The 57671-nt window shown below is 63.5% G+C and carries 25 protein-coding genes (2 of these 25 only partly in view); 15 read left to right on the forward strand and 10 right to left on the reverse strand.

The features are described 5' to 3' along the window. Both QZH45_RS12910 and QZH45_RS12915 read right to left on the reverse strand, forming a co-directional pair. Positions 1 to 587: the 5' portion of a TIM barrel protein gene (locus tag QZH45_RS12910; RefSeq protein ID WP_055135420.1), read on the reverse strand. Its footprint begins 205 nt before the window's first position; only the first 587 of its 792 coding nucleotides appear in the window; its start codon is at positions 585 to 587; the stop codon falls past the left edge of the window. Then, positions 584 to 1606, reverse strand: a complete 1023-nt coding sequence (locus QZH45_RS12915) for a Gfo/Idh/MocA family oxidoreductase (protein WP_053193745.1) — start codon at positions 1604 to 1606, stop codon at positions 584 to 586. Before QZH45_RS12915 ends, QZH45_RS12910 begins: the two co-directional genes overlap by 4 nt. 186 nt (positions 1607 to 1792) lie before the next feature. Here QZH45_RS12915 and QZH45_RS12920 point away from each other — a divergent pair, with 186 nt between their 5' ends. The 3 genes from QZH45_RS12920 (at position 1793) to QZH45_RS12930 (ending at position 5761) form a co-directional block, all read left to right on the forward strand. Further along, on the forward strand, positions 1793 to 3790 hold the full coding sequence (locus QZH45_RS12920) for a sigma-54 interaction domain-containing protein (protein WP_055135419.1): 1998 nt from the start codon (positions 1793 to 1795) through the stop codon (positions 3788 to 3790). A 113-nt stretch (positions 3791 to 3903) separates the two neighbouring features. After that, positions 3904 to 4212: a hypothetical protein gene (locus QZH45_RS12925; RefSeq protein WP_069018532.1), complete on the forward strand. Its 309-nt coding sequence runs from the start codon at positions 3904 to 3906 to the stop codon at positions 4210 to 4212. Positions 4213 to 4438: 226 nt separating this feature from the next. Beyond that, positions 4439 to 5761 (forward strand): NAD(P)/FAD-dependent oxidoreductase, encoded by a 1323-nt coding sequence (locus tag QZH45_RS12930; RefSeq protein WP_055135418.1) that lies wholly within the window; start codon positions 4439 to 4441, stop codon positions 5759 to 5761. Between the two features lie 32 nt (positions 5762 to 5793). Here QZH45_RS12930 and QZH45_RS12935 read toward each other — a convergent pair whose 3' ends face one another. Next, a complete protein-coding gene (locus tag QZH45_RS12935; RefSeq protein WP_053193735.1) occupies positions 5794 to 6684 on the reverse strand; it encodes a LysR substrate-binding domain-containing protein in 891 nt (296 codons plus the stop codon). Between the two features lie 104 nt (positions 6685 to 6788). On the opposite strand from QZH45_RS12935, the gene QZH45_RS12940 reads away from it, so the two are divergent. The 10 genes from QZH45_RS12940 (at position 6789) to QZH45_RS12985 (ending at position 22244) form a co-directional block, all read left to right on the forward strand. Continuing rightward, on the forward strand, positions 6789 to 7214 hold the full coding sequence (locus tag QZH45_RS12940; protein ID WP_024776315.1) for a VOC family protein: 426 nt from the start codon (positions 6789 to 6791) through the stop codon (positions 7212 to 7214). A 136-nt stretch (positions 7215 to 7350) separates the two neighbouring features. Continuing rightward, the gene (bcsQ, locus tag QZH45_RS12945) at positions 7351 to 8688 is read left to right on the forward strand and encodes a cellulose biosynthesis protein BcsQ (RefSeq protein ID WP_237140476.1); all 1338 of its coding nucleotides are present in this window, start codon (positions 7351 to 7353) and stop codon (positions 8686 to 8688) included. Continuing rightward, entirely contained in the window at positions 8685 to 10907 is a 2223-nt protein-coding gene (gene bcsA / locus QZH45_RS12950; protein WP_081036518.1) for a UDP-forming cellulose synthase catalytic subunit, read from the forward strand. Before bcsQ ends, bcsA begins: the two co-directional genes overlap by 4 nt. Then, positions 10904 to 13159 (forward strand): cellulose biosynthesis cyclic di-GMP-binding regulatory protein BcsB, encoded by a 2256-nt coding sequence (gene bcsB, locus QZH45_RS12955; protein ID WP_055135416.1) that lies wholly within the window; start codon positions 10904 to 10906, stop codon positions 13157 to 13159. Before bcsA ends, bcsB begins: the two co-directional genes overlap by 4 nt. Before the next feature lie 16 nt (positions 13160 to 13175). Then, positions 13176 to 14402: a cellulose synthase complex periplasmic endoglucanase BcsZ gene (gene bcsZ, locus QZH45_RS12960; protein ID WP_055135415.1), complete on the forward strand. Its 1227-nt coding sequence runs from the start codon at positions 13176 to 13178 to the stop codon at positions 14400 to 14402. Further along, a complete protein-coding gene (locus QZH45_RS12965) occupies positions 14378 to 18301 on the forward strand; it encodes a cellulose synthase subunit BcsC-related outer membrane protein (RefSeq protein ID WP_055135414.1) in 3924 nt (1307 codons plus the stop codon). The genes bcsZ and QZH45_RS12965 overlap by 25 nt, the downstream gene beginning before the upstream one ends. Before the next feature lie 15 nt (positions 18302 to 18316). Continuing rightward, positions 18317 to 18985 carry an SGNH/GDSL hydrolase family protein gene (locus tag QZH45_RS12970; protein WP_024776309.1) on the forward strand — a complete coding sequence of 223 codons (669 nt, stop codon included), beginning with the start codon at positions 18317 to 18319 and terminating at the stop codon, positions 18983 to 18985. Next, entirely contained in the window at positions 18982 to 19650 is a 669-nt protein-coding gene (locus QZH45_RS12975) for an alginate O-acetyltransferase AlgF (protein WP_055135413.1), read from the forward strand. The genes QZH45_RS12970 and QZH45_RS12975 overlap by 4 nt, the downstream gene beginning before the upstream one ends. Before the next feature lie 18 nt (positions 19651 to 19668). Next, the gene (locus QZH45_RS12980) at positions 19669 to 21084 is read left to right on the forward strand and encodes an MBOAT family O-acyltransferase (protein WP_024776307.1); all 1416 of its coding nucleotides are present in this window, start codon (positions 19669 to 19671) and stop codon (positions 21082 to 21084) included. Further along, positions 21084 to 22244, forward strand: coding sequence for an alginate O-acetyltransferase AlgX-related protein (locus QZH45_RS12985; protein WP_024776306.1), 1161 nt, complete (start codon positions 21084 to 21086; stop codon positions 22242 to 22244). The genes QZH45_RS12980 and QZH45_RS12985 overlap by 1 nt, the downstream gene beginning before the upstream one ends. A 171-nt stretch (positions 22245 to 22415) precedes the next feature. On the opposite strand, the gene QZH45_RS12990 is transcribed toward QZH45_RS12985, so the two are convergent. Next, positions 22416 to 23939, reverse strand: coding sequence for a nucleoside deaminase (locus tag QZH45_RS12990; protein ID WP_024776305.1), 1524 nt, complete (start codon positions 23937 to 23939; stop codon positions 22416 to 22418). Between the two features lie 200 nt (positions 23940 to 24139). Here QZH45_RS12990 and QZH45_RS12995 point away from each other — a divergent pair, with 200 nt between their 5' ends. Beyond that, entirely contained in the window at positions 24140 to 24553 is a 414-nt protein-coding gene (locus QZH45_RS12995) for a hypothetical protein (protein WP_024776304.1), read from the forward strand. Positions 24554 to 24568: 15 nt separating this feature from the next. Here the strand turns inward: QZH45_RS12995 and QZH45_RS13000 are convergent, their stop codons facing one another. Further along, complete coding sequence (locus tag QZH45_RS13000; protein ID WP_024776303.1) at positions 24569 to 26272, reverse strand: ABC transporter ATP-binding protein/permease; 1704 nt, start codon at positions 26270 to 26272, stop codon at positions 24569 to 24571. 194 nt (positions 26273 to 26466) lie between these two features. Between QZH45_RS13000 and fhuF the strand changes: the two genes are divergently transcribed. Next, positions 26467 to 27156: a siderophore-iron reductase FhuF gene (gene fhuF, locus QZH45_RS13005; protein ID WP_024776302.1), complete on the forward strand. Its 690-nt coding sequence runs from the start codon at positions 26467 to 26469 to the stop codon at positions 27154 to 27156. A gap of 190 nt (positions 27157 to 27346) precedes the next feature. On the opposite strand, the gene QZH45_RS13010 is transcribed toward fhuF, so the two are convergent. The 5 genes from QZH45_RS13010 to QZH45_RS13030 form a co-directional block, all read right to left on the reverse strand. Further along, a complete protein-coding gene (locus QZH45_RS13010; protein ID WP_024776301.1) occupies positions 27347 to 28990 on the reverse strand; it encodes a cyclic peptide export ABC transporter in 1644 nt (547 codons plus the stop codon). Between the two features lies 1 nt (position 28991). Next, positions 28992 to 32819 (reverse strand): non-ribosomal peptide synthetase, encoded by a 3828-nt coding sequence (locus QZH45_RS13015; RefSeq protein ID WP_055135412.1) that lies wholly within the window; start codon positions 32817 to 32819, stop codon positions 28992 to 28994. Next, on the reverse strand, positions 32816 to 43033 hold the full coding sequence (locus QZH45_RS13020; RefSeq protein WP_069018534.1) for a non-ribosomal peptide synthetase: 10218 nt from the start codon (positions 43031 to 43033) through the stop codon (positions 32816 to 32818). The genes QZH45_RS13015 and QZH45_RS13020 overlap by 4 nt, the downstream gene beginning before the upstream one ends. Positions 43034 to 43124: 91 nt before the next feature. Further along, positions 43125 to 55604 carry an amino acid adenylation domain-containing protein gene (locus QZH45_RS13025; protein WP_432783775.1) on the reverse strand — a complete coding sequence of 4160 codons (12480 nt, stop codon included), beginning with the start codon at positions 55602 to 55604 and terminating at the stop codon, positions 43125 to 43127. Between the two features lie 58 nt (positions 55605 to 55662). Then, positions 55663 to 57671 carry the 3' portion of a non-ribosomal peptide synthetase gene (locus QZH45_RS13030; protein WP_055135611.1) on the reverse strand. Its footprint extends 1054 nt past the window's final position, so the window shows 2009 of its 3063 coding nt (coding positions 1055–3063); its start codon lies off the right edge, out of view; the stop codon is at positions 55663 to 55665.

The raw sequence follows: 57671 nt of genomic DNA on the forward strand, positions 1-57671 counted from the left end.
CGCTGGATCAGTTCGATCAGGTTTCCTTCGCCGATCTGCGCATGATAAAGGTCCAGGTTCAGCTTCAGATGAGGGCTGCCCACGGCCTCGATCAGCGCCAGGGTGTCATCGGCGCGAGCGAACGGCGTGCCGGGGTGGTCCACCTCGGTGTTGAGGTTCTCCAGAAGGAACACCCGGCCCGCGTCTTCACCCAGGCGCGCGATTTTTTCCAGGGTCTTGCACGCGTTCAACCACATGCGGCCGGTGGTGAGTTCCACCGGTTTGACCGGCAAGCCTTTGTCGTCCAGGCCCGTACCGTGAAGGTTGAGGCTCGGGCAATTCAACCGAGCAGCGACGGCCAGGGATTCCCGTGCGCTGTCGAGCAGATGCTGGATGTCCTCGGGATCGGTCAGGTTACCCGCGATGTAGCCGGTCATTGAGGTGAAGTCAGCCCCGGTGTCGACCAGGGCGGCAATGTCTTTTTTCGTCCAGTCCCAGATTTCGGCGCTGAAGCCCAGTGCGTGAATCCGTTTGACTCGTTCGGTGAACGGCAGGTCGAGGAAGACCATCTCGGCGCTGATCGCCAGTTTGAACGGAGTGAAGCTCATGGGCGGCCTCCTTGTAAGCGCACCGGCCGGCCCTGCTGGAACGACTCGATACAGGCGCGGGCAATGGCCAGGGCAGCGCGGGCGTCTTCACCACTGGCAAGGGGTTTCGCGCCGCTGCGCAGGCACTCGACAAAATGGTTGAGCTCGGCCACGTAGGCATCCCGTAGCAGGTCGGTGTCCAGGCGCTGTGTGTCGGCCTGGATGCCATCGGCCAGATAGCGAACCAGGTCGGAGTCATTGACGGCACCCATGGTCAACATGCCGGCGCTGCCGAACACTTCGCCCCGGACATCGTAGCCATACACCGCCTGAAAATTCGCCTCGGCGGTGGCGAGGGCACCGTTGTCGAAACGCAGGGTCACCATGGCGGTGTCGAGGAAACCCTTGTCCTTGAACTCCGGCGCGATCAGGGCATCGGCCATCACGAAGACTTCGACGACCTCGGCCCCAGGATTGAGGTAACGCAAGGTGTCGAAGTCGTGGATCAGGGTTTCGAGGAAGATCACCCACTGCGGCGAGTTGGCCGGATTGTTCAGCGCCGGGTCGCGGGTCAGCGAGCGCAGCAGTTGCGGGGTGCCGATGCGGCCGGCGACCACGTCCAGGTGCGCGGTGCGAAAACTCTTGGCGAAGCGGCGGTTGAAGCCGACCTGCAAGGTGACCCGGGCATCGGCGGCAGCGGCGATGGCGCGGTCCGCTTCGTCGAGGGTGATCGCCATGGGTTTTTCACAGAACACACTTTTGCCAGCGCGGGCTGCGCTGATGACCAGCTCGGCGTGGCTGCGGGCCGGAGCGGCAATCAGTACGCAGTCGATCTCGGGGTCGTCGAGCAATTGCTGTGGGTCGGTGTAGACCCGCTCCACCCCCAACTGTGCCGCCAGGCGGGCGGCTTGGCCCGGTGTCGGGTCGGCGATGGCAGCCAGGCAGGCGCCGGGAATGTGTCGGGCTGCCGTCAGGCCGTGAAAGCTGCCCATGCGGCCGGCGCCAATGAGACCGAGGCGGATGATTTTGGATGTGTTCATGAAACTGACTTCCCTTTTTTTGTTATCAGCAGGACTGTTTTTGCTGTAAGGAGGAGGGAGCAAGGCCTGTGCCAATGTTTAACTTATTGATAATTAAAGAGTTATTTATAGGTTGGTGAAATAAGTGTTAATTCTGATGACATGCTTATACTGCACATGTCCAAAAAATGAACATTGGAGAAGCCCGTGATTCCGGCGCCCATTGCTGTCAGCGAGCAAGACCTCGACTACATCGCGTCACTCGGTCCGGCGTCGTTGAGTGACGGACCGATTGGCGCTTTGGAGCAAGCCTGGCTGGCGTGCCTGGACGGACGTATCGATCGTCCTTCCGGGGTCCGGCAGGTGATCTGGAACTCCTGGTTGCGTAGCGTCGACGCCGGTATCGACCACGAGGACGGCGCGTATCGTTTTGTCGATCCTGCCGACCTGGCCGCAACGCTGGCCGCCCATCGCGTGATGATCGCGGTGGCGGCCGAGGTCATGGGCGGGTTGCTGGCCTACAACCCCAGGGGCCATATCAACCTGACCGACGCCGAAGGGACCACTCTGTATTTCTGCGGCAGCGATCTCACCCCGGTGGGCAGCCGCTTGCTGGAGTCGGTGCAGGGCACCAACTGTACGGGGCTGGCACTGGCCGAAGACCGGCTGGTCTATGTGCTGGCCGAAGAAAACTTCGGTGTCGGCTTGCGCAAGCGGCGCATGCATTGCGCCGCCGCACCGATTCGCGATGCCCGGGGACGGACCCTGGCGATCCTGACCCTGACCGCCGAGCCGGGCTGGTTTCACTTCCACACGTTGGGCACCGTGCAAGCCGCGGCCGAAGCCGTATCACGGCAAATGGCGCTGCAGGCCTTGCTGGAAGAACAACAGACGATGCTTGAAGTGCTCAACGAAGGCCTGGTCGTGCTGGACGACCGTGGCTGCATCAGGGCCATCAACGGTTATGCACGACAGTTGTTTCGCGTCGGGCGCGATTTGCTGGGCCAGCCGTTCCAGCGCTTGGGCCAGAGTGAGCTGACCGATGAGATCCTGCTGCTTGGCGGGGAAGGGCTGCGGGATCTGGATTGCACCTTCGAACTGCATGATCGCAGTCACCTGGCCTGCCTGGTGTCGGTGTGTTCACTGGAGCAGGGCGGGCGCATCGTTTCGCTGCGGGAAAACCGGCGCATCCGCGAAATCACCCGGCGGATCATCGGCACCCAGGCCAGCTACACCTTCGACACCATCCAGGGCAGCTCCCGGGCCATCCAGGACGCGTTGCACCTTGGACGAATCGCCAGTCGCAGCGACTCCACCACGTTGATCCTCGGCGAAAGCGGTACCGGCAAGGAGCTGTTCGCCCAGGCGATCCACAACGCCAGTGAGCGTCGCAGTGGCCCATTCGTGGCGGTCAATTGCGGGGCGATCCCACGAGATCTGGTGCAGAGCGAATTGTTCGGGCATGTCGAGGGGGCCTTCACCGGTTCGGCTCGTGGCGGATCCGCCGGCAAGTTCGAGTTGGCCGATGGCGGCACAATCTTTCTCGACGAAATCGGTGATATGTCGTTCGGGGCCCAGGTCAGCCTGTTGCGGGTCTTGCAGGAAGGCGAAGTCACTCGCGTGGGGGCGAAGAAATCCCAGCGAGTGAACGTGCGCATCATCGCTGCCACCCACCGCAACCTGAACCAAGCGGTGGCTGACGGCGCGTTTCGCGAGGATCTTTACTATCGGCTCAACGTACTGAATCTGACGGTCCCGCCGCTGCGCATGCGCCGGGAGGACGTACCGTTGCTGGCGCACCATTTCCTCTCCCGTTGCGCTCGCTCACTGCGCAAATCGGTGCGCGGCATCTCGCCCCAGGCGCTGGACGTGCTGTCGGCCTACCACTGGCCAGGCAACGTGCGTGAGCTGGAAAACATCATCGAGCGTGCGACCAACCTGGCGGTCAGCGAACAGCTGCAGCCGGATGATCTACCGCTTGAAATCAGGCAGGGCCTGCGGCCGTCATCGCCAGGGAATATGCCTGAGCGACCAGCAGCCCTGGGCCTCGACGCCCATGAAATGAACGCGATTGTCGCCGCCCTCGAGGCCACCCGGGGCAACATCCGCCTGACTGCCCAGCAACTGAACGTTTCCCGGGGTGGGCTGTACAACAAGATGAGTCGGTACGGGTTGAGGGCGGAAACGTTTCGTTCAGGGAGGTAATGCATTCACTTAAGACTTGCCCGGTCCATTGTGGCGAGGGGATTCATCCCCGCTGGGCTGCGCAGCGGCCCTTAAGCCCATCGACTCGGTATATCAGGCGGATGGAGTCGCTTGTGTTGGGGCTGCTGTGCAGCCCAGCGGGGATGAATCCCCTCGCCACAGGTTCATCTACTTCCTTAGGTGAGCAGCATCGCGCAACGCAAGGGCGCGACATCACAATCAAGACGGTGCTGTGCCCCGACGCCTACCAGGCGCTGATGGCGGGCGATCGGGCGCGGCATGACGGGATTCTCCTGGAAGCGGCCACCGGGGTTTCCGACGAGGTGGATGTGCTGGTGCTCGCCCAGGCATCGCTGGCGCATCTGCGCGACCTGCTCGCGGCAGAGTTGAAATGCCCGGTGTGGCAAGCCCGCCGTTATTGATGGGGGAAATCGCCCGGCGTTGTGCCGAATGTACCGATAAGGTGAACACCTGGGAGGCCGTGGCAGATTGTGCTGCGCACGCCTCCAAAACAAGTTTTTCTGCGATTTAATGCGATAAAAACGAGACAGCTCTGCAGGCGGTGCATGGCGTAATGATCACCATCAGGTTGTTGGAAAAACGGCCTGCTGCCCGGCTTGATAACCCCATCCAGATGAGACTCTTGGCATGTCACCCTCGATAAAACGCATCCCCAGCGATGAAAAGCTTCCTTCCCATGCTGATGTGGTGATCATTGGCGGCGGGATCATCGGCGCGACTGCCGCCTATTTCCTGGCAAAACGGGGACTCTCGGTGGCGCTGGTCGAGAAGGGCTATGTCGGCGGCGAACAGTCGAGCCGCAACTGGGGCTGGTGCCGCCAGCAGAATCGCGACGCACGCGAGCTGCCTCTCTCTGGTATCGCCTTGCGGCTGTGGGATGAACTCACGGCGCAGATTGGCACCGATCTCGGATTTCGCCGCTGCGGCCTCAAGTACGCGACCGACGATGCCAAGCAGCTCGCCGAATGGGAAGCATGGCTGGATATCGCGCGTCAGTTCGACATCAAGACGCGGATACTGAGCCCCGGGGAGGCGACGTCCGCGATTCCGGCTGTCGGTCGGCAATGGCTGGGAGGTGTGCATTCCGTCGATGACGGCAAGGCTGAACCGGCTATCGCAGCGCCGGGGATCGCCGAGGGCGCGCGTGCCCTTGGCGCCAGCATCCACCAGGACTGCGCCGCCTACGGTCTGGATATCACCAATGGCGCGGTGACGGGGGTGATCACCGAAAAAGGCCTCATTCGCACCCAGGCCGTCCTCTGTGCCGCCGGCGCCTGGGCCTCGGCGTTCTGTCGACGACACGGGTTGAATTTTCCCCAGGCGAGCGTGCGCCAGACTGCGCTGCGTACGCGCCCGGCGCCGAACCTCGGGGATGCGATCTACACGCCGGATTTCGCGCTCACTCGCCGTCTGGATGGCAGTTATACGATCGCCATCAGTGGCAAGGCCCGGCTTGATATCACGCCCCAGGGACTGCGCCATGGGAAGGCTTTTCTGCCGATGTTCATCAAGCGGCTGGCCGCCATGGAGTTCGGCATCGGCAAGGCTTTCATCCATGGCCCCGAAGGGCTGGCTGGCTGGAGCGCGGACAAACCCCTGGCATTCGAGCGCAACCGTGTACTCGATCCCGAGGCCAGGCCCGAGGCTGTTGCCGAGATCCTGAAGCGGGTCAGGACGCGCTTCCCGGCCCTGGCGAGCATTGAAGTGGCTGAAACCTGGGGAGGCTACGTGGACTTCACGCCCGATGCCGTGCCGGTGATCTCTGCCGTGGAGGGGCTGTCAGGTTTCGTCCTTGCGGCTGGCTGTTCCGGGCATGGGTTCGGCCTGGGACCGGGGATCGGCTATCTGGCCGCTGAGCTGGTCGCCAACGATACCCCCTGTGTCGATCCCAAGCCCTACCGTCTCTCGCGCTTGACCGATGGTTCGAAAATGAACGTGGGCGCGATCTGACCCCTGACGGCCACTCGATTCGAGTGGCTTTTTCAGGGCCGAGGGGGTTCGGAGCCGCCCTTTACTTGATCGCTTATAAGCTGGGCCAGGATCTGCACCGGTTCGGTCAAGGTCTGTCGAGGTCGATGCACCAATCCGATTTCACGATGGAACGTATGGGTTCCGAGATCGAGTGCGCGTATGCCCGCCGGCCATTCCCGATGGGACACGGTCTGTGGCACGAGGGCCACGCCTACGCCATTTTCCACCAGCCTGATGATGGCCTCCAGTTCATCCAGCTCACAGACTTCACGCAGGGTGAAATGCATCTGCCGCAGGAAACGATCGACCTGCCTGCCACCAAAGGACGAACGGTCGTACCGAACGAAGGGGTGGCTGGAGAGCAGTTCCGACCAGTCTCCTCCCGGGACATCACGGGGCACGATCAGGCGATAGGGCTCCAGCGCCAAGGTGGTCCAGCGCAGATCACTCTGGAGAGAGAAGGGCGGGCGAATGATCACCGCCATGTCGATTTCGCCGGCATCCACAAGGTTGACCAGCTCCATCGACAAGCCCGGGATGACCCGCGTCCGGCACTCTGGGCATTGTTGGTGGAACCGGGCCAGCGCGTCGGGCAAGTAGGAGCGCTGGACGGATGCGATGGCGCCGATATTCACCAGGGTGCTGGCCGGCAGTCCCACGGTGGCGGAGCCCAGGTTGTCGTAAAGGCGAAGCAGCTCTTGTGCCTGCAGCAGGATCTGGTGGCCCATCCGGTTGAGGTGGGCCGAACGGCCTTTCCTGTCGAAAATCTCGAAGCCCAGCTCTGCCTCCAGACGCTGGATCTGGGCACTGACCGCTGCCTGGGTGAGGCCGATCCTGTTTCCCGCAGCGGCGAACGTACCTTCCCGGGCCACGGCGACAAGTGTCTTGAGTTCTTTGATCATTAACAAATATTAATTGTGCTTTTGAAAAATTTATATTGATTTTTATTGATGAATTTCCGGCTTACGCTCCATCTTCATCCACAGATATCAATATTGGAGTGCTGATGAGTCTTTCGCCTTTCCACCTCGCTATTCCTGTCTACGATTTGGCAGCCGCACGATCCTTTTATGGCGAAGTCTTTGGCCTGGAAGAGGGGCGTTCCAGTGCCCAGTGGGTCGACTTCAACTTTTATGGTCACCAACTGGTCATTCACTCGCATCCCAAAACGGCTTCGCAAGTGGAGGTTCACAGCAATCCGGTCGACGGACACGACGTTCCCGTTCCGCATTTCGGCGTCATCCTGGGTTGGGAAGAATGGGAGGCGCTGGCCGAACGCTTGAAGTCCTTCGGTATCGAGTTCGTGATCGAACCGTATATCCGTTTCAAAGGGCAGGTGGGCGAGCAGGCCACCATGTTCCTGTTCGATCCATGCGGTAACGCCTTGGAGTTCAAAGCTTTCAAGGATATGAGCCAAGTCTTCGCCAAATAACCATCGCAGTGGCACAACAGCGTTGTGCCACTTGAGTTTGCGCAACGCAAAGTCCCCTGCGGTCGCCAGGCGCGATGAATTGAGCCTGCAAAAAAACTGTCGCCAAAAATTTGGCGACCGCCCGTCTTGACATTGATTGGATCCAATAAAAACGCTTGTTGTCTCCAAAAAGTTGACGATATCATTTGGCCATGCGAATGCAGTCGTTTGCCGTTATACGAGCCCGAATGCTTCTTACCCTCGCCGTGAAGGGCTTATGAATCGGACAAATGATATTGATAACCTGATGAGCAGGTTCGGAGAGAGTGCGGCCAGCTATATCGAGATGGAGAATTCCTTTAATTACAAGGAATTGCCCGAGCCTCCGGTAGCTGCTGCAGCTGCCATTCCCGTGGGCACGGAAAATTCGACAGTGGCTGTTCCACCTCAGCCGGTCGAGAACTCGGACCTTCAGCCTGCCACAGTGGCGACGACAGTTCATCCGCTGGACCGACGAGTCGAGCCGGTGCTGGATGATTTGCTTGAGAGCGCATCGGTCGACGATTCGCTCTGCGAACCTGTTTCAGTCCCCGCCAGTGCGTGTTCCTTGCGTTCCCTGTTGGCTGAGGTTGCGCTCGAGCGCATGGCCGAGGCGCGTGCGCAGAATGAGGAAGCGTTACGCCGGTCGATCCCGAATGGCTCTGCGGCGGTCACCCCGGCTCGGGTCATCGCGGTGGTGTCGCCAAAAGGTGGCGTGGGCAAAAGTACGCTCTGTGCGGCGCTGGCGGGCGCGCTGGGTGCCAAGGGAAGCAGGCTGGCCATCGATCTGGATCCGCAGAACGCTTTGCAATACCACCTGGGTGTCAGTCCGGATGTCGCAGGCATGGCCAGCGCCAGCCTGACCGGCGAGTGCTGGAGCGGCTTGCTGCTCGATGGCATTGGCGGAACGCGCGTTTTGCCTTTTGGCCCGGTCTCCGGGCAGGAGCGTCGCGCGCTCGAGCGTTTCCTTGAGGATGACGCCCATTGGTTGGCGCGGCAGTTGGCGCGCATGGACCTGGCGGCTGATGATGTGGTGATTCTCGACACCCCCCCTGGCCGCACCCTGTATCTGGAACAGGTGCTCGATGTCGCCGATCAGGTGATCGTCGTCATCACGCCGGACCCGGCTTCGTTCATGACGCTGGGCCCGATCGATCGATTGCTCGAAGGCCGTACCCATCAGACCAGGCGTCGTGACTGTCACTATGTCGTCAACCAGTTCGATGCCTCGCGCACGTTCTGCCAGGACATGCTGGAAGTGCTCAAGCGCCGTTTCGGCAAACAACTGGTCGGTGTCCTGCCGCTCGATCACGCCATCAGCGAAGGGCTCGCCTTTGGCGTCAACCCATTGCTGGAAGACGAAGACTCGTCTGCACGGCAGGCAGTCCTGGCCATTGCCGATGCGCTGAAATCACCTGTCCGGACCTCTGCATTGGCGGGTAGTCGCGCATCATGAGCCAGTCCAACGAGCAACATGAAGTTCCCGGCCGCCTGCAACACTGGGCCCAAACGCTGGCCGACGGGTTCGAGAGCCTTTCCCGTGGGGTGCGTCGCACCGTGCAGATCGGTGTCCTGCTGATCTCGATTCTATTGGCGCTGTTCATTATCACGGTGCCTTTCGACCTCCAATCACAGTGCTATTTCGCAGCAGGCTGTTTTGTCGCCGCGCTGATACTGCGCAAACAATCCGGCCGGTTCCCGGTGGTGCTGTTGATCGGTCTGTCGCTGACGGCTTCGCTGCGCTACATGTACTGGCGGATCACATCGACCCTGGGCTTCGACGACTGGCTCGACATACTGTTCGGCTATGGCTTGCTGGCGGCGGAACTCTATGCGCTGGTCGTACTGATCTTCGGTTACCTGCAAACCGCCTGGCCACTGCGGCGCCAACCGGTGTTGATGAGCGCGCCGCCTTCCGAATGGCCGGTGGTGGACGTGTTCATTCCGACGTACAACGAAGCGCTGGATATCGTGAAGGTGACGATCTTCGCCGCCCAGGCGATCGACTGGCCGAAGGACAAACTGCGTGTACACGTGCTCGACGACGGGCGGCGTGAAGATTTCCGGATCTTCTGCGACAGCATTGGCGTGAATTATCTGGCCCGTGACAACAATCGTCATGCCAAGGCCGGCAACCTCAATGAAGCACTGAAAGTCACGGAGGGAGAGTTCGTCGCGTTCTTCGACGCCGACCACGTGCCAACCCGTTCTTTCCTGCAAATCTGCGTCGGCTGGTTCCTCAAGGATCCAAAACTGGCAATGCTGCAGACGCCGCACTTCTTCTTTTCGCCGGACCCGTTCGAGAAGAACCTCAACACGTTCCGCTCCGTCCCGAACGAAGGCGAGCTGTTCTATGGCCTGGTCCAGGACGGCAACGACTTGTGGAACGCGACGTTCTTCTGCGGTTCCTGCGCCGTGATGCGCCGTACCGCGCTGATGGAAGTGGGGGGCGTCGCGGTGGAAACCGTGACCGAGGATGCTCACACCGCGCTGAAGATGAACCGTGCCGGCTACAACACCGCCTACCTGGCTATTCCGCAGGCCGCAGGCCTGGCTACCGAAAGTCTTTCGCGCCATATCAGCCAGCGTATCCGCTGGGCACGCGGCATGGCGCAGATCTTCCGCACCGACAATCCGTTGATGGGACGCGGTCTGAAGCTGGGGCAGCGGCTGTGCTACCTCAACGCCATGTTGCACTTCTTCTATGGTCTGCCGCGTCTCGCATTCCTGACGGCACCCCTGGCCTATCTGTTTTTCGGCGCGCAGATTTTCCATGCCTCGGCGTTGATGATCACCGCTTACGTGTTGCCGCACATCCTGCATGCCAGCCTGACCAACTCACGGATCCAGGGCCGTTTCCGGCACTCGTTCTGGAACGAGGTCTACGAGACGGTACTGGCCTGGTACATCATGGGGCCGGTGCTCATGGCCCTGGTGAACCCCAGGTTTGGCGGTTTCAACGTGACCGACAAGGGCGGGATCATCGATCGCAAGTTTTTCGAGTGGAAACTGGCGCGTCCCTACATTGTGCTGTTGACCCTCAACGTCGCGGGCATTGCCTTCGGGCTCTGGCAGTTGTGCCAGGGCGAGGAGGGCGCGATGACCACGATCCTCATCAACATGGCGTGGACGCTCTACAACGTCATCATTACCAGTGCATCGGTGGCCGTGGCCAGTGAAACGCGCCAGGTACGCAGCGAGCCGCGTGTCGCCGCCGAACTGCCGGTGCGCATTGAGCTGGCGGATGGACGCACGTTCGACGGCATCACCCAGGACTTCTCCCAGAAGGGCCTCGGTTTCCGTCTGCCGGATGGCGTTGACATCGCCCAGGGCGAACGCCTGCGCATGACGTTGTTCCGCAACCAGCAGGCCAGTGTGTTCCCGGGGACCGTGATGTTCAGTCGCGGCGGTCTCCTGGGGGCTCAGTTCGATCCGCTGAGCCTGCGTCAGCAAAGTGAACTGGTGCGCCTGACCTTCTCGCGCGCGGACACCTGGGCGTCGACCTGGGGTGGTCGGCAGGTGGACACCCCCTTGGCTGCATTGCGCGACGTCGCCTTCATCGGCATGGGGGGGATCTACGAATTGTTCAAGGCCACCCTCGCTGAGTTGCAAAAATTCCTCTCTGCCCGCCGGCCGTCTTCCCAACCACTCGAAAACCTCATGGACAAGCAATGAACGTGAAGCATTCCTCAGGCGTAGGCCAACGCGAAAACAGGCGCTCGCTGGTCATTCTGGCTTCAACGTTGCTGGCTTTGAGTGGTGGCGCGGCTTTCGCCGATACCGCGCCGGCGGACACTAGCGATGGCTACACCCTGACCCTCAAGCAGTTGGGGCGTGCCTATCCGATGAACCTGCATGGCGTCGAAGCGACCGATAGCGTCAACTTTGACGTGCGGGCCGATCAGGTTGTGACCGGTGCGCATCTGACGCTGCAATACAGCTATTCACCGGCGCTGCTGCCCGATCTGTCCCAGATCAATATCATGGTCAACGACGAAGTGGCGGCGAGTGTGCCGCTGCCCAAGGAGAACGCCGGCACGCTGCAAAAGCAAACGGTGGAGATTCCCCCGCAGTTGATCACCGAGTTCAATCGCCTGAGCGTGCAGTTCATCGGCCACTACACCATGAGCTGTGAGGATCCTCAGCACTCAAGCCTGTGGGCCAAGGTCAGCAATGACTCTTCGTTGCAGATCCAGACTTCGCCGCTGGCATTGCCGAACGATCTTTCGCTGATGCCCGTGCCGTTCTTTGATCGGCGCGATGCCCGCCTCCTGGATCTGCCGATCATCTTCAGCGCCGCGCCGGACAACGGCACCCTCGAGGCCGCGGGCGTGCTGTCGTCCTGGTTCGGTGCCCTGGCGAGCTATCGCGGGGCAACCTTCCGGGCCCAGCTCAATACGCTGCCCGCCCAGGGCAACGGTGTGATTGTGCTCAGCGGCGATGCACCTGCACAGGTGGGGGAATTGTCGATTCCTGCGCCAAAGGGGCCGACGCTGAGCATCCTGACCAACCCGAACGACGCCAACGGCAAGTTGCTGGTGGTGTCGGGTCGCAACAGCGAAGAGCTCAAGCTGGCCGCCATCGCGTTATCGGTCGGTGGCCAGGCGCTGTCGGGCAGCACCGTGGTCATCAACCAGCTCGATGTAATCAAGCCGCGCAAGCCTTACGATGCACCGAACTGGCTGCCCACCGACCGCCCGGTCAAGTTGGGTGAGCTGATTGCGAGCAAGCAACTGAACGTTTCCGGGTACAACCCGGGCGACATTACCGTACCGCTGAACTTCCCGCCGGATCTGTTCAACTGGCACCAGGATGGCGCGCCGCTGAACCTCAGGTATCGCTATACGCCGCAGCCCAAATCAGTCAATTCATCCTTCATCGTCAGCTTCAACGATGGCCTGATCAAGTCTGAAACCCTGCCTTCGCTCGAACGTCTGGACAAGAGCCTGTTGAGCGCGATCAAGGACGAGGCCCTGGTGCGTGACATGCGCGTGTTGCTGCCGCTCAATTCCGTTGCACTGAAGTCGCGGCTGCAATTGCGCTATATGTACGATTACATCAAGGAGGGTGAGTGCCGCGACATCATCATCGACAATATGCGCGGCAGCATCGACCCTGAGTCGACGCTGGACCTGACCGATTACGACCATTTCATGGCCATGCCCAACCTGGGGGTGTTCAAGGACGCCGGCTTCCCGTTCACGCGCATGGCCGACCTGTCCCAGACCGCGGTGGTGCTGCCGGACAACGCCGGGATGGGTGACGTCAGCGCTTACCTGAGCGTGCTGGGCCGCTTCGGTGAGTCCACCGGTTATCCCGCCACCGGTGTAACGGTCATCCAGGCGGCACAGGCCCCGGCCTTTGCCGACAAGGACCTGCTGGTGATGGCATCCGGCGCGAACCAGCCTTTGCTGACCCAGTGGGCGGATCGTCTGCCGGCGGCCGGTACCGGCCAGCAGCAACGTTTCGAAGTGTCTGATCTGACCCTGCGCGTACGGGACTGGCTCAGTTCCGATCCTGAAGCGAACCTGCGCAAAAGCCGTCTGGCCATGGCGTTTTCCGGCGGCCGGCCAAACACCTACCTGACCGGTTTCGAATCGCCGCTCAAGAATGGCCGCAGTGTCGTGGTCATTGCCGGGGGGGATGCCGTCGGTCTGGCCCAGGCGACTGAGGCATTGAGCCGTACGGACCAGGACGCCGGTGCCATTCAGGGCAGCCTGGTAGTCATCCGTGGCAAGACCATCGAGCCGCTGGTGTCTGACGAGCAGTATTTCGTCGGCAGCCTGTCGCCGTTCAAGTACGTGCAGTGGCTGATGTCGCGCCATGTGGGCTTGACGTTACTGATGACGGCACTGGGTGTTCTGTTGCTGAGCGGCCTGGCCTATCTGGGGCTGCGTTCCAAAGCCAGGAAGCGACTGAGTGTCTGAGCGTGAGACCGTATCGATGAACGTGCGTCGCGTTCTGTCCTGCGGTTGGCTGCGCAGTACTGCCTGCGCCATGCTGGCCTCTCTCGTGTCATTGACGTGCCTGCCGTCGTTCGCAACGGAATCGGCCTGTGGCGCCCGGGATTGGCCTTTGTGGGAATCCTGGGCCACTCGCTACGTCCAGGACGATGGCCGGATGTTGTCTTCCAGCATGGAGGCCAACCACAGCACCTCGGAAGGGCAGTCCTACGGCATGCTCTTCGCGTTGATCGGTAACGATCAGGCGCGCTTCGAGCACCTGTGGGCGTGGACCCGCGCCAATCTGCTCGGCTCGGACCCCGCGGCCCGCCTGCCTGGTTGGCTGTGGGGGCAGGGCAAGGACGGGCGCTGGCAGCTTCAGGATGCTAACTCGGCGTCCGATGCCGACCTGTGGATCGTCTACTCGCTGCTCGAAGCCGCGCGGCTGTGGCAGCGTCCCGAGTACCGTGTCGATGCGCTGCAGTTGCTCAAGACCATTGAATCGAAGCTGGTCGTCACGTTGCCGGGCCTCGGCAAAATGCTGCTGCCGGGCCCCGAAGGTTTTGTCCAGCCAGACCATCTGTGGCGCCTGAATCCGAGCTATCTGCCTCGGCCGTTGCTCCTGCGCCTGGCCAAAGAGCAACCGAAGGGGCCATGGAAAGAAATTGCGGACAACACCGTCAAGCTGATCCGCAGTGCCAGCCCCAGGGGCTATATCGCGGATTGGGTGGGCTATCGGGGGACTTCCGCGCAGTCCGGGCTGTTCGTGATCGATCCGATCAAGGGCGGATTGGGCAGTTACGACGCGATCCGCGTTTACCTGTGGGCGGGGATGACACCCAAGACCGATTCAGCTTATCCAAAACTTCTGGAAGTGCTGGATGGCATGCTCCAAAGCACCGCGTCTAGCGGTCTCCCGCCAGAAAAAGCCCAGGTGGTTTCCGGTGCAGTCGATGGCACGGGGCCGTTCGGTTATTCGGCGGCGCTGGTGCCGTATTTCATCGCCAAGGGCCACCCCTGGTTGGCCGAGCAACAGCAACGTCGCGCTCAGGACAGTATTGCTGCGGCGTTCGCTAAAGGCAGCGACCAAGGTGCCGATCCTCTCTATTACAACGTCATGCTAAGCCTGTTCGGGTTGGGTTGGGCAGAGAAGCGTTACCAGTTCCGTGATGACGGAACGCTCACTTTGTCCTGGGAGACGTCATGCGCCCGCGCCGCTCTACGCTAGCTGTTGCAGTTTTTACCGCGCTGATTGCCTCCGGTGTTCATGCCGAAGGCACGGACATCCAGGCTCAATTGGTTGAACAGGGTCAGTACTGGCAAGCCCGTTCGAATGCGTCGCGCTCCGCCGAAATCTGGCAAAAGGTCCTGCGCCTCGATCCGAATCAGGTCGATGCCCTCTATGGCATGGGATTGATCGGCGTCAAGCAGAACAAACCGCAACAGGCCCAGGAATATCTGGCGCGCCTGCAAGCACTGTCGCCGCAGCCCTGGTTGGCTCGCCAACTGGAGCAGGACATTGCGCTGGCCAAGCCGGACAACAAGACGCGCCTGGATGAGGCCCGTCGACTGGTCGACGCAGGTGAGCGCGACAAGGCGACCGAGATGTTTCGCCGGATGTTCAATGGCCTGACCCCTGAAGGCACCGTCGGGCGTGAGTACTACAACAACCTGGCCTTCAATGCCGACGGTTGGGCCGAAGCGCGCAAGGGCATGGAGCGCCTGCTGCGTGAGACTCCCGATGACGCGATCCTGGCACTGTTCTATGGCAAGCAACTGATTCGTCACGAAGACAGCCGTGCCGAAGGCGCCCGCGTGCTCGCCAGACTGACCAAGCGCGTGGAAATTGCCGGCGATGCCGATGAAAGCTGGCGCCTGGCGCTGGTCTGGATCGGCCCGCCGAATGCTGCCCAGGTGCCGCTGTTCGAAGAGTTCCTGAAGGTTCACCCGGACGATCAGGAAATCCGTGACCAGATGAACAAGGGGCGGCAAAAAGCGGCCACCAACGCAGGTTCCACCTGGCAGCAGGATCCCTTGGTGGCGAGCGGGTTGCACGCCTTGGAGATGGGCGATCAGGTCGGCGCTGAGAAGGCGTTCCAGGCGCGCCTCAAGGTGCGACCGGATGATAGCGATGCCCTGGGCGGGCTGGGTGTGGTCCGTCAGCAACAGGGGCGTTTCTCGGAAGCCGAGCAACTGCTGACCCGTGCGATCAACACCGGTGGCACCCGCTGGAAAACCGCACTGAACGGTGTCCGCTATTGGGCGCTGTTGCAACAGGGTCGCGAACTGCAGGCCAAAGGGCAGACCGCCAAGGCAACCGAGGCCGTCGCCCAGGCCATGCGCTTGAACCCCAATGGCGTCGACGCTCGTCTTACCCTGGCCGACATCCAGGCCCAGGCCGGCCAGTTCGACAGCGCAGCCACCAGCTACCGTCAGGTACTGGCGAGCCAGCCTGGCAACCCACAGGCCATACGTGGCCTGGTCAATGTGTTGTCGCAAACCGGGCAGGCCGATGAGGCCTTGAGCCTGCTGGACAGCCTGCCTGCCGCTGAACAGGCCAAGCTCGGCGACACCGGCCAGTTGCGTGCTTTGCGCTCCACCCAGATGGCTGGTGTGGCCGAGCAGCGTGGTGATATCCGCGGAGCCCAGAGCGCGCTGGCCGACGCAGTGAACAGCGACCCGGACAACGTCTGGACGCGCTTCAGCCTCGCGCGCCTGTACCTGAAAACCGGCGAATCGAAAAAGGCCCGAGATCTGATCGACGCCTTTCTCAAAAACCACCCGAACAACGTCGATGCGCTGTATACCAGCGCCTTGCTGTCGGTGGAAATGGAGCAGTGGAAAGACGCCCAGGCCACCGTCAACCGGATTCCTGTCGACCGCCGCACCGCTGACATGAACGATCTGGCGGATCGGATCACCTTGACCACGCAGATCAATCTGGCGGCGGCCATGGCCAAACGCGGGCAGCGTCAGGAGGCCCTGGCCTTGCTGGATCGCTTGCAACCGATGGCCGCTCGCAGCCCTGAGCGCACGGCAACGCTGGCTTCGGCCTATGTCGATGCCGGGGATGTCGAGCAGGCGCTGTCAATGATGCGTTCGTTGTTGGCACAAGGCAGCGCGCCGTCGGCCGACCTGATGTTGCAATACGCATCCTTGCTGCTCAAGACGGGGGACGATGCCCAGGTCAACTCCATCCTGAACAGCTTGCAGAACCAGCCGTTGAGCGTCGCGACCCGCAAGCGTTATGACGATGTGTTGTACCTGTACCGTATCCGTCAGGCTGACCGGTTGCGCGAGGGTGGTGACCTGGCCGCGGCCTACGACACGTTGGCGCCGGCGTTGGCCCAGCGTCCGGGTGATGTCGCCGCCACTTCGGCCCTGGCCAGGATGTACACCGCCAACGGTGACAACGCCAAGGCATTCGACCTTTACAAGCCTCTGCTCAAGCGCAACCCGAACGACCCGTTGGTATTGTTGAACGCGGCCGATGCTGCTGTGCTCGCCCACGACAACAGCTATGCGGAAAATGCGTTGCAACAGTTCATGGCGTTGCAGGACTACGATCCGCAATCATTGACTGAGGTCGCGCGCATCTACCGGGCGATGGGCAACAGTGGCAAGGCGACTGACGTGCTGCGTAAAGCGGTAGCCATCGAGCAGACCGAGAAGCAACGCAGCCTGGCCGCCCAGCCTGGCGCGATGAGCGTGGCGGCGAACCCATTCGCTGGCGGAGCGGGGCAGCGTCGGCAGGTTTTGCGTGGCCCGGCGTCGGCCATTCCACCGCCGGCGGAGACCATTCTCAACGGCGGTGTCATGCTCGCCAGTGCCGATGGCGTGCCTGCCGATGCCTACCCAGGCCAGCCGCGAAACAGCGGTCAAGCGGCCTCCGTGCGGGGGGGCGCGGTCGCCCAGAGCAATCCCTTCAATGCACAGTCGCAACCTCGAACGGTACTGACCGTCGTCGATTCGACAAGCTCCGCCCAGCGCGCGCTCAATGGAATTCTTCAGGAGCGCAGCGGTTACGTTGCCCAAGGGGTGAGCGTTCGCAGCAACAACAGCGAATCGGGCCTGAGCAAACTGACTGACGTTGAAACGCCGTTCGAAGTGAACGTGCCGGCCGGCGACAACCGCATCGCCGTGCGCATTACCCCCGTAGCGCTCACTGCCGGCAGTGTGAAGGGTGAGGCCGCCAGTCGTTTCGGCAGCGGCTCGAGCACAACCTCCGGTATCGGTTCACAACGCGCCGAGGGCGTCGGCCTTGGGGTAGCGTACGAGCGTCCCGATGAAGGCATCAAGGCCGATGTCGGCACCACGCCGATCGGTTTCAAGTACACAACGGCGGTGGGGGGCGTGAGTGTCGATCGCCCATTGGATAGCAACGCCAACGTTCGTTATCGGGTCGTGGCTTCCCGTCGCGCGATCACCGACAGCCTGACGTCGTTTGCAGGCACCACCGACAAGCGTCCTGGCGGTGGATCGTGGGGCGGGGTCACCGCCAATGGTGTGCGTGGCGAACTGAGCTACGACGACTCGCAGGTAGGTGCATACGGTTATGGCTCGGTGCACGAACTGCTGGGCCACAATGTCGAGTCCAACACCCGGGGTGAGCTGGGCGGTGGTGTCTACTGGTATCTGGACAACACGCAGGACCACTCGCTTACCGTTGGCCTGAGCGCCACTGCGCTGGGCTACGAAAACAACCAGGACTTCTTCACGTATGGGCATGGCGGCTACTTCAGCCCACAGAGCTATTTCGCCCTGGGCGTGCCGGTGACCTGGCAACAGCGCACCGATCGCTTTACCTATCAGGTCAAGAGTTCGGTGGGCATCCAGCACTTCCAGCAGGATGGCGCCGATTTCTTCCCGAACGACAGTGACCGCCAGGCGGCCAACGACTCGCGCTACTCAGGACAGAGCAAAACCGGCGTGGGTTACAGCCTGGCGGCAGCCGGCGAGTACAAGTTCGGTTCGCGCTTCTTCCTTGGTGCAACGATCGGCATGGATAACGCCAGTGACTATCAGCAATTCAATGGTGGCCTGTATGCGCGCTACATGTTCGAGGACATGACGGGCAGCCCGATGGCGCTACCGGTCAGCCCTTACCGCTCACCTTATTCGAACTGACTCCCGGAGATATCTATGCCTGCCTCTGCCCTTGCCGGCCTGACCCTTCTGGTGCTCGGCGAAAGCCATATGAGCCTTGCGGACCACCTGATGGAGCCGCTCAACGCCGATCTCACCCGCCAGGGAGCGATCGTTCATTCCATCGGCGCCTGTGGCGCCAGCGCCGGTGACTGGTTGATCACCAAGAAAGTCGATTGTGGCGCCGAGCAAAAAGGCACCGCCAAGATCGAGATCAAGGGCCGTGATGCGACCACCACGCCTATCGCCGAGCTGATCGCCAAGGACAAGCCCGACCTGGTCGTACTGGTCATCGGCGATACCATGGCGTCCTACGACAAACCGGCGTTTCCCAAGGCCTGGGCCTGGCAGAGCGTGACCAGCCTGACCAAGGCCATCGCCGCCACCGGCACCAAATGTGCCTGGGTCGGCCCGGCGTGGGGCAAGGCGGGCGGCATGTACCAGAAAAATGATCCGCGTACCCAACTGATGTCGCAATTCCTGGCCAGTAACGTTGCGCCTTGCACCTATATCGATTCGCTGACCTTCTCCAAGCCGGGCCAATGGGTCACCACCGACGGCCAGCATTTCACGGTCGCAGGTTACAAGGCCTGGGGCAGTGCAATCGGCAATGCACTGGGCAAGCTGCCGCCTGAAGCGCTGAGCAACAAAGGGGCGAAGAAATGAAAACCGCCAAGGTCTTGAGTGCTGCCGGGCTACTGCTGTCGAGCTTGAGCGTGGTGGCGGCGGACATCCCGTTGTACCCGACCGGTCCAGCCGAAGATGCCGCGTTCATTCGCTTCGTCAACGGCGGCTCAGAGCCGATGCAGGTCATAGCCCAGGAAGGCCAACCGCCGCTGACCCTGGACGCGGCGCAGCCTGCGTCGCTGTTTTTCCCGGTCACGGCCAGCAGCGCCATCAAGGGCACCCTGGTCAGCGGCCAGCAGCGCCTGGCGCTGGACGTCAAAGCCGAGCCCGGCGAGTTCGCGACGGTGGTCGCGCTTCCGGATAGCAAGGGGCTCAGGCAAGTGACCGTGCATGACATCCCGGACGACTTCAACGGCCTCAAGGCCTCGCTGGGCTTCTTCAACCTGGACAGCAGTTGCGTCGATGCCAGTCTGCGCCCCGCAGGTCGCACCGCCGATCTGTTCAAAGGCGTAGCCGAAGGCAACCTGCAACGTCGCTCGATCAACCCGGTGAAGCTGTCCGTGCAACTGGTCTGCGCCAATGCCAATGTCGGCCCGGCGCTGGACCTGGGTGAGCTGAAGGCGGGCGAGCGCTACAGCGTATTGCTGTTGCCGACCGCCACCGGACCCCGACTCCTGGTCGCCACGGACACGTTGTCCCACTGATCGGATTGCGCTGTCGCCATGGTTTTCGCCTCGCTCGAGTTCCTGACGCTTTTCCTGCCTGCCTTCCTGTTGATCTACGCCCTGGTTCCCCACGGCTGGCGCAACCGGGTGCTGCTGGCGGGCAGCTGGCTGTTCTACGGCTGGCTGAGCCCGCTGTTCCTGTCGTTGCACGTCGTGCTGACCATCGTTGCCTGGGTCGGCGGCCTGCTGGTCGACCGTTCCCGCGAGGACTCCCGTGGGCGCTTGCGGCTGCTGATCGCGTTGATCGTGTTCAATACCGCTGTGCTGTGCTGGTACAAATACGCGAACATCCTCGCCGGCACATGGAGCGATCTGATGGCCCACTATGGCGCCATGCCGCTTGAGTGGCAGAAGGTTGCGTTGCCGGCCGGTCTGTCGTTTATCGTGTTGCAGGCGATTTCCTACCTGGTGGACGTGCATCGCCACACGGTTCCGGTGGAGCGCAGTTTCATCAACTACGCCACCTACATTTCCATGTTCGGCCACTCGATTGCCGGTCCGATTATTCGTTATGACTGGGTCCGCCGTGAGCTGGTGGAGCGCTGGTTCAACTGGCAGAACTTCGCCCTGGGGGCACGCCGCTTCATGGTCGGCATGTGCATGAAGGTGTTGGTGGCCGACACCCTGTCGCCGTTGGTGGACGTGGCCTTCCATCTGGAAAACCCCTCATTCGTGGACGCATGGATTGGTTGCCTGGCGTACTCGCTGCAGTTGTTCTTCGACTTTGCCGGGTACAGCGCCATGGCGATCGGCCTGGGGCTGATGCTGGGCTTTCACTTCCCGGAAAACTTCAACCGGCCGTACCTTGCCAGCAGCATCCAGGATTTCTGGCGGCGTTGGCACTTGTCGCTCTCCAGTTGGTTGCGCGATTACCTGTACATCGGCCTGGGCGGTAACCGTCACGGCGTCTGGAAAACCTATCGCAACCTGTTCCTGACCATGGCCATTGCCGGACTGTGGCATGGCGGCGATAGTTGGAACTACTTGCTGTGGGGTTCGGCCCATGGCGTGGCGTTGTGTGTCGACCGGGCGTGGTCGCGCTCAAGCCTGCCTGCTGTCCCGCGTGTATTGGCGCATGTGCTGACGCTATTGTTCGTGTGCCTGGCGTGGACACTGTTCCGTGCCCCGGATTTCCATTCGGCCATGACCCTGTACGCCGGGCAGTTCGGCCTGCACGGGTTTGCCCTCGGCGATGCGCTGGCGGTGACGTTGCGGCCGGTGCAGGGCCTGGCGGCGGTGCTGGGCGTGGTGTGCGTGATCCTGCCGATCTGGCAGGTACGTTTTGAAAGACGAATGGCGGGCAATGCGTTGTATGCATTGGCTGTCGCCTTTTGGCCCGTAGCCGGTTTCCTGCTGTCGTTCGCTCTGATCGCCAGCCGTGAAGCCGTGCCTTTCCTGTACTTTCAATTCTGATGACGACGCCAAAGAAGTCTCCACCCAGCGCACCACCGCCCCCCAGCGACCTGGTCACCCGAACCAGCAAAGTCTGCGGCTACTCACTGATCGGCTTGCTCGGTGTCGGCTTGATTTCCTGTGGCTGGCTGCTGGTCAGCGGCAAGGTGCAAATGCTGCCGCCCAACCTGACCCGCGATGCGGCGATGCATGGCGACGTCACCCACCGTATCGCCAAGCAGCTGTCCAACGCCTGGTTTCCCGAACAGGCCGCTAATCTGGAGCGCGGCGCCAGTTGGCTGCTGTTCCATGACACCGGGCCCCGGGTTCGTCCGGGCTGTCAGGGCTGGCTGTTTCTGACCGATGAGATGCGCATCAACCACCACGCCCGGGCCAACGCCGAGGCCAAGGCGCAGGCAGTGATCGACGTACAACGACGGCTGAGCCAACGTGGCATTCAATTGCTCGTGGCGGTGGTGCCGGACAAGAGCCGTATTGCTGCCGAGCAGTTGTGTGGCCTGGATCGCCCGGCCGAACTGGCCCGGCGGGCAGAGGAGTGGACCACCACACTGAACCAGGCGGGAGTATCGGCGCTGAACCTTGCGCCGACACTGCAGCCGTTGGGCGCATCGGCTTACCTGCGTACCGACACACACTGGAGCGAGATCGGCTCCAACGCGGCGGCCCGGGCGATTGCGCACCAGGTACAGGCGATGGGCATTCACGCCACGCCACAAAAGACCTTTGTAACCCTCACCAACCCGGCGGCCTTGCGTGCAGGTGACCTCGTGCACCTGGCCGGCATCGACTGGCTGCCGCTGAGCTGGCAACCCACGGTGGAAACCGTCGCGGCCACCCAAGTCAGCGAGCAGCCGCAAGCTGCCCAGGACGGCGGCGACAACCTCGATGATCTGTTTGGCGACGAAGGCCTGCCCAATGTCGCGCTGATTGGCACCTCGTTCTCGCGCAATTCCAACTTCGTGGGTTTTCTCGAACTGGCACTGGGAGCACCGGTGGGAAGCTTCGCCAAGGACGGTGGCGAATTCTCCGGTGGCGCCAATCAGTACTTCAGCAACCCGGCTTTTCGGGATACGCCCCCCAAGCTGCTGATCTGGGAGATTCCCGAGCGTGATCTGCAGACGCCGTATGAGGCTATAGGGATGTTGAGCGAGAAGGAGTGAGCGGGGTGATGATGACTTTGTTTCGGGTTCAAAGGGCAGTGACGACGGGCGGGGTTTGAACTGGGCGCCGTGACCGGATCTGAAACGTCGCCAGCCCGACGGTAGCTCAACGAGATACGGGCAGGTTCAATTCGTTCGCATGCGGACCATGTGCTGGTTGGCGTTGCTCTTTCAAGTCGAGGACGCCGGGCATCGGGCTTGAACGGCTTCTCCAACCGTTTCGGTTTCTACTGTGTTCAGGTAAGAGCGGGCGTCATTCAGAACCGCTGCGTTACCGGGGTATTTGACGGTATAAGCTTTCAGGCTCGCCAACGCCGACTCAAAGACCTGATGCGCTTCGTCGGTGAGCAAATAATCCGTCAGGCTTTTTTTCCCTGACGAAAGGTATTGTTCGTAGCCGCGTTCGATAGCCGTTTTCTGGGGTAGCCCAAGGACCGTGTCTTGCGTGTAGATTCGTGGGTAATTGATTCGCTGGAGTGCTTCTCTCGCTTTTCCAAATCCAGGATCTTGCTGAACGTAAACGACGCGTTTTACTTCGGCCATGGTCATCATCCCCGTACACATGGCGCACGGCTCCAATGTCGTATAGACCGTCAGGCTCGCGGCGTTACGTTTTCCCTTGCCGCATTTCAGATAGTTCTGAATGAGTCGGACTTCTCCATGTTGCGTCGTGTCGTTCAGTTTTCTTACGGAGTTGCGTGCATAGAAAATGGGCTTTTGGGCGGTGTCTACAAGGACGCCACCAATGTTGTGCCCTCGGCGATCCTCTTTATTGACTTGCCAGTCCTGCAGGACAACGGCCATGGCAAGCAAGGAAAATATTTCGTCGCGCTCTTCCTGCTCATTACCTGGAGAACTCCAGGCCAGGGTGCAGCTTGGTGTCCGTTCAGGGACAACCAGGTTCCTACCGTCGTCGCTGGGTTTCCAGTCGGGATCATTTGCTACCGAAGGAAGAAACCCATTGAAGAAGGGCACCATTGAGCGTGTGATGGGTACAAAGAGATCGCCCGCGCCTTGATAGGTAGCCGGGGCCTTGAGCTTCTCCGCCTCATTGCGTTTGAGCTTCACTGCTTTCGAAATGCTTCCCCAGTTGTGAACCAGTTTCCAATAATCGTCAAACTGAAGGGCGGAGCCAGACGCAGTGGCGCACGTCAGGTCGTCCAGAACGTAGTCGAAGCGCGTTGATTCGGCCAGCAGCATGGCGAAGAAACGAACGGCGTTATGAATGTTTTCCTGTTTGGCTTGGTCGGTCGTTCCCAAATCGTCCAGGCTATCGATTTCGGAAAGTACTTGTAGCTGTTTGAGGGCTTCTTCCTCGTTGATTTTCAGCTTTGCGCCGCCGTCGTAAGCGACGTAGTCGTAGCTGTTTTTCAGACACCGGCCAGTTGCATCCTCCACGCACAGCGGCAACTCATTGATTTCTTTCAGGTAGACGTTGTTAGGTTGGACTTTGAATGTTGCAATCAATGGCTTTTCTTCACTTGCGGATGAACACAGGCTTTGGATCTGAAGCCCATATCGATCCTGATTGCTGCTGCCTTTGACGCGTGGCCTCATCTCGTTTCGAATGAATTCGGGTAGCCTGCGGTACTCGTAGCTGTCGGGATCGCCAACGATGTTGAAATAGACTTCGCAGGCATCGGCTGCACTGCACACCAATCCTAGAATAAATATGAACGCCGCATTCTTCAGCACAATAGCCACCTCCGCTGTGGTCGTGGTTGAGAACCGGTTGGCTTTGGCATGAAGCCGATCGTTCAGATAAATGTAGTAGAGGTTTGGCGAGTTGCCGTGTGGCGTTTATTCGTGGAAAGAATCTGCATGCTTTTGGAATGCGTGCGCGATGAAAAGCTGGTATCCATGCAGGGAACATCAACCGCATGGAGTCGATAGCGATGAAGAAACCGAAATATGGCCCGAGCTTCTGGTCTGCACCGCCGATGACGGCTGGTTACAAGATCCTTCTCCCTTTGATTATGCTACTGCCCCTGGCTGCGCTCTGGATGCAGGGCGTATGGAGTACGTCCTATGCCGCTCTTTCGTGTGGCATTTCCTCCCTCTTGTATGTAGGGCTGCCTTGGACCAATGCATTGGCCAGGGGCCGGTTTGAAAGGGAGTACCTGGGCTATCGAGCGGCTATCGAGGCGCGGTTTATCCAGCCTGATGTGACGTCTGGGGAAAGAGACTTCCTGCTCGGCAGGCTGGAAGCGCAATTTCACATGCTATTGAATCCCGAGCCTTGCCTGCAATTCGCCAGAAACCTGGGTGCCGTGGGGTCTTATCTGGCCCGCGTTTTCGCTCGATACTGACGGGGCTTCACGGCTTCACACTGCTTGCCTGACCTTGCGATGCACCCACCGTGCCTCATCCTTGAGTTCCAGGACTTGCCAATGAATGTGCTCCAACGAGGCGTTATGCCCGACGCTGATCAGAATCGTCTCCGGCAGCGTCTGCTTGAGCAACTGATAGCAGCGCAGCTCGTTGGTCGCATCCAGTGCCGAGCTGCTCTCGTCGAGGAACAGCACTGTCGGGCGGGCCAGCAGGGCGCGGACGAACGCGCAGCGTTGCTGCTCGCCGACGCTGAGGGTCTGGGCCCAATCCCTTTCCTCATCCAGTTGATCGCCCAGGTGTTGCAGGCCGACCTGCGCCATCACCTGGAGCAGCGCGGCATCTTCTTCGCGTCGTGGCGGGTTGGGGTACCAGAGCGCCTCGCGCAGGCAGCCCAGCGGCAGGTAGGGTTTTTGCGACAGGGTCAGCGCCCGCTCATGGTCATAGCTGCTGGTGCCGCGAGCATGGGGCCAAAGCCCGCTGATCGTGCCGAGCAGGGTCGATTTACCATAACCGGACGGTGCACTGATCATCAGGCTGTCGCCTGGCCTGAGTGACAGGTTGAAGCCTTTGAACAATTGGCGGCCGTTCGGCAACCAGACGTCCAGATCCTTGATATCGAGGCCGCTGGCCTTTTGTTCGAGCCGGACCCCGGACTTCACCTCGAGGTTGTCCAGGCGCTCCTGAAAGCCGCTCAAACGGTCGATCACCGACTTCCATTCAGACAGCTCCGGAAACACGCTGACCAGATAGGCGATGGCCGCGTGGACTTCGCCGAAGGCTGCGCTGATCTGTGTCAGGCGACCCAAGGGGAACGCGCCGGCAAAGAACTGCGGTGCCATGATGAACATGGGAATGACCGTGGCGCTGCGCAGGTAAAAGGTCGAGTAGCCCATGATCAGTTTCTGCTTCTTGACCAGTGCCCAGAAGTTTTCCAGTGCCGCCTCCAGGCGTTGATTGAAGCGTTCGTTCTCCACCTTCTCACCACGGTATTGGGCTACCGAGTCGGCGTTTTCTCGCAGGCGAATCAGCGAGAAACGAAAATCCGCTTCACGCCGTTGTTGCATGAAATTGAGGCTTGGCAATGCGCGCCCCAGCCAGAACGCCAGGCCGGTGCCCAACAGCGCATACACCAGGGCGATCCACACCAGCAGCCCCGGAATGACCACCGACTGGTCGTCGAACGGCACGCTGACCAGGTTCGAAGCCTGCCAGAGAATATTCAGGAAAGAGAACAGCGACACCACCGAGGTCAACATTCCCAGGCTCAACTTCAACGACTTGACGATAAACAGGTCGATGTCCTCGGCAATCCGCTGGTCGGGGTTATCGACTTCGGTCTCGGTCAGTTTCAGCTTCTGGTAGCGCTGGCTGCCCAGCCATTGGTCGAGCATGTTCCGGGTGGCCCAACGGCGCCAGCGTATGGTCAGCTTCTGCTGGAAGTGGAACGCGCCCACGGTAAACCCGGCCATGCCGACCTGCAGCAGGATGAATTGCAGGCTGCCGACGAGAAAGCCGTGATAGTCCAGAGCCTGCAAGGCGTTGTAGAAATGCAGGTTCCAGAAATTGTTGAGAATGTTGATGCCCACCAGGCACAGGGTCATCAGCACGGTGCCCAACAGCAGCAACAGGGCCGGGTACTTTTCCTCGGATGTCCAGAAAGGCCGCGCGAGACGCCAGAAAGTGCGGAGTGTGTGCATGTGGTCTTGGTAAGCCCGGTCGCTGACGACGTTGAGTTTGCAGATGAGGAAGGATAGGATCAGCCAATGCTAATCGTTTGCATTAAATAGGGAAAGGGAGACCCGTCATCGAATTTCCAGAATGGCTCAACCAGGCCTGGCCGCCGATACAGCGGGTGATCCGGCAGGGGGCTGGCGAGCAGCCCTCCGTTGCGTTGAGCCGACTTGTCGATCCTGAGGTGCTGCAACCGCTGCTGGCCCGCTTCGCCCTGCGTTATCCGGGGGTGAATCGCGCCGCCGTGGCGTCGCAATGGTCGATGAACTACATGAGCATCGTCCTGCCAGCGACCCTGGCCTGTGTGTTGACCCGCCACAGCGCCATCGATTTCTGGGGCGAAGAGGCGGTGCTGTTGCACGATGACGGTCAGCCTTCGGCCCTGGGGCTGGCAAGCCGACTACCGGCTTTGAGCCAGGACGAGCGCGCGGCCTACTGGTCGCGGTTGGTCCACGAGCACCTGGCACCGCTGTTCGCGACCCTGGCCGCCGCCGGAGGGCTGGCGCCGAAGATACTGTGGGGCAACATGGTTGCCATCTGGGATGGTGCGTTCGCGCGAATGGACCCCGACCTGTCCCGGGATGGGTTCGCCGAGGCGCACCAGTGGCTGGAACCGGTCACGGTGAATGACGGGCGCCTGAAGTTGCGGGGCCTGCAACGCATGGTCGAATCACCCGCGCCGCAGATCTGCCCGTGTTTGCCCTTGCGCCGGCATTGCTGCCTGCATTACCAACTGCACGAACCCGTCGAAGGCCAGCCGCCGGTGCTCTGCGAGTCCTGCCCCAAACTGCATCGCCTGCCCCTGGCGGAGCAGGTGAGCTACCTGCATTACATCTATGAAGATGCATGAGCCCGTTAGAGGGTAATGCTGTTCACTTAAGAAAAACGATGAACCTGTGGAGAGGGGATTCATCCCCGCTGGGCTGCGCAGCAGCCCCAACATAGGTGACTCAATCCACTTGATATCGAGTACCAGGGCTTTGGGGCTGCTTTGCAGCCCAGCGGGGATGAATCCCCTCGCCACAGGTCTATCGACTGCTTCAGGACAGCATGGCCGGCGTCTTCGCAACGGCCTGGGGCGTGATTTCGCTGAGCTGGCCATGCTCGATACGAATCAGCCGGTCGGCCAGGCCGAAGTAGGCATCGTCATGGGAAATGACGATCAGCAGTTTGCCGCGCTCGCGCAGGTCCGGCAGGATCCGGGTGTAGAAAAAGTGCTTGAACACCGGATCCTGGTCGGCCGCCCATTCGTCGAACAGATAGCACGGACGATCATCCAGGTAGGCGCTGAGCAGCGCCAGGCGCTTGCGTTGCCCGGTGGACAGCGCCAGCGTCGTCAACTTGCCTTCCTCGATGTGCACCTTGTGATCCAGCTGCAAGTGAATCAGGTAGTCCTGGGCCTGTTTCACCAGTTGCGGATCATCACCGTCGAACAGGTTCTCGAACAGGCAGAAGTCGGTGAAGATCGCCGAGAAGTGCTGGCGGTAGTGGTGGTTGTCATTGCTTGAGGACACTTGCTCGTCGAGCATGATGTCGCCGCCTTCCGGCCGGTAGAGGCCCGTCAGCAACAAGGCCAGCGTGGTCTTGCCGCTGCCGTTGCCGCCGGTGATGAACACCACCTCGCCCGCATTCAACGTCAGGTCGATGGGGCCAAGGGTGAAATGGCCGTCTTCGCGCTCGCGGTAGTAGGTATGGCTGACCTGTCGGCACACCAGACTGCGAACCTGGGTCGGAGAGATCGTCCCGACGGCTTCCTCAGCGGTTTGCATTTCGCCTTCCAGGGCGCGGATCTTGTTCAGCGCGACGCTGGCCCGGCCCAGGGTAGGCAAGGCGTGCATCAGTTCCGACAGCGGCGTGATCATGTACAGGATCGCCAGAATATAGCCGGTGACCAGGCTGGCGCTCAGGTCGATGAAGTGCGGCGCGGCGAAGAGCACCACGCCGATCAGCAGATAGAACACCGCATTGCCCCAGTTCAGCACCAGGGCGTAGATGCTCATGCCCCGTACAAAGTCCCGGCGATACTGCTGGCTCACCGGTATCAGCAGGCGTGTGAAGAAGTGCTGCCGGCGCGGGTGGTTGAGTTGCAGTTCCTTGCTGCCGTCGGTGAGCAGGCGGTACTGGTCGAACAACTGGTCCTTGAGCTCCCGCGCACGGGAGATCGAAGTCAAGGCCCGGCGTTGCGGCCAGTTGAAGCTGAGGCTGCCCAGGGCGATCAACAGCATCGTCAAGCCGAGCAGCGGCAGGCTCAGCCAGCCCAGGTAGGCCAGGCACGCGGCGATGATCCCGGCGTTGACCAGCAGGATCGGCACCAGCTCCACCGCCTGGCTGATGGTCTGTGTATCGTCGGTCAGCATCGCCAGCAGGCGGTGCTTGCCCAGGCGTTGCAGCTGCGCGTAGGGCGTGTCGATCAGTTTGGCGCTCAGGTGCAGGCGCATGTCGTTGACTGCCGCCTGGCCCAGGCGCAGCAGGCTGACATCAGAGATCACCCGCGATATCGCCACCAGCACCACCAGGCCACCGAAGTACAGGCCGTCCACCGGACGCAACTGATCGAACACCGTCAGGCTGTGGTTGATGTTGGCGATCAGCCCGGCCGCGGCGAGGCCGCAGATCAGGCCCGTCAAGGTCGCCACCAGCAGTGCGCGCCATGAGCGTTTAGCCATGAGTAACAACAGATCCATTTCAAACCGCTCCGTGTGTCGCAAATGTCTCGAGACGCGCCGCCAATTGTTGGTGCAGGGCGCCTTGCTCGAGGATGGTGAGGTGCTGCGCCTGGACGACTTCGCGGGTCAGCGGCCCGCTGCTCAGGCGTTCCCAATGCGGGTCGACGAACTCAGACTGGGCCAGGGTGTCGCTGGCCCACCAGACATGAACCGGGCAGCTTAACCGTGCAGGCTTGAAGCTGGCCAGCAGGTGCTGCGTGTGTTGCTGGTAGCGCAACCGCGTTTGCAGGTGTTCCCAACTGTCGCCATCGAGTTGCAGGCCTTGCTGGCGAGCCCACTGCACCAGTTCCGCCAGGCGTGCCGCGGGGGGCAGGGCGCCCAGTTGCGCGGTCAACGCGGTCATGATGGGCGGCGGCAGCTGACGCATCAGCGTCTGGCTGTCCAGGGTCAGCGCCTGAGAAGCCGACTCCAGCAGCGCTTCGACACTGTCTTCCGGCGCCTGATGCTGGTATTGCGAGTCGATGATGCCGAGAAAGGCCACTTGCTCGCCCTGGCTTTCCAGGCGCGCGGCCGCGGCAATCGCCAGCAGTCCGCCGAGGGAGAAGCCCAGCAGGTGATAGGGGCCGTGGGGTTGCTGTTGGCGCAGGTGCTCGACGTAGAGCGCGGCAAGGCTCTCGATATTGCCGTCCAGCGCGGTGCTGTTCTCGGCCAGGTAGGCCGCCTGCAAACCCCAGAGGTTCCAGGATTGCAGAGGGGCCAGCAGCGTGCGGTAGTCCTGCACATGGCCGGTGGACGGGTGGAAGCAGAACAGATTGGCGGCTTCGACGTTGAGCGCCGACAACCTGACCAGCGGCGAGAGCTTGAGCTCGGCCTGCACCAGCGCGGCAAAGGCCGAGACACTGGGGGCGTTGAACACCGCATTGACCGTCACCGGTGCCGACAACGCGGTCTGCAGGCGACTGGCAAGCGTCACCGCCGCCAGGGAGTGGCCGCCCAGTTCGAAGAAGTCATCGTCGATACCCACCCGCTCCAGGCCCAGCACTTGCGCCCAGACGTCGGCGAGCAAGGCCTCCAGCGGGGTGCGCGGCAGGGCGCTGCCGACCGTGTCGAGCACCTTGTCCGCCCATTGCTGCAACGTCTTGCGGTCGAGCTTGCCGTTACCCATCAGCGGCAGTGCCTCGACAATCCGCAAGGTCGGCAGCATGTAGTCCGGCAGGCAGTCCTGGGCCTGGCCGTGCAGCCGGGCGACGCTGGTCGAATGCCCGGGCACCAGGGTCATGAAGGCGAACAGTTGCTGGCCGAGCTCGCCCCGAGGGATGCATTCCACGGCGGCTTGAGCAACGCCGGGCAGGCGGGTCAATTGCGCCTGTATCTCGTCGAGTTCCACGCGAAAGCCGCGGATTTTCACCTGGCGATCCGCGCGCCCGGTGATTTCCAGGCTGCCGTCATGAAGATAACGGGCCATGTCGCCGGTGCGATACAGGCATTCGCCTGGCCATTGTGGCAGTTCGATAAAGCGGTCGGCGCTTTGTTGTGGGTCCAGATAGCCCCGTGCCAGTTGCGGGCCGCCGATATACAGCTCGGCGCTTTGGCCGGGAGCGGCCAGGGCCTGCTGGTCGTCGAGCAAGTACAGGCGCATGCCGTCGAGACGGTCGCTGAGGGGCAGGCGACGATAGTCCACCGCCGGTTCGACAGCGTGCATCACCACTCCGACCGTGGTTTCGGTAGGGCCGTAATGGTTGAAGATCGTCAGTGCCGGCGCGTGGCTGCGAATGCTCTGCAGCAGGCGCCGCGAGCAGGTTTCACCGCCGAGAATCAGTTGTTTGCGCGGCAGCACCGCAGCGCTTTGGGCATGGATCAACCAGGCATCGAGCAGCGACGGCACGATCTTCAGGTGATCGATCGGGTATTGCATCTGCCACGCAGCCCAGGCCTGGGCGTCCATGGCGGTTTCCTTGTCCAGCAGGTGCAATTCGCCGCCGCTGAGCAATGCCGGGAACAGCAGGGTGTAGCCGAGGTCGGCCGCCAGCGACGTAACCACTGCGCTGCGCTCGCCCGCCATGAGTTTCAGGCGCTGGGAAACGCTGGCGACATAGCTGCCAAGCTGACGGTGTTCAACGATGACGCCTTTGGGCGTGCCGGTGCTGCCCGAGGTGAACAGCACGTAGGCTGCGTCCTGGGGTTGGATGTCGAAGTCCGGTGCGCTCGTCGGCCCTTGTTGCCAGGCGGCTTCATTACGCAGGTCGAGGCTGACGACGGACGGCAGGGCGGGTGCGTTGCCGGCCGCGCCGCTGAGGACGAAGGCCGGTTGCGCCTGCTGCAGGATCGCCAGGGAGCGTTGCGCGGGCTGCTGGGCATCCAGCGGGATGAACGTTGCGCCGCTCTTGAGCACGGCGAGTATGGCCAGCACCATTTGCACCGAGCGATCCAGGTACAACGCCACGCGGTCCTCGCGGCCGACACCCTGTGCGCGCAGGTAATGGGCCAGTTGGTTGCTGCGTGCGTCCAGTTCGGCATAGCTCAAATGACCGTTGTGGTCGCGCAGGGCCAAGTGCCCGGGGAACTGCGCGGCACATGCGCTGATGCGCTCCGGCACGCTGGTAAACACCGGCGGCACGTCGAGTGAGGGCTGCAAGGCGGCCAGCGTCGCCGCGAAGCCCGGCGCCTGCAACGACAGTTGCGACAGTGGTTTGTCCGGGTTGGCGAGGGCATCGAGCAGCAGCGACTGCAACTGTTCCAGCAGTGTCGTGGCGGCCTGTTCGCTGTAGCGGCTCGGCGGGTGAGACAGGTTCAGGCGATAGTCGCCGCCGATGGTTTCGGCCACCAGCAGCAGTTCCATGCCCGACGGGACAGCTTGGAGGTCCAGCACGGCAAGCGTCGATGCGCTGCTACCGAAGACACCGAGTGGCCCAGGCAGGCGAGCACCCCATTGAAAGCCGTAATGCGAGGCTTCGGCCGTCTGCGCAGTGCTGACGCCGCAATATTCCTGCCATTCGGTAGCGTGTTCGCAGAGCGTCTGCAGATTGGCCAGCGCTTGGGCAAACGAGTGCTCGGGAGCCGCTTCCCAACGCAAGGGCAGGGGCTTGGCGAACAGCCCCCAGCAGTCGGCGAGTTCTTCGTAGTCGTCACGGCAGTCATGCACCCAGTTCAAGGTCAGCGCCGGGCTGTCGCCGCTGCTCAAGCGCTGCAACAGGACGCCCCAGGCGGCCATCAGCACCTGCTCGTGCGAGGCCCCATGACGCTGGCAAAAACGGTCCAGGGCCATGCCCAGCTGTGGCGTGGCGATCAGGCGGGTGGTCACCGGCGTATCGGCGCGATCGCTGCGTACCTGGCGGTAGAGCAATTCGCCGGCCGATTCGTCCAGCGCCTGGGTTGCCCAGAAGCGCCGGCCCTGCTCGGCATCGTCGTCGGTCTGCAATTCGTACAACCAGGCGCTGTACTGGGTGTAGGTCATGGCTTCGTCGTCGAACGCCGGTGCCTCCACCGACGCCAGTGCCTGCACCAGGCGCAGCAAGGTCCCGCGGTCCGCGCTCAGCGCCGGCAGTTGCAGCACGACCCGGTGCCGGTCGGCCTCCATCGATGGCACCTCGACGGTGATCCCATTGGCTGCGGTGACGGTGGATTCAATGACCTGCAACGGCGTCAGCAAGCCCGGCTCCGGCCGCACCCGCAAGCGCAGGGCTTCGTGACAAGCGCTCAACGCGGCGAGCCGTTGTTGCAGGCGCTCCAGCGCCAACTCACCGCGAATTTCCAGTTCCAGCTTTACCGGCGGCAACCCACCCAGCCACTGGCTGCGCTGCTGTGGCGAAAGGGCGAAGGCTTCTTCACGCTTTTCGTAAGCCGTCATGCCAGCACCTCCGCCACCGGCAGCGGCTGCGCTTGGGGCAGATGCCCCGTCAGCTGTTCGCGGCGCATCATCTGGCCCATGGCAACACAAATCTTGCGCTCGCCTTCAAAGGGGTCCCGGGCGTGGGCCACCAGCATGTTGTCGAGCATCACCATGTCACCCTTTTGCCAGGTAAATCGCACGGCGCAGTCCTCGTATGCCGCGCCGATCACGTCCATCACCGCATCTTCGATCACGCTGCCATCGCCGTAGTAGACGTTGCGCGGCAGGTGCTCCGGGCCGAACAGATTGATCAGGTTGCTGCGCACTTCAGGCTCCAGGCAGGCGGTGTGGTGCAGTTGCACCTGGTTGAAGAACGACAGCTCTAAGGTGTCGGGATGCTCGACAATCGCCGGGCAGTGCTGGGCGATACGCAGGTTATCGGCCCCCAGCCATTCCCAGCGCATGCCCGATGCCCGGCATTGGCGTTCGACGTCCTCGCGTTGTTCGGTCTTGAAGAAGTCCTGCCAGCGTACGTCCAGCTTGTCGGTGAAGTGGCGTACATAGAGCAGGCCGTGGGTTTTCAGGCGGGTGACGATGTCGTTCGGCAACCGCGCCAGTACCTGCCGGCAATCGACGATGGGTGTGCAGCCGCCTACGGGGGACGGTGTCTCGCAATAGAACCACTGCTTGCGCGGCCATTGCGGCAGGTGCGAGCTCTCGTTGTGGAAGAGAATCATGTGTTGTTCCGGGTACGGCGTGGAATGGTAGATGTTCTTGCCGGAGGTGTTTTTCGGCAGATCGCCGTAAGTCCCATAGAGGTCCGGTTCGATGGCCTGGGCGAACTGTTCGAATGCGGCCGCGTCCGGCAGGTTGAAGCCACGGAACAACAGGCCGCCGTGGGTGCGCAATTGCCCGTTGATCCATTCCCGGGCTTGCAGCGCCCAGTGCACCGGATCCAGGTCGCTCAGCAACGGCTCGATCACCAACGGCAGGGGTTGCCCAGGGATCAGACTGCGGCTGCGCACCTGTTCGTGGGCCAGCTGGCTGACGGCGGTGGCGCGGGTCTGCTTGAGCTTGCTCAGCTTGGAAAGCTTGCGGGCGCTGCGGGCCGTGGCGTCGTCGGCGGGCGAGTCGGGCAGGGCGGGCGCGGTGCTGCCCTGGCCTTCCTCAAGCCGCCAGGACCAGTGGTCCAGTGCCGGCCCGGAAGCTGAGGCAAGCTGCTCGACCAGGCTTTCGAAGCCTTGCTCGAAACGCTGGACGGTCGCTTCCTGCAATACGCTGGTGCGGTACACCCAGCGTACGTTCAGGCCTTGTTCTTCGTCTTCCTCGACAAACACCGCCAGGTCGAACTTGCTGCTCTCCTGGCGCGATACCAGGTGTTCCACCTCAAGGTCCGACAGGTTGGCATTGCCGCTTGGCGTGTTCTGCATGACGAACAGCACCTGGACCAGCGGGTTCACCCCCGGCGTGCGCGGCGGTTGCAATTCTTCCACCAGCTTGTCGAATGGCACTTGCTGATGCTGGAAGGCCGACAGGCAATCTTCACGCAAGCGTTGCAGGCGAGCGTCGAAGGTGTCGCCTTCGCTCAGTCGCGCGCGGATCGGCAGCACGTTGACGAAGAACCCGATCAGGTGTTCCAGGGCCGGGTGTTCGCGGTTGGCCAGGTCGGTGCCGACGATGAAATCGCTGGCCCCGGTGGCGCGCTGCATCAGGCTGTTGAAAGCATTGAGCAGGACCATGAACAGCGTCGCTCGTTGCTTTTGCGCGTACGCCTTGAGCACCCGGGTCTGGGCCGGGCTGAACCGTTGCTCCAGGGCCGCGCCCTGGTAATCGGGACGTGCCGGGCGTGGGCAATCAAGCGGCAGCGGGATCAGCGTCGGTGCGCCGTGCAGTTGCCGGCGCCAGTAGTCGATGGCCCGGGCCAACAGGCGCTGCTGCGCTTCGCTGCGTTGCCAGTAGGCATAGTCGGCGTACTGGATCGGCAGCACCGGCAGCACCGGCAGGGCCGGCGTCGAACCGCTGGTGTACGCCTGATAGCCGACGATCAGTTCCTGGACGAGGATGCCCATGGACCAGGCGTCCGTGGCGATGTGATGCAGCACCAATTGCAGCACATGATCGTCCGTGCCCAGGCGCAGCAGGTTGGCGCGCAGCATCGGCGCCTGTTGCAAGTCGAATGGAGTGCCGGCCTGCTCGTCGATCAGGCGTTGCATTGTGCTTGCCTGCGCCTCGCCGGCCAGTTGACCCAACTCGGTCGGCGTGAGGTCGACCCGCGGTGCCGGGCTGATCACCTGGCAGGGCTGGTCACCGTTGAGGTGGAAGGCAGTGCGCAACGACTCGTGGCGCTCCAGTACGGTCTGCAATGCCGCTTGCAACGCCGGAATATCCAGTGTCCCGCGCAACCTCACCACCGTACTCATGTTGTAGGCGGCACTCGGGCCTTCGAAGCGATCGAGGAACCACAAGCGCTGCTGGGCGTAGGACAACGGCAGCGGCTGGTGACGTGGCGCCAGGGCGATTTCGTTGTCGCCCTCGGCCGCGACCTGGGTGTCGCGCTGCTGATCGACCGCTGCGGCCAGTTGCTCCAGGGTGCCGCGTTCGAACAGCGTGCGCAGCGGCAGGCTGACGTTCAGGCGCCGACGGATCCGCGACAACACTTGGGTAGCCAGCAGCGAGTGGCCGCCGATGGCGAAGAAGTCATCGTGCACGCCGACGCTGTCCAGGCCGAGGATCTCCTGCCAGAGTTCTGCCAGGACCTGCTCGGTGGCGGTGCGCGGTGCCACGCACAGCTCATCGGTGGTCTCGGTCTGAGGCACGCCTTTGGCGGCGAGGGCTCGGCGGTCGACCTTGCCGTTGGCGTTCAACGGCAATTGTTCCAGCGCCAGCCAGCGGGCCGGGACCATATAGTGCGCCAGTTGCGTGCCCAGGTAAGCGCTCAGCAGCTGTTGCGCGGATTCGCCGCCCAGGTCGGCAGTGCTGTCGAGCACGTACCAGGCGACCAGTTGCAAGGCACCCCGGGCATCGGGCAGCGCCAGGACGGCGGCGCTGTCCACCGCCGGATGCTGCATCAGGCGGTTTTCGATCTCGCCCAGTTCGATACGGTGACCACGGATCTTCACTTGCTGGTCGCGACGGCCGAGGTACTCGATCACGCCATCGGCGCGCATCCGGCCGATGTCGCCGCTGCGGTACAGGCGCGTATCCGCCTGGAACGGGTGCGGGACAAAGGCTTCCTGGGTGCGCTGCGGGTCACGCAGGTAACCGCGGCCCACACCGACGCCGCCGATGCACAACTCACCGGGAACGCCGAGGGGCACCATGCGCAGCGCCGAATCCAGCACGAACACCTGGTTGTTGGCGGTGGGTTTGCCGATGGGCATGTGCAGGCAATCGTCGGTCGGGGCTTCGGTGATCGGGTGGAAGGAGACGTCGTCCGAGCATTCCGCCGGGCCGTAGGCGTTCATCAACGGGATGGCCGGGAAGCGTGCGAACCAGTCCCGCGCCAGGGCCGGTGGCAGGGCCTCGCCAGTGGGCAGCAGCCAGCGCAGGCTTGCCAGGTTGTGATGGGCCTGACTCTCCTGGAGCATGCCCCGGATCAGCGCCGGCACGGTTTCCAGCAGCGTCAGCCCGTGTTCCTGGACGGCGTCGAGCAGGGCCACCGGGTCGTGGGCCTGGGCATCGGGAAGGATATGCACGGTGGCGCCGAACAATGGTGCGGCGAGGAACTGCCACACGCTGATGTCGAACGCCGCGGACGCCGTTTGGGCAATCCGGTCGTGCTCGCCCAGGCCCAGGCTCGGCATCTTGCCGAACATGTTGTTGAGCATCCCTCGTTGTTCGACCATGACCCCTTTCGGCGTGCCGGTGGAGCCCGAAGTGAAGATCACGTAGGCCAGTTGGTCAGGGTTGTGCGAATACGTAACCGGTGCTCGTTCGCCGCCTTGCCAGAGCGCTTGGGCGATCAGGCAGGTGGGTTGCCGGTTCATCTGCGGCAGGACGTTGTCCAGCGTCGCTGTCGCGTGCTCGCAGACCAGCAGCAGCGGCGCTTCGCCGAGGTTCAGCAGTTCCGCCAGGCGGGCGGGCGGTTGCTGGATGTCCAGGGCCTGGAATGCGGCTCCGACCTTGAGCGTGGCGATCATCATCGTGAGCAAGGCCAGGCCACGCTCGGCAAATAGCGCCACCAGGGTTTCCGGACCGGCGCCGGACGCTTGCAGCGAGTGGGCGATGGCGTTGGCGCGGCGATCCAGTTCGGCGTAGGTCAGCGATTGGCCCTGGCAGACCGCGGCGAGGTGTTGCGCACGGCGCTGCACCTGATCGGCGAACAGCGCCGCGTAGCCGCGCTCCAGCGGGAAGTCCACGGCGCTGCGGTTGCACTCGATCTGCAGCTGCTGGCGCTCCGCTTCGGGGAGCATGTGCAGGCTGCCCAGGGGCGCTTGCGGCTGATCGAGCATGCTCGACAGCAGTTGCACCAGATGACCGAGCATGCGCTGCACGGTGTCGGTGCTGAAGCGCTGGCTGTCATAGGACAGGCGAATGCCCAGGCGGTCGCCGGGGTACAGCACCACCGTCATCGGGAAGTTGGTATGCACCCGGTCTTCGTAGATGTCGATGCTGAAGGCATCCAGTTGCACGCTGCTGATGTCCAGTGGGGCATTTTCGAACACCACCAGGCTGTCGAACAACTGCTGGCCGCGGGGGACTTCGCTGCAACGCTGGATGTCCACCAGTGATGCGCTTTCGTGCTCGCGCAATTGCGCGTTGTGCGACAGCAGCGCTTGCAGCCAGTCGGCGACCGGCGCTTGTGGGTCGACATCGACCCGCAGCGGCAGGCTGTTGATGAACAGCCCGACCATTTCCTCCACACCGGCCAGATCGGTCGGGCGACCGGCCACGGTGACGCCGAACAGCACGTCGCGGTTGCCACTGTAGCGCGACAGCAACAATGCCCAGGCGCCCTGGATCCAGGTGTTGGGGGTCAGTTGGTATTGCTGGCACAACTGCTGCAAACGCTGGGTCTGGGCGATGCTCAGGGTCTGGTCGAAATCGCCGACCTGCTCCGGCGCCTGCTCGGGGCGGGCCACGGGGCTGTCCACGTGCAGCGGCGTCGGCTCGCTGAAACCGGCCATTTCCGCTTGCCAGAAGGCGTGCGCGGCGGCCATGTCATGGCGCTCCAGCCAGCTCATGTAGCCTCGGAACGAACGCAGGCGCGGACGGGCCACGGGCTCCTGGCGCACGAGGGCCTGGTAGATCGCCAGCAGGTCTTCCATCAACAAACCGAAGCACCAGGCATCGGTGAGGATATGGTGGAAGCTGCGCACCACAGCGAAGCGGCGCTCATCGAGTTGGAACACCCGCAGATGGGTCAGCGGCGCGCAGGCCATGTCGAAGCCTTGCAGGCGTTGCGCTTCCAGGGCCTGGTCCATCGCCAGGCGCTGCTGCTCTTCATCGAGATGGCGCAGGTCCTGCCAGTCGAAAGCCCGATGGGTTTGCCGGTAGACGCATTGCAGCGGCTCATGGTCTTCCTGCCACCAGAACGCGGTGCGCATCATCGGGTGCCGTTGCAGGAACAACTGCCAGGCCGCTTCCATCGCCGGGCGCTGCAACACGCCGTCCCAGCTGTAGCGTTGCTGCATCAGGTAGATGCCGCTGTGGGGTTGCAGCAGGGTATGCAGGAGCATGCCCTGTTGCATCGACGACAACGGGTAGACGTCTTCGATGTTCAACCAGTCCAGAGGCTCGGCCGCCAGGGTCGCCGCTTGCTTGTGGCACAGCGGGAAAGCCTGGCTGGCGGGGCGCAGGTCGGTGGCGGTATGTAATCCGGCGAGTTCGCTCAAGCGTTGCATGAGCCGCGGCGCCCAGCTGGCGGCGAGGGCGCCCTGGCTGCGCAGGTGCAGGCAATCGTCCTGCCACCAGGCGTCGAGGGTCAGCGGACAGGTCGACGCTGTCGACGGGTTCGCCGCTTCGACCTGGGCGAGGATGCCGTGTGCTTCGCGATGGCTGTCGAGGTTGCCCAGCCAGCGAATGGTGACCGCTGCCGCCGGCAGATCGCGCAGGGGCTCTTGCAGGTAAGTGTTGTCCGACAGGTAACGCAATGCGCCGTAATCAACGCCATGTTGCGGGTAAGCGCGCATCTGCGCGACCAAGGCCTGCACCCGTTGCAGCAAGCTGTCGCCTTCGGTCTGGAGGAAGTACGGCACGGCCAGATCCAGCGGGCCGAGGATGCGTGCCGGTTCGAGGTCGGCCACGGCGATGGGCGCATCGACAGGCAAGCGCTCGGCGGCGGGGCGGGTGCCTTGAACGCTCAGTGCAATCATGCCGTCGCCGCCCAGCTCACGGCATTGTTCGACCACGGCGGCGGCCAGCAGGTTGTTCCAGTCCAGCTGCAGCACCTCGGCAACGCGCTTGAGTTCGCTGGAGGTGGTGGCTGGCAGAGTTTGCTCGATCACGCTGCTGGGTTGCTCGCTTTCCGGCAGTTGCAGCGGCTCCAGGCCGGCGTACTGCAGCCAGTGCTCCCAGGCATCGTCCAGGGCATCGCTTTGGGCGTGTGCCTGCTGGTGTCGCGTCCACTGGCTGAAATCGCCACCTGTATAGGACAGGCGCACCGGCCGGTGATACATCAGTTGTGCCAACGCCAGGTTGAGGTCGGTGAGCAGCAGCGACCAGGATGCCTCGTCCACGCACAGGGGGTGAGCGGCCAGCAGCAGGGACGGCTTGCCAGCCACGTCCAGTAGGCAGGCATGCAAGGTCTGGCCGGCGTCCAGTTCAAGCGCGTCGACACCGGCCTGGGCCAGGGCCTGCAAGTGCAGTGGGTCGCACACGGCCAGTTTCTCGTGGCTGATCATCGGTGCCTTGGCCGAGCCCAGTACCCGTTGCTGCCATTGCTCCTCGGGCAACGCTTTCAGTGCCAGACGCAGGGCCTGGTGATGGTGTTGCAAGGCGCTGATCGCCTGGCCCAGCAGGTTGCTGTCGATGGTTTGGGCCAGCGCCACGCAGCGCCAGGTGGCCTCGAGTGGGCCCTGTTGCAGGCGTGCCCGTTGGCCCGCGCCCAGTGGCAATTCGTAGCCATCGGCAAGGTTTTCCGCCACGCCCTGGCTGGCATCGGCCCCCAGCCCCCGGGCGATATCAGCGATGGTGCGGTTTTCGAACAACTGCCGAGGCGTGAGCTTCAGTCCCTGCTGGTTGGCGCGGGCGATGATCTGCAAGTTGATGATCGAGTCACCCCCCAGCGCGAAGAAGTTGTCGTGCACGCCCACCCGTTCCAGCTTGAGGACGTCCTGCCAGATGTCGGCCAGCAGTGCTTCGACTTCGTTGCGCGGGGCGACATGGCTGGCGCTGTCGTCGGTGGGTTTCTGTGGCGTCGGCAAGCGCTGCACGTCGACTTTGCCATTGCGGGTGAGGGGCAGTTCGTCGAGGGTGATGAAGTGCGCCGGCACCATGTAGTCCGGCACGCGGGCGCTGAGGTCGTTGCGCAGCTTGGCGGGTGAGATCGATTGGCTGGCGACCAGCCAGGCCACCAGGCGTGGGCTGCCGTCCAGTTCGACGACGCGCACCAGTGCCTGCTCGATCAGCGGCGACAGGCGCTTGATCTGCGCCTCGACTTCGCCCAGCTCCAGGCGGTTGCCACGGATCTTCACCTGGCTGTCGACGCGGCCAAGGAACGCGATTTGACCGTCGACTTGCCAGCGCACGCGGTCGCCGGTGCGGTACCAGCGTTGCTCGTTCGCATCGACATGGAAGCGTTCGGCGGTGAGGTCGTCCCGGTGCAGGTAACCTCGGGCCAGGGCACCGCTGATCAGCAGCTCACCGGACACGCCGATGGCGGCCAGGCGACCATTGCCATCGACCACCTGCAGTTGACGGTTCGACAGCGGCCGGCCGAGAGCGATGCTGCGCAGGCCCGCCGGCAGTTCGGTCGCGATGGCGCCGACGGTCGCTTCACTCGGGCCATAGTGGTTGAACACCTTCAAGCCCGGTGCCAGGCGGTTCACCTGTTCCAGCAGCGCCGGGCTGAGGGCGTCGCCGCCGAACACCAGCAGCGCGCGGGGCAGCAGACGGGCATCGGGCAGTGCCTGCAACAGGCCGGCGAGGTGGCTTGGGGTGATTTTCAGCACATCCACCGGATGCAGGTCGAAGAGTTCGGCCAGGGCCAGTGGGCTGAAACCGCTGTCTTCATCTACCAACAACAGGCTGGCGCCGCTGCACAGCGCACCGAACAGTTGGGTATGGCCGAGGTCGGCGGCGATGCTGGACAGCAAGCCGTAGCAGGCGGCCGCCGGCGGGTTGAGCACGGCCTGCACTGCCGTCAGGTAGTCGACGATGGACCGGTGCTCGACCACCACACCCTTGGGCGTGCCGGTGGAGCCCGAGGTGTAGATCACGTAGGCGGCATCGGTCGGGCTGTGGGCCACGGCGGGTGGCATGTCTGGCTGGGTGGCGATGGCCTGGGCCTGTTCGGTCAGCCACAGCGTCGGCGTGTGCTCGGCCAGACCCTTGAGCAGCGGTGAAGGGCTGGCGCCGATCAACAGCGCGGCGCGGCTGTCTACCAGCACGTCAGCCAGGCGGCCGGCGGGCTGCTTGATGTCCAGCGGCAGATACGCCGCGCCGGCCTTGAGGGTGGCGAGCAGGGCAACGACGAAATCGGCACTGCGCTCCATGGCCAGGGCGACCACGCTGTCGTGGCCGATGCCCTGGGCGCGCAGGTATTGGCTGAGGCGGTTGGCCTGTTGATCGAGTTCACGGTAGGTCAGTGCCACCTGGAGATCGCGTACCGCCAGTTGTTCGGGGTACGCGGCAACCTGCTGTTCGAAACGCTGGTGCAGGCAGTCCTGGGGTACCGGCAGTTGCGCGCCGAACCCCTGTACCAACAGTTGCTGGCGTTCTTCCGGGCTTAGCCACTCGAGTTCGTTGACCCGGCACTGGGCTTGCGCCGTCATCGCCAACAGAATCGCGCGCAACTGTGCGGACAACACCGCGACCTCGGCGTCGCTGAAGCGGCTGCGGTCGTAGCTGATCAGGTAGTGCAACTGTTTGTCCGGCATCACGATCAGCGACAGCGGGAAGTGGTTGCGACCCTGGGTCAGGGTAATGCCGTCGGCCCGCTGTTCGCTGGCCGGGGCGCTGAAGCTCAAGCCGCCGGTGTCCTGGTTCAATGCGTCGGTGACCGGGAAGTTTTCGAACACCAGGATCGAATCGAACAGCGCCTGTTCGGCGGCTATGCGGGTCATCGCCTTGAGTTTGCCCAGCGGCAGGTAGGCGTGGTGGCGCAGGTCGCTGTTGGCGTGCTGCAACTGCTGCAGCCAATCCACCAGCGCCGGGCTGTCGGCCCACTGTACCCGCAGCGGCAGGGTGTTGATGAACAGCCCGACGGTGCTGTCGACCGCGGCCAGGTTCTCCGGGCGGCCGGCGACGGTGACGCCGTAGATCACGTCGTCACGCCCGGCGTGTTGGCCCAGCAGCAACGCCCAGGCGCCCTGGATCAAGGTATTGATGGTCAGGTCGTGGCGACGGGCGAACTGTGACAGCTGCTCGGTTTCGCTGTCGTCCAGCAGGCTTTCTCGCTCGGCGAAAGGTGCCCCTGCAGGCGCGGCCTCGCGCACGGCAAAGTTGGGCAGCGGGGTCGGTTCGCTCAGGTCCTGCAACTGCTCGCGCCAGAAGCCTTCGGTAGCCGCCATGTCCTGCTCCGCCAGCCAGGCGATGTAGTCGCGGTAGGCGCGGGTCGGTGGCAAGTGGGCGGGTCGGCCATGGGCTTGCTCGTAGTAGAGCGCCAGCCATTCCTGCACCGCGATGCCGACGCTCCAGCCGTCCATGAGGATGTGATGGAAGGTCCAGATCAGGTGCCAGCGCTCGGGGGCCAGGCGCACCAGGCAGACGCGCATCAGTGGCGATTCATTCAGCTCCAGGGGTTGCGCCCGTTGCTCCAGGCCCAATTGTTCCAGGGCTGCCTGTGGGTCGGCGCGGTCTTGCCAGTCCAGTTCAGTCAGGGGCAGGTCGACGTCCTGCTGCACCACCTGATAGGCGTCGTCCAACTCTTCCCAGAGAAACGCGCTGCGCAACACGGCGTGGCGCTGCATCAGCGCTTGCCAGGCACCGCGAAAGGCGTTGAGTTGCAGCGGGCCGTTCATTTCCAGGCTCAATTGCTGGTAGTACACCCGCGAATCCGGTTCAAAGACACTGTGAAACAACAGGCCGTGCTGGGTCGGCGAAAGGGAGTAGATGTCTTCGATGTTGTTCATGCTGGCTTGGTCCATTTCAAAGGCTTGAAAACAGTGGGTGTCGGGCTGGCGCCGCGGTGGTCAGGCAGTGACCCCGCGGCGGCTGCGCCACTCACTGGCTTTGGGAGTTCGGTTTGGTCTTGAGCTTGCCCAGCAGTTTGTCCAGGGACTTCTGGTTCAGCGCCTTGGCGAGCGGGAAGTCCGAGGGCATCAGCGCGCCGGCCTGCGGATCTAGGCAGTGTTCGACCAGCGCTTGCAGGTGCTCCAACAGGCGAGCGGGCAAGCGGCTGTCGGCCTCCGGCGTGACGCTGTGCCATTCGACACGCAACACGCCGTCCTCCAGCCACGCCACCACTTCGCGAGCATGGGTCACCCGGTTGGCCGGCGACACGTCCGCCGGTGGGGTAAGGCTGCTGGCGCGCAACCAGCCCTCGGGCGTCTGCTCATGTCCGAGGTAGTTGAACAGCACGTCGCCGTGGCTGGCCGACAGCTGACCGCGTTGACGCAGCAAGCCGTAGCCAAGGCCCTGGCCCGGCACGGCACGCAAGGCTTCCTTGGCGTTGCGCACCTGGTCGCCACGGGCGCCGCTGGCGCTGACGCGCAACGGGAACAGCGTGGTGAACCAGCCAACCGTGCGGCTGACGTCCAGGCCGTCGAAAGGCGCATCGCGGCCATGGCGCTCCAGATCCACGACGATGTCGCTGCGACCTTCGGTTTCCGCCAGGGTCGCGGCTAGGGCGGCGATCAGCAGTTCTTCCGGTTGCGTGCGGTACGCTGCGTGGGACTCGGTCAGCCATTGGTGGGTGCGGGTGGCCTCCCAACGGGCCGACAGGGTCCGGCGCTCGGCCACGGTGGCAACCGGCGGCCGGTTCACGCTGATCTGAGTGCTCCAGTAGCGCTGTTCGCCCGCGACCTTGGCGGCGTGGGCATGCAGGTGCTCGGCCCATTGCCGGTAGGAGGTGGTTTTCGCCGGCAAGGTGGTTTGTTCGCCACGCTCCAGCCCTGAATACAGCTGTTGGAAATCCTCCAGCAGCGGCGTCCAGGACACCGCATCCACCACAAGGTGATGAGCTACCAGATACAGGCGCTGCGGTTCACCTTCCAGCAGGGCCGCGGCAAACAGGGGGCCGTGTTGCAGGTCCAGGCTTTGTGCGACTTGTAGCAGTTGATCCGGGTGCTCGCAGCAAGTCAGTTGCGCAGGCGCTACGGGAGCGATCTGCGCTTGCCATTGGCCGTCGACCTCGGCGAAGCGCAGGCGCAAAGCGTCGTGGTGAGCGACCAGCCGATCCAGGGTGGCCTGTACCAGAGGCAGTTGCAGACGCCGGTCGCTGTCGGCCAGCACGGACTGGTTCCAGTGCGTGGCCTGGGGTTGTTGCTGATCGAAGAACCACTGGTGCAACGGCATCAATGGCATCGCACCGGTCACTTCGCCCTGTTCGGCCTGGGTCAGCAGGGCCGTGGTCACCAGGGCCAGCGCCGCCGGGGTGGGCGAGCGGAACAGGTCCCGTGGCGTCAGCGAGTAGCCGTGTTCGCGCAGGCGTGAGATCAGCTTCAGGCCGAGAATCGAATCACCGCCCAAGGCGAAGAAGCTGTCGCTGGTGCCGACCTCGCGGCCGCCGGTCAGACTTTCGCCGAGCAGCTCGCCGAACAACTGGCACAACAGGCTTTCCAGCGCGTTGCGCGGCGCGGCGTAGTCTTTCCGGGTTTGCGGCAAGGGCAGGGCCGCCAGGGCCTTGCGGTCGATCTTGCCGTTGCTGTTGAGCGGCAGCGTCGGGACGTGGACCCACACCGCCGGCACCATGTAGGCCGGCAACTCGGCGGCGAGCAGGGTGTCGAGGCCCGATTGCGCCGCGCTGCTGCTGTAGAACGCCACCAGCCGGTTATCGATGACCAGGGTGCAGGCCCCGGTGATGGCCGGCAGGTTCAGCACCGCGGCGTCGATCTCACCGAGTTCGATACGCTGGCCGCGCAGCTTCACCTGGTGATCCAGACGTCCGAGGTATTCGATGTTGCCATCGGCCAGGAAACGGCAGCGGTCGCCGGTGCGGTACAGGCGATCACCGTCGATGAACGGGCTGGCGAGGAAGCGTTCCTCGGTCAAATCCGGACGCTTGAGGTAGCCCCGAGCGACGCCGACACCGCCGATGTACAGCTCACCGATGCTGCCGATGGGCAGCGGCTGCAGGCTTTCGTCGAGGATGTACAGGCGCAGGTTGGCGATGGGTTTGCCGATGGGCACGATCACATCGTCCACCGAGCAGCGCCAGACCGACACGTCGATGGCCGCTTCGGTCGGGCCGTACAGGTTGACCAGTGCCGCCGGGTGTTGGCCCATGAAACGCCGCACCAGATCCACCGGCAGCGCTTCGCCGCTGGCAAACACCTGGCGCAGGCTGCGGCAGTCGACCAGGCTCGGCTCCTCGACAAAGGCGCGGAGCATCGACGGTACGAAGTGCAACGTCGTGACCTGTTCCTGCTGGATCAGTTGGCTGAGGTATGCCGGATCGCGATGACCATCCGGACGGGCCACCACCAGGGTGGCGCCGGTGATCAGCGGCCAGAAGAACTCCCACACCGAGACGTCGAAGCTGTACGGGGTTTTCTGCAGCACGCGGTCGTTCGGACCAATCGGGAACGCGTCCTGCATCCAGTACAGGCGGTTCATCAAGGCGCCGTGTTCGTTCATCACGCCTTTCGGTTGGCCGGTGGAGCCGGAGGTGTAGAGCACGTAGGCCAGGTCGCTGGCCGCGACGCTGATCGGGTCGAACGCCGGAGCCTGGGGCAGGGTGTCGAGGGTCCAGGCCTGATGGCCGGTTGGCAGGCGCGACAACCACTGCGCCTGGGTCAAGGTGACCTTGGCGTCAGCGTCTTCGATCAGGAAGGCCAGGCGCCCGGCGGGCAGTTCCGGATCCAGCGGCAGCCAGGCGGCGCCGGCATGGACGATACCGAGCAGGGCGACGACCATGTCTACCGAGCGTTCCATGCACACCGGCACGATGTCATCGGTGCCGATGCCGGCCGCACGCAGGGCCCGGGCAACGGCTTGCGCCCGTTGATCCAGCTCGGCGTAGCTCAGGCGTTGACCTTCGAACACCAGCGCCGGGGCGTTGGGGCTGAGGGCGGCTTGTTGGCTCAGGGCGGTGTGCAGGTTGGTCGGGCCGCTGTAGTGACGCTCGGTGGCGTTCCAGCGGTCCAGTTGCTGCTGATCCTGCTGCTGCGGGAACAGCTCGATCAGCGTTCGCCCAGGCGCCGCCACCAACGCATCCAGCAGCGCACACCACTGCGCGCTCCAGCGTTGCATCGTCGACTCGTCGAACAGCGCCGCTTGGTATTCCAGCGCCAGGGTCATGTCGTTGCCGTCATCCTGGACTTCCCAGCTCTGTTCGAACTTGGCGTCGATCACCGGCAGCGTCTGCTCTTCGACCTCCAGTCCCGGCCATTGGCTGCTGTCCACGCGGCCATAGTTGAGGGAGAACAGCACCTGGAACAGCGGCGTGCGGTTCAGGTCGCGGTGTTGGGCGACGGCGCCGACCAGGGTGGCGAAGGGCAGGTCCGCGTGGGCCTGGGCCGCACGCAGATCGGCTTCGAGACTGGCGAGCAATTGCTCGGCCGGGGCCCGCTGGTCGACTTCGCTGCGGATCACCAGGGTGTTGACCAGGCAGGCCAGCAACGTCTGGGATTGCGGCTGATCGCGCTGGTCCGCCGGGGTGCCGAGACGAATCTCGCGCTGGCCGCTGTGACGCGCCAGCAGTGCGCTCAGGGCCGAGGCCAGCACCACGTAAGTGGTGGTGCCGCGCTGGCGGGCGAACTGGCGGATCGATTCGGCGCGCTGGGCACCGAGGTTGACGATCAGTTGCCGGGCTCGACGATCGGCTTCGGCGCCCCGTGGATGGTCGATAGGCAGGTCGAGCTGGTAGTCGTCCTGGCCCAGGTGGTTTTTCCAGTAATCCAGGCTGTCATTGCGTCGGGCCTGGGTGTCCGGGTGCTGTTGCCACAGGGCGAAGTCGACATAGTCGATCTCCAGCGGCGCCCAGCCCGGCGATTGCCCTTCGAGGCCGGCGGCGTAGGCCTGGGTCAGCTCATCGATGAGCAATTGCATGGCCCAGCCGTCGGTGGCGCTGTGGTGCAGGCACACCAGTAACAGGTTTTCGTCACTGCCCTGGCGTTGCAGCAGGTGCGCACGCCAAGGTGCGGCGGCAGCCAGGTCGAACGGCGCCATCAACTCGGCTTGGGCCGTGGCGCAGGTCTTGGTCCAATCCTGTGTGGCAACGGCAGTGACCGCGAGCGCCGGCCCGTGATCGTCGATCAGCAGTTGCGGCTCGCCCTGGACTTCGACAATCCGGCTGCGCAGCACCAGGTGGCGTTGGCTGACCTGCTCGAAGGCTTCACGCAAGACGCGGACCTGCAGCTCGCCGCGCAACGTCAGGGCGAACGGCATGTGGTACTCACGAGAATCCGGCACCAGGCGACTGAGCATCCAGAAGCGCTTCTGTGCCAGCCCCAAGGGCAGTGCCGCCGGACGCGGCTGCGCGGTGATCGATTCGTCCGCTGTCGCCGCGTGTACGTAATCGGCCAGGGCCGCGACCGTCGGGTGTTCGAACACCAGCGCCAACGGCAGGGAAACCCCCAGGCGTTCACGGACGCGGCTGACCAGTCGGGTCGCCAACAGGGAATGGCCGCCGAGCTGGAAGAAGTGATCTTCGATGCCAACCGACGCGCAGTCCAGCACTTCGCTGAACAACTCGCAGAGCGCGCTTTGCGTGGCAGTGCGCGGCGCGGTGTACGGCCGGTCGCTGTGGTGTTCCGGCAGCGGGGTGGCGGCCAGGGCCTTGCGGTCGAGTTTGCCGTTGCTGTTCAGAGGCAGGCTGTCGAGCTGGACGAAGAAGCTCGGCAGCATGTGCGAGGGCAGGCTGTCGCTCAATGCGCTGCGAATGGCAGCCTCGTCGGCGTCACCGCACCAGAAGCTCACCAAGCGTTGGTCCAGCAGCAGGGTCGCAGCGTCGCGAACGCCGCTTTGCGCCAGCAGCTCAGCGTCGATTTCGCCAAGTTCGATACGCTGGCCACGCAGCTTCACCTGGTGATCCAGGCGCCCGAGGTATTCGATGTTGCCATCGGCCAGGAAGCGGCAGCGGTCGCCGGTACGGTACAGGCGATCCCCGTCGATGAACGGGCTGGCGAGGAAGCGTTCCTCGGTCAAATCCGGACGCTTGAGGTAGCCCCGAGCGACGCCGACACCGCCGATGTACAGCTCACCGATGCTGCCGATGGGCAGCGGCTGCAGGCTTTCGTCGAGGATGTACAGGCGCAGGTTGGCGATGGGTTTGCCGATGGGCACGATCACATCGTCCACCGAGCAGCGCCAGACCGACACGTCGATGGCCGCTTCGGTCGGGCCGTACAGGTTGACCAGTGCCGCCGGGTGTTGGCCCATGAAACGCCGCACCAGATCCACCGGCAGCGCTTCGCCGCTGGCAAACACCTGGCGCAGGCTGCGGCAGTCGACCAGGCTCGGCTCCTCGACAAAGGCGCGGAGCATCGACGGTACGAAGTGCAACGTCGTGACCTGTTCCTGCTGGATCAGTTGGCTGAGGTATGCCGGATCGCGATGACCATCCGGACGGGCCACCACCAGGGTGGCGCCGGTGATCAGCGGCCAGAAGAACTCCCACACCGAGACGTCGAAGCTGTACGGGGTTTTCTGCAGCACGCGGTCGTTCGGACCAATCGGGAACGCGTCCTGCATCCAGTACAGGCGGTTCATCAAGGCGCCGTGTTCGTTCATCACGCCTTTCGGTTGGCCGGTGGAGCCGGAGGTGTAGAGCACGTAGGCCAGGTCGCTGGCCGCGACGCTGATCGGGTCGAAGGCCGGGGCCTGGGGCAGGCTGTCGAGAGTCCAGGCCTGATGGCCGGCAGGCAGGCGCGACAGCCACCGGGCTTGGGTCAGGCTGACCTTGGCGTCAGCGTCTTCGATCAGGAAGGCCAGGCGCCCGGCGGGCAGTTCCGGATCCAGCGGCAGCCAGGCGGCGCCGGCATGGACGATACCGAGCAGGGCGACGACCATGTCCACCGAGCGCTCCATGCATACCGGCACGATGTCATCGGTGCCGATGCCGACCGCACGCAAGGCACGGGCGACGGCTTGAGCCCGGTTATCCAGCTCGGCGTAGCTCAGGCGCTGGCCTTCGAACACCAGCGCCGGGGCGTTGGGGCTGAGGGCGGCTTGTTGGCTCAGGGCGGTGTGCAGATCGGTGGGGCCACTGTAGTGACGCTCGGTGGCGTTCCACTCGACCAGTTGGCGCCGACGCTCTGTCACCGCTAATGGCGACCAGTCCGCGAGGCGGGTCTGTGGTGCATCGAGCATGGCTTCAAGCAATTGCTGCCATTGCTCCAGCCAGCGTCGGGCGGTGGTTTCGCTGAACAGCGCGGCGCGGTATTCCAGCAACACCGACAGCACCTCGCCGTCATACACTTCCCAGTTCAAGTCGTACTTGGTGGCCTGGGCGCTCACGGCACGTTCGCTGACCTGCAACGATGGCCATTGCGGGCAGGACGAGTCCGCGTTCTGCATGGCGAACAGCACTTGGAACAACGGCGTCTGGCCGAGACTGCGGGCCGGCTTGAGGTGCTCGACAACCTGGTCGAACGGCACGTCCTGATGCTGCTGGGCGTCCAGTACGCGGTTGCGAACCTGATTCAGCAGACCTTCGAAATTCAGGCTCGGATCGAGATCGGCGCGCATGACCACGGTATTGACGAAGCAACCGATCAGCGGCTGCAGCTCGGCGAACGGACGTTGGGCCACCGGGCTGCCGACGCGCACGTCGCGCTGGTTGGCGTAGCGACCCAGCAGCAATTGCGCGGCGCTGAGCATCAGCATGTACAGGGTGGCGCCGCGTTGCTGGGCGAACTGTCGCAGGCGTCCCACCAGCGCAGGCGGCAGCTGCAATTGCACCGCACCGGCTGCCGGGGCGAGTAGGTTGGGGCGGCCCTGTTCGGTGGGCAGGTCCAGCAGGTAGTCGCCGTCCTCCAGTTGCCCACGCCAGTATTCCAACTGGCTGCTGAACGCGGTCTGTTGCCCCGGCTCGCGCTGCCAGAGGGCGTAGTCGGGGTATTGCAGTACCAGTTCCGGCAGCGCGGCTGCCGTGCCCTGGCAATGGGCGCTGTAGCAGCGGCCCAGTTCATCCAGCAGGTTCTGACTGGAGGCATCGTCGGTGGCGCAGTGGTGCACGGTGAGCAGCAGCAAGGCCTGGGCGTGGCCGCAGCGTTGCAGCAGGGTGGCGCGGATCGGCACTTGGCTGGCGAGGTCGAAACGGCGTCCGGTTTCTGCGTGGATGGCGTCGTCGGTCAATTGCTGCCAGTGCGCGTCGCTGGTCGCTTCCAAGGCTGTCGACTGCAAGGCGATGTCGACCTGCGGTTCGATGATCAGCGCCAACTCGCCGTCGCTCTCGCGCACGATGCGGCTGCGCAGGATTTCGTGACGTTGGACCACGTTGTTCAGGGCCGCTTGCAGGGCCCGGGTGTCGAGTTTACCGTCCAGTTGCACGGCGCTGACCACGTTGTATTCACCACCGCCGGCACTCAGTTGTTCCAGGAACCACAGGCGTTGTTGTTCAAACGACAACGGCAAGCGCGCCGGGCGTGGCGCCGGAACGAATGTCGCTGCGGGCGCTTGCAGCGGGGCGCCCAGCAGCGCGGCCAGGGCCTCCAGGGTCGGGTGTTCGAACACGGCCCGCAGCGGCGGCACTGTGGCGAACTGTTGGCGCAGACGGGCAAACAACACCGCAGCCAACAGCGAATGACCGCCGAGGTGGAAGAAATGGCTGTCGCGACCGATCTGCGTCGACGGCACTTTCAGCAACTCCGACCACAACATGGCGACTTGTCGTTCGGTGCTGCTGCGTGGCGGATCCAGGGTGTCCGGCGCAGCCTGTTGTTCAAACAGTTGGGCGAAGGTCAGGTGCGTAGCTACCGCCATCTCGGTGCGGTTCCTCTCCATCGCCGTACGCTGCCACTCCGCGTCCATCAACAGCGGCAGGGCGGCCACTGGGCGTTGCGGATCGGCGAGCATTTGCTCGAGCAAGTGCTCCAGGCTGGCCAGGGTCTGGCGGGCGCTGTCGGCGACGAACAGGTCCAGGGCAAACATCAGCTCCAGTTGGATCGGTGCATGGGCCGGGCACAACACGTGCAGATCCAGGTCGCATTCCGAATGCCGCAGCGGGGTGTCCAGCGCTTCGATTTCCAGCCCGGGGAAGCGCAAGCGCGACTCCATGGCCAATTGCTGAGCCACCATCACTTGGTACAGCGGTGCGTGGCTGAGGCTGCGGGGCAGTTGCAGGCTGTCCACCAGTTGCTCGAAGGGCAGGTCCTGATGCTGCAAGCCGCAGCGCAGGCGCTCGGCGACCTGTTGCACCAGGGCGGTGAAATCCGCTTGTGGCACAAAGTCGGTGCGGATCGCCAGGTTGTTCAGCAGGATGCCGAGCAGGCCTTCGGTGCCCGGTTGTTCGCGATGGGTCACCGGGGTGCCGACCAGCACGGTGGTATCGCCGCTCAAGCGGTGCATCAACACGGCGAAACCGGCGAACAGCACCGTGAACGGCGTGGTGCCGAGGCGGCTGGCGAAGGCTTGTACCCGGCCACTGAGGTCGGCACTGAGTTCGCGCTGGACGATCCCGGCGCGGTAGCTCTGCATTGACGGCCGTGGATGGTCGGTGGGCAGCGCCAGCAACGGGCTGCCGTCGCTGTCGCGGCGGTCCAGGGTGCTGGTCCAGTAATCGAGCTGGCGCTTGAGTTCGGCGCCTTGCAGGTGTTCGCGCTGCCAGAGGGCGAAGTCGGCGTATTGCACCGGCAGGGCCGGCAGCTCGGCGGCGGCGCCGTTGCAGCGGGCTTCATAACCCAGGGCCAGTTCCCGCAGGGCGATGGTGGCCGACCAGGCGTCCGATACCAGGTGATGCAGGGCGATGCCGAGCACGTGCTCTCCCGGCGCGAGGCGCAACAGACGGGCACGTAGCAGTGGTGGGCAGGTCAGGTCGAACGGCTGCTCGAACGTGTCTTGCAGGGCAATGAATTGCGCACCTTCGCGAGCGGTGGCGGTCAGGCCGGACAGGTCTTCGAAAGGCAGCACGATGTCCAGTGATTCGCTGATGCGTTGGCAGGGCAGGCCATCGGTGCCGTGGATGCCGGTACGCAGGATTTCGTGGCGCGCCAGCAGATCGTTCAGGCTGGCGTGCAACGCCTCGACATTGAGTTCGCCCTTGAGGTGCAGGGCGAACGGGATGTTGAACAGCGTCGTGCCCGGCGTCAGTTGCTCGATGAACCACAGGCGTTGTTGCGAGAACGACAGCGGCAACAGGGCCGGGCGCGGCTGGGCTTTCGGTGCCTTGAGGGCGACGGCTTGTGGCGCGGCGGCGTCGGCCTGGCGAGCGGCGATGTTCACGGCCAGCAAGGCCACGGTGGGCTGTTCGAACAGCGTGCGCAGCGGCAGGTCGAGTTTGAAATGGTTGCGCAGTCGCGCAACGATCTGGGTCGCCAGCAACGAGTGGCCACCGAGGGTGAAGAAGTTGTCTTCCACGCCAATGGTGTCGCGCCCCAGGACCTCGGCCCAGATGGCCGCCACGGCGGTTTCCAGTGGATTGCGCGGGGCAATGCTTCGCCGGGTATCGGCCTGCCAGTCCAGTACCCGGGCGGCCAGGGCCTTGCGATCGACCTTGCCGTTGTTGTTCAGCGGCAGTTTGTCCAGGCAGACGAAGGCGGCCGGCACCATGTACGGCGGCAGTTGTGCCCGCAGGTGCTCGCCCAGGCCGTCGCTGCCCAGGGTGTCGTCATGGGCCGACCAGTACGCCACCAGCCAGGCTTCACCGACGCTGTTTTCCCGCAGCAGCACGGCGGCTTCGCGCACGTTCGGGTGCTGCGCGAGGCGGTGTTCGATTTCGGTCAGTTCTATCCGGTGGCCGCGCAGTTTCACCTGCTGGTCGCGGCGGCCGAGGTATTCGATCACCCCGTCTGCGCGCCAGCGTCCCAGGTCACCGGTGCGATACACGCGACCTTCAAGTTGCGGATGTTCGATGAACGCTTCGGCGGTGCGTTGCGGATCGTGCAGGTAGCCACGGCCGACGCCGACGCCACCGACACAGATTTCCCCGGCGACACCCACAGGCAGCGGACGCAGGGCTTCGTCCAGCACATACAGGCGGTTGTTGGCGGTCGGCTGGCCGATGGGCATGTGGCTGATGTGAGCGGCCGGGGCTGCGAAGATCGGCTGGAACGCTACGTCGTCGGCGCATTCGGCCGGCCCGTAGGCATTCATCAAGGCAATGTCGGGGAAGCGCGCGAACCAGTCCCGGGCCACGGTCGGCGGCAGGGCTTCGCCGGTGGGCAGCACCCAGCGCAGGTCCGGCAGTTGCAGGTCACACGGGCACAGGGCGAGCAGGGTGCGCATCAGGCTCGGGACGATTTCCAGCACGCTCAGGCGTTCGCTGGCGAGTACCTGCAGCAGGCGCTGCGGGTCGTGGGCGACTTCGTCCGGGAGGATGTGCACGGTGGCGCCGAGCACTGGCGCGGCGAGGAACTGCCACACGGAAATGTCGAATGCCACCGAAGCGGTCTGCGGGATCCGGTCCTCGGTGCCGAGCCCCAGGGCCGGGACCTTGCCGAAGATGTTGTTGAGCATGCCCCGTTGTTCGATCATCACGCCCTTCGGCGTACCGGTCGAACCCGAGGTGAAAAGGACGTAGGCGAGGCTGTCCGGGCGGCCGAGAGCAGGCAGCGGCGCGTCGTTGCCAGTCTTCCAGCAGGCTTCGGCGAACAGCGCCACGGGGGCCTGATCGAGACCGCTGAGCAACGGGTCGAGCAGCGCGCTGCAATCTTCGCTGGCGACCAACAACGGCGCGCGGGACAGGCTGAGGATCTCCCGCAGGCGCTCGGGCGGATGATTGACTTCCAGGGGCAGCATGGCCGCGCCGGTCTTGAACACGGCAATCATCATGGTCAACAGCGCCAGGCCGCGAGGGGCGGCCAGGGCGATCAGTTGATCCTCGTCGGCACCGGCCTTGCGCAAGGCATGGGCCAGTCGTGTGGAGCGCTGGTCCAGCTCGGTGTAGGTCAGGGACTCGCCGTCACAGAGGGCGGCGACCTGTCCGCCGCGTTGGGCGACCTGGTGGGCAAACAACTGCGCGTAGCTCTGATCCAGCGGGAAATCATGAGGATTGACCGCCCAATTGCCCAACAGTTGTTGGCGTTCTTCGGCGGCCAGCAATTCGAAACTGCCCAGCGGCGCATCTGGTGCCGCCAGCATGCCCGCCACGAGGCTGGCGATATGGCCCAGCAGGCGCTCGACGGTGGCGGCTTCGAAGCGTTCGCGGTCATAGGACACGCGGATGCCCAGTTGCTCACCGGGCAGGATCACCACGGTCAAGCCGTAGTGGGTGTGCACGCTGTGGTCCATGCCTTCGAGGCTGAACTGGAAACCGCCTTCGAGGATCTGTTCGTCGATGGGCGCGTTCTCGAACACCAGGATGCTGTCAAACAGGGTTTCGCCCCGGGGGAAGTCGCTCCAGCCCTGGATGTCCGTCAGGGGCGTGTGCTCAAAGTCGCGCATGTCGACGTTGAGGCCTTGCAGGTCATTCAGCCAATTGCCGAGGGGCGCATCCGGGTCCACCGACACCCGCAGCGGCAAGGTATTGATGAACAGCCCGATCATTTCCGCGACGCCGGTCAGGTCCGCCGGACGACCGGCCACGGTGACGCCGAAGACCACGTCCCTTTGGCCGCTGTAGCGCGACAGCAACAATGACCAGACGCCCTGGAAGAAGGTGTTCGGGGTGATCCGACGGCTACGGCAGAACGCCGCCAGCGCCTGGGTTTGCTGTTCGCTCAGGTGAATCAGCTGATCGTCCACCAGCACCGCGTCGGTGTAGCGATCATGGGCCACGCCGTTGTCCACGGTCAGCGGCGTCGGCGCATTGAGGCCTTGCAGTTGGCCGCGCCAGAATTGCTCGGCCTTGCCCGCATCCTGGCGTTGCAGCCATTGGATGTAGTCGCGAAACGGCCGTGGGCTTTTCAGCTCCGGGGTCCGGTCGTTGCACAGTGCCTCGTAGACCTTGAGGAAGTCCACCGTCACCAGGGAGATGCACCAGGCATCCATCAGGATGTGATGGAAGCTGCGAATGAATTCGTAGGATTCATCGGCCAGGCGCACCAGCCGGAAGCGGATCAGCGGTGGCTTCGACAGGTTGAAGCCGACTTTCTGTTCGTCTTCCAGCAGGCTGCGGATGCGCGCCTCCTGCTCGTGGGCGGCAAGTCCGCGCAGGTCGAGGGTGTCCAGCGGTACCTTGACCTCACGGTGGATCACCTGCACCGGTTGCTTCTGGCTTTTCCATTGGAAACTGGCGCGCAGGGAAGGGTGCAGCGCCACCACCTGGCGCCATGACTCCAGGAAGGCCACTTCATCGATGGCCCCGCCGATGCGGTAGCGGTCCTGCATCAGATAGACACCGGAGTCTTCGTGGAGCAGGGAGTGGAAGAGCATCCCTTGCTGCAACGGCGACAGCGGATAAACGTCTTCGATTGGATTGCCGGTGGTTTTTTCGGTGGTCATTGAAAGCGTCCTGCGTAAAAGGGGGCAACGGTGATGGCCTGGCAGCGGGAGGCGCGACTCACAGGTCGGCCTCGTCCAGTTCGGCCATCAGCGCTTGCATTTCGTCGTCGGACAGGCCCGAGGCGCTGAACTCGGCACTGTCTGCCAGCGGCTCGGCGGCGGACTCGGCCAGTGGCTGCGCGACCTCGGCCATGGCGGCGATGGTCTGGCGTTCGAAGACTTGTTTGGCCGAGAGCGCGATCCCTTGCTCATGGGCCTGGGCCACCACTTGCAGGCTCAGGATCGAGTCACCGCCGATGGCGAAGAAGTTGTCGGTGACGCTCACGTTCGCCAGCTTCAGGACCTTGGCGACGATGGCTTGCAAAGTGGTTTCCATGGCGTTGCGCGGCGCGACGTGGGTGCTTTCGTCGAACTGGTCCGGGTCGGGCAACTGACGGGTGTCGAGTTTGCCGTTGGGGGTGCGTGGGAACGTCGCCAGGGTCAGCACCTGGGCCGGGACCATGTACGACGGCAGGCGCTCACCGAGGAAACGCTTGATCGCCTCCGAGTCCGGTGCATAGCCATGTGCGGCCAGGACGTAGGCGAGCAGACGCTTGCCGGCCGCGTGCTCCTGCACGATCACCGCGGCTTCGCGCACGTCGCTGTGGCTGCACAGTTGCCGTTCGATTTCCCCGAGTTCGATGCGATAGCCGCGCACTTTGACCTGGTGGTCCTTGCGTCCGAGGAACGCCAGGCGCCCGTCGGCCAGCCAGCAGGCCAGGTCTCCGGTACGGTAGGCACGAGTGCCGTCGGCCAGGGTGACAAAGGCCTTGGCGGTTTCTTCCGGTTTGTTGCGGTAGCCCCGCGCCAGGGTCGGGCCGGCGAGGACGATCTCACCCGGTTCACCGATGCCGCAGGCATGGTCGAACTCGTTCAGCAGGCGCAGGTCCATGCCGGCAATCGGACGGCCGATGCTGACGCTGCGGCTCGGCTCCAGTACCTCATGACTGGCCCAGACCGTGGCCTCGGTAGGGCCGTATTCGTTCACCAGGCGGGCGTGTGGCAGGGTCTTGCCGTGTTGGGCGACCAGGGCCGGTGGGCAAGCTTCACCGGCGACGATCCAGCATTCGAGGCTGTCGGCGCTGGCGGTGCGCTGCAATTGGTCGAGCAGGGCCTGATACAGCGACGGCAACGACAGGCCGTGACTGACCTTGTGCTGGGCAACCAGCTGCGCCAGGCGCGCCATCTCCAGCTCTTCCCCAGGCGCCGGCAGTACCAGCCGGCCACCTTGGGCCAGGGTCCAGAAGATCCCGGCGACCGAGCTGTCGAAGGCAAACGACGACAACAGCAGGTAGGCGCGCACGGGCGTTTCATAGGCAGCCATGCGTATCTGGGTCGAGAAGCTCAGGGCGCCATGGCTGATTTCCACGGCTTTCGGTGCGCCGGTGGAACCCGAGGTGTAAATCAGGTAGGCGAGGGCGTTCGCGTCAGGCAGGGGCAGCGGCGGCAGGTCGCTCGTGTCGTGTCCGCTCAAGTCATTCAGCACGAAACGTTGCAGGGTCGCCGGCAGGCTGTCGGCCAATTCGGCACTGACCACAATGTGGCCGATGCCGCTGTCGGCCAGCATGTAGGCGCGACGATCGGCCGGGTAGGTCGGGTCGATCGGCACATAGGCGCCACCGGCTTTCAACACCGCGAGCATGGCGACGATGGCGGCGTTGCTGCGCGGGAACAGAATGCCGACGGGCACGTCGCGGCCGATGCCGGCGGCTACCAGTTGATGGGCCAGACGGGTGGCGCAGGCGTCGAGGCGGGCGTAGCTCAGGTCGCCGCCGGTGTCGCTGAGGGCGATGGCGTCCGGTTGCTGACGAACCTGACGGGCAATCAGGTCCACCAGGGTCAGCGGCTCGATGGATGGAGAACTCGGCGTGTTAGCGATAATCGCTGATTGCAACGGTCCGCCGAGGGGCAGGTGGGACCAGGCCTGTTGCGGTTCGGCCAGGGCGCCTTGCAGCAATTGCAGCCACTGTTCGCCAAGGCTGCGTGCGGCTTCGGCGCTCAGGGTGTGGCGATCGTAAATCACGCTGG

Origin of the sequence: Pseudomonas corrugata, from assembly GCF_050920615.1 — a bacterium.
GTDB classification, from domain to species: domain Bacteria; phylum Pseudomonadota; class Gammaproteobacteria; order Pseudomonadales; family Pseudomonadaceae; genus Aquipseudomonas; species Aquipseudomonas corrugata.

Excerpts from the sequence above, each read along its gene's own strand:
- bcsA (WP_081036518.1), top strand. The coding sequence starts at position 8,685 with ATGAGCCAGTCCAACGAGCAACATGAAGTTCCCGGCCGCCTGCAACAC.
- QZH45_RS12985 (WP_024776306.1), top strand. The coding sequence starts at position 21,084 with ATGACGACGCCAAAGAAGTCTCCACCCAGCGCACCACCGCCCCCCAGC.
- QZH45_RS12980 (WP_024776307.1), top strand. The coding sequence starts at position 19,669 with ATGGTTTTCGCCTCGCTCGAGTTCCTGACGCTTTTCCTGCCTGCCTTC.
- QZH45_RS12915 (WP_053193745.1), bottom strand. The coding sequence starts at position 1,606 with ATGAACACATCCAAAATCATCCGCCTCGGTCTCATTGGCGCCGGCCGC.
- QZH45_RS13000 (WP_024776303.1), bottom strand. The coding sequence starts at position 26,272 with ATGCACACACTCCGCACTTTCTGGCGTCTCGCGCGGCCTTTCTGGACA.
- QZH45_RS12935 (WP_053193735.1), bottom strand. The coding sequence starts at position 6,684 with ATGATCAAAGAACTCAAGACACTTGTCGCCGTGGCCCGGGAAGGTACG.
- QZH45_RS12995 (WP_024776304.1), top strand. The coding sequence starts at position 24,140 with ATGAAGAAACCGAAATATGGCCCGAGCTTCTGGTCTGCACCGCCGATG.
- QZH45_RS13020 (WP_069018534.1), bottom strand. The coding sequence starts at position 43,033 with ATGAACAACATCGAAGACATCTACTCCCTTTCGCCGACCCAGCACGGC.
- QZH45_RS13010 (WP_024776301.1), bottom strand. The coding sequence starts at position 28,990 with ATGGATCTGTTGTTACTCATGGCTAAACGCTCATGGCGCGCACTGCTG.
- QZH45_RS13025 (WP_432783775.1), bottom strand. The coding sequence starts at position 55,604 with ATGACCACCGAAAAAACCACCGGCAATCCAATCGAAGACGTTTATCCG.
- QZH45_RS12970 (WP_024776309.1), top strand. The coding sequence starts at position 18,317 with ATGCCTGCCTCTGCCCTTGCCGGCCTGACCCTTCTGGTGCTCGGCGAA.
- QZH45_RS12965 (WP_055135414.1), top strand. The coding sequence starts at position 14,378 with ATGCGCCCGCGCCGCTCTACGCTAGCTGTTGCAGTTTTTACCGCGCTG.
- QZH45_RS12975 (WP_055135413.1), top strand. The coding sequence starts at position 18,982 with ATGAAAACCGCCAAGGTCTTGAGTGCTGCCGGGCTACTGCTGTCGAGC.
- QZH45_RS12940 (WP_024776315.1), top strand. The coding sequence starts at position 6,789 with ATGAGTCTTTCGCCTTTCCACCTCGCTATTCCTGTCTACGATTTGGCA.
- QZH45_RS13015 (WP_055135412.1), bottom strand. The coding sequence starts at position 32,819 with ATGACGGCTTACGAAAAGCGTGAAGAAGCCTTCGCCCTTTCGCCACAG.
- bcsZ (WP_055135415.1), top strand. The coding sequence starts at position 13,176 with ATGAACGTGCGTCGCGTTCTGTCCTGCGGTTGGCTGCGCAGTACTGCC.
- QZH45_RS12930 (WP_055135418.1), top strand. The coding sequence starts at position 4,439 with ATGTCACCCTCGATAAAACGCATCCCCAGCGATGAAAAGCTTCCTTCC.
- bcsB (WP_055135416.1), top strand. The coding sequence starts at position 10,904 with ATGAACGTGAAGCATTCCTCAGGCGTAGGCCAACGCGAAAACAGGCGC.